We start from the raw sequence: 55,584 nt of genomic DNA, 5'->3' as shown, positions 1-55,584 counted from the left end.
CCAGATCAAGGAACAGCGCGGCAGGCTGGACGTGTTCGTGCACCACGCCGTGTCGCCGGACCTCACGCCGTTGCTCAACATCGTGGAGCCCCTGGCCAAGGCCTTCGTGGACGGTGGGCGGGTGGTCATCGCCGGTTACACGGTGACGCCGGTGCACGGCGTGATCCGGACGCTGGCGCTCGAGATGGCCTGGTACCGGGTAGCGGTCAACGCCGTCGTCACCACCGTGGTCGACAACGGCCCGATGAACATCGACCCGGAACTGGTCGACCGGCTCACCGTGAAGAGCCCGTCCGGCCGGGTCACGCTGCCTCAGGACATCGGTGACGCGGTTGCACTTCTCTGCACGGATGAAGCCGGGTGGATCCAGGGACAGGTGATTACGGTCGACGGCGGTCTCGAATTGCTGGAGAGGTGGGGCGAGACCCGGTAGCGCTCCCACATATCCCTATGCGTAGAGGGCCGGTGACGCGGCGTAAGCGCTTGATTGGTCATGTTAATTGCTCATAGCGCATTCGGAGTAACGTAATGCGCGGCAGGCTCAAATCCTTGTCCTGCTTGGTCGCCCAGTGTAAAACTCGAAATACTGGCTGGGGGATTAGCGGGGGGCCGAGATGATCAGAGTACTACTCGCCGAGGACGTGCAAATGGTGCGCGGCGCGTTGGTGGCTTTGTTGGATCTCGAACCGGACATTGAGGTCGTCGCGTCCATCGCGAACGGTGACGAAATCATCGCGGCGGTCGCCAAGAACAAACCGGACGTCGCGGTCCTCGACATCGACCTCCCCGGCATGGACGGACTTTCCGCGGCGACCGTGATCAACGAAACCGCTCCGGAGACCCGCACGCTCATTCTCACGAGCCTCGGCCGGCCGGGCACCCTGCGCCGCGCGCTCAACGCCCGCGTCAACGGCTTCATTCTCAAGGACGCTCCGGTCGGCGAGCTCGCGGACGCGATCCGCGGCGTCTCGGTCGGCCGCCGGGTGATCGACTCGCAGCTGGCGCTCTCCGCCTGGGACACCGACGAGTGCCCGCTCACTCCTCGCGAGCTGGAGGTGCTGCGGCTGGCCTCCGACGGCGCCGACGCCATGGAGATCGCCACGACCCTGTTCCTCTCGGTCGGCACGGTGCGCAACTACCTCACCTCCGCGACGGCCAAGCTCGACGCGCGCAACAGGGTCGACGCCGTCCGCATCGCCCGCAAGTCCGGCTGGTTCTAGGCCGCCGTCCCGCTCCTCGCGCCCGTCATTGTTGACCTTTGCAACAGGTCTTTTGACGACGTCGTCAAAAGAGTCATTGCTACGGTGCAGGTCAGCTGGGGTTTGGCAAGATCGGTTTGAGGGTGGGTGCGCCGGCGCGCGTTGTTATGTCAGGTCGGCGAACTAATATATTGCGGCCGATATATTGGTGTTGCGGGGTGGCGTTGGCGGTGTGCGGCTGTCTGAGGCGGGTGTGCGGTCAGGAGCGCGGGGACGGTGCCGGGATCGTGGCGTGCACGTGGAACGTGCCGTCGTCGACGTGGCGGGCGCTGAACGTGCCACCTGCCGCCTTGACGCGCTCGGCCTGGTTGCGGACGCCGTTGCAGTCGGCTGAGGCGGGGCGGGCGCGGGCGCCGTCGTTGATGACGTCGAGCAGGATGGTGCTGTTGTGCTGGCGCACGCCGATCGTGCAACTGCGGGCGTCGCTGTGGCGCAATATGTTGGTCACGGCCTCGCACAGGACAGCGGCGAGCACGGACTCCACCGGTTCCGGCAGCGGGTCGTGGTCGAGTTCGACGCGGACGTCGATGTTCGACGCGGCCAGCATCGCCTTCGCCGAGTCGGACGTGTCGGCGAGGGAGAGCGGGCGGTAGGCGCGGGCGAGTGAGCGCACGTCGGCCAGGGCGTGGTCGGTGATGTTCAGGATTTCGCTGAGCTGCTGCTTCGCGGTCTCCGGCTGTTCGCCGACGATCCGGTGCGCGAGCTCGCTCTTGAGCTTGATGGCGCTGAGGCTGTAGCCGAGCAGGTCGTGCAGGTCGCGGGCGACGCGCATGCGCTCGGCGGCGACCGCGGTGTGGATCTTGCTCGCGGCGACCGGTACGTCAGGCGCGTCGGATGCGTCGGATGCGTCGGGTGTGTCCGGAAAAGGCCCGCGGGGTGTGCCGAGGTAGGCCAGGAGCAGGCCGGTCGCGCCAGCCGCCACCGCCGCCTCACCCGGTGATGCCCCGTTGGACAGGCCGGTGACCAGCACCGTCAAGGCGAAAACAAGCCAGCCTGCCGACGGGCGCAGGACGAGCAGTGCGTTGCCGGCGACCAGGCCGGCCACTCCGGCCCAGGCGAAACCCAGGGTGAGCGGGGCCAGCAGGAGAAGCACCTGGGCGGCCAGGGTGAGGTGCCTCGTGGTCGTGCCCAGTTCCCGGAAATAAGTCAGCTGCAGTGCGAGCAGCAGCGCCAAATCAATGGCCGGCACCACCAATTCGGCCACGTCACGCGTCAGTAACATGAGGCGGCCGAGGTCGCTCAGGCAGACCCCGGCGAAGACCGCGATGATGACCGCGCGGTATCTGGGTATTGCGTGTGCGGCATTCAACTTTCCCCCAATGGGCGTGCCTCTCCCCGACATCGGCATACCGGCGCGCCCATGGTCGAATGGTAGACAGCCGAAGCATGCCCGCGTCGGCAACTGTATCGGTGCAGAACCACACCTTGAAGGCGCTGGCCGAGGCAATTTCACACGGAAGGACGAGTATTTTCCGGAACTCTCACCCAGCGTGTTCGCCTGATTACCGGACGAATTGGTTTGGGTTCGTTTGGACCTGTGAATATCTCATGCCCGCCGTAGTAGATGGCCATCCCGCACTCGTGGCGGGATACGTGGCGTTCGATAGCCCGGCTCAGGTGAACTTGATGGCACAACCAAGTAGGACCGCCGTCGATCAGGGGAGGATCCAATGGAGATCAAGGTTCTGGGCCCGCTGGAGGTACGCGAGAACGGTGTCTCGATCGCGCCGAGCGCGGTCAAGCCGCGTCAGGTGCTGTCACTGTTGGGACTGCACGCCGGACACGTCGTGACCGTGCCGACGCTCATCGAAGAACTCTGGGGGATGACACCGCCGAGAAGCGCGCTCACGACGTTGCAGACATACGTGCTGCAGGTGCGCCGCCGCATCGCCACGGCCATGCCCGACGACGGTCCCGGTGTCGCGAAGAAGGTGCTCGTCACCAGGTACGGGGGCTACCTGCTGGACGTGCCGCCGGAGAGCGTCGACGTGCGCAGCTACGAGCGGCTCGCGACCGCGGGTCAGCGCGCGTACGAGGTCAACGACCTCGAGTCCGCCTCGCGCCTGCTCCGCTCGGCCGCCGAGGTGTGGCGCGGGCCGGTGCTGGTCGACGTGCAGATCGGTGTGCGGCTCAGCATGGAGGTCACCCGGTTGCAGGAGAGCCGGCTCGGCGTCCTGGAGACGCGCATCGAGGCGGACCTGCGCCTGGGCAAGCACCAGTCGCTGCTCAGCGAACTGTCGGTGCTCACCGCGCAGCACCCGATGCACGAGAACCTGTGCGCGCAGTACATGCTCGCGCTCTACCGGGCGGGCCGGCAGTGGAAGTCGCTGGAGGCGTACCAGTCGCTGCGGGACACGCTGATCGAGGAACTGGGGCTTGAGCCATCCGAGAGGCTGCGTCAGCTGCAGCGGGCGATCCTGAGCTCCGAGCCGTCCCTCGACGAGCCGTTGTCCCCTCGCCAGCTGGAGCGCCAGCTCGCAGGCTGAACCCCTTCCGGGAGCTCACATCGTGGATACCACAGGCGCAGGTGCGTTGATCAAAGCGCTCGAGGACGTCGGCTGCGAGGTGATCTTCGGGATGCCCGGCGGGGCGATCCTGCCCGCCTACGACCCGTTGCTGGACTCGGTGAAGATCCGGCACGTGCTGGTGCGGCACGAGCAGGGCGCCGGGCACGCCGCGCAGGGGTACGCGTCGGCGACCGGGCGGGTGGGCGTCTGCATGGCGACGTCCGGACCGGGGGCCACCAACCTGGTCACGCCGCTCGCGGACGCCTACATGGACTCGGTGCCGATCGTCGCGGTGACCGGACAGGTCGCCCGCTCGGTGATCGGCACCGACGCCTTCCAGGAGGCGGACATCCGCAGCATCACCCTGCCGATCACCAAGCACAGCTTCCAGGTGACCGATCCCGCGGACATCCCGGCCGCGATCACCGAGGCGTTCGCGATCGCCGCCGAGGGCCGGCCGGGCCCGGTGCTGGTGGACCTGCCCAAGGACGTGCAGTCCGCACCGGTGAGGTACGTGCCGGCGGCTCCGGGGAACCGCAGCCCTCATCCCGTCGTGTCACCGGTTCAGGTCCGCAAGGCCGCCCAGCTGGTCGCGACCTCGCGCCGGCCGGTGTTCTACGTCGGCGGCGGGGTGATCCGCTCCGACGCGGCGCACGCGCTGCTGAAACTGGCCACCCGCACCGGGATCCCGGTCGTCACCACGCTGATGGCCCGCGGCGCGTTCCCCGACTCGCACCCGCAGCACCTGGGGATGCCCGGCATGCACGGCACGGTGCCCGCCGTCGCCGCGTTGCAGCGGGCCGACCTGCTGATCGCACTGGGGACCCGGTTCGACGACCGGGTGACGGGCTCGCTGCCCCACTTCGCGCCGGACGCCGCGGTGGTGCACGCGGACATCGACCCGGCGGAGATCTCCAAGAACCGCCTCGCCGACGTGCCGATCGTCGGCGACTGCCACGACGTGATCACCGCACTCAACGCGGTGGTCACCACGATCCCCGACCTCACCCCGTGGTGGGACTACCTCAACGGGCTGCGCACGACCTACCCGCTCGGCTACGACTGGCCCGCCGACGGCGCGCTCGCCCCGCAGTACGTGATCGAACGGCTGAGCACGCTCGCCGGCCCGGAGGCGATCTACACCTCGGGCGTCGGCCAGCACCAGATGTGGGCCGCGCAGTACGTGAAGTACGAGCGGCCCGGCTCGTTCATCAACTCCGGCGGCCTCGGCACGATGGGGTTCGCGGTGCCGGCCGCGATGGGCGCGCAGGTCGGGGCGCCGGACCGCACGGTCTGGGCGATCGACGGCGACGGCTGCTTCCAGATGACCAACCAGGAGCTCGTGACCTGTGCCATCGAGGGCATCCCGATCAAGGTCGCGATCATCAACAACGGCAACCTCGGCATGGTCCGGCAGTGGCAGACCCTGTTCTACGGAGGGCGTTACTCCAACACGCGGCTGCACACGCACAACCGCGTGCCGGACTTCGTGAAGCTCGCGGAAGCTCTGGGCTGCGCCGGCTTCCGGTGCTCCGACCGGTCCGATGTGGACGGTGTGATCACCGAGGCGATGGCGGTGCGCGACCGCCCGGTGGTGGTCGACTTCGTGGTCGGGCAGGACGCCCAGGTCTGGCCGATGGTGGCCGCGGGAACCGGGAACGACGAGATCATGGCCGCACGGGGAATCCGTCCCCTCTTCGACGAGGAATGAGATGAACAGACATTCGCTGTCGCTGTCACTGCGCAACGACCCCGGCGCGCTCGCCCGGGTCGTCGTGCTGTTCGCCAGCAGGGGCGTCGTCGTCGAGTCGCTGAGCCTCGACCCGACCGAACGCGCCGGGGTGTCCCGGCTCGACGTCGTGCTGGCGCTGCCGCCGGACCGCCCGGTGACGCAGCTTGTGAAGCAGCTGAGCCGGCTGTACGACGTGGAGATGGCGATCGAGGTCACGTCAGCGGCTGCCTGACCGCAACGCAACAGGGCCGCCCCTCATCGAGAGGCGGCCCTGAAAGCGTTGCTCAGGCAGCGTGCTTGCGCACCACGTCCGCGAACTGCTCCAGCGTCTCGCCGGGGCTGGGACCGTCCAGAGCGGAGTGGATCTGCCCGGCGATCTCACCGTGCCGGTGCAACTGCGCGTGCGTCAGCCTCACCTCGGTGGTGTTCTCGTCGACGGCCACGAAGTCGACCTCGATGAAGCTCGCCTTCACGTCGTCGAAGATGGGCCGCCAGCCCGGGCCGACCCGCCACGTCATCACCAGGCGCTTCGGCGGGTTCCATTCGGTGATGGTGCCCCAGGCGATCTCCTCGCCGTCCGCGCCCGTCTCGTAGTAGCGGCCGCCGACCTCGGGCTCGATGGTGATCGACTGCCGGTCCTTCACGAACACGTGCGTCGGCGGCCACCACTCGAGCGGCTTCTCCGCGAAGATCGCGAACGCCTGCTCGATCGGGGCGTGCACCGTGACCGACTTGCTGACGTCGGGAACTTCCTCGGACATGAGACCTCCTTGTACGCGTGCACGACCGGTGCCGCCGAGCGTGCCGACCCGGTCTCGACGTGAGGTCGAACCGGGGTGGAAGCGGGGATCGAGGTGTTTTCGAGAACGAACGTGCATCGTCGAGTCGTTGCCCGCCAACGGAATGGGAGTCATCGCCGTGTCCGTCTACATCGAGGTCCTGACGTTCTACGCCCGGCAGATGCGGCTGCTCGACGCACTGGACGTCGAGGGCTACGCGAACACCTTCACCGAGGACGGCGTGACCGACCACGCGCACCGCGGCGAGAAGATCGAGGGGCGGGCGGCGATGATCGCCGGCGCCAAGCACGCGCTGCCGCGCTACGCCGGTGTCGCCGTGCGGCACTGGAACGACCACTACCTGGTCGACGAGGTCGACGAGAACACCCTCAACGTCACGTACTGCTCGCTCGTCACCCGCACGGACGCCGAGGGCGCCGTGACGTTCGAGCCGACGTTCTTCATCGAGGACGTGCTCGTCCGGGTGGACGGCAAGCTGCTCACCCGGTCGCGCACGATCCACCGCGACGGCCAGGCCAAGCAGGTCGCCCAGGCCTCCTGACCTCCGGCGACGAGCGGCTTGAGGGCGGCTCTAGCGCGGTGTCCGAGGCTGGAGCCAAACCGATTCCGATAAACGGAGGTCCTCCGCATGGCTACCGAGGCGATTCCCGCCAAGGCCCGGGAAGTGCGACTCGCCGCCCACGTGACGGATGTCGTTACCAAGGCCAATTTCGACGTCGTCAAGGCCCCCGTGCGGGAACCGGGTGACGGCGAGGTCGTGGTGCGCTACGACTACCTGCAGGTCACCGCGGTGATGCAGGACCTGATGAGGGAAGACGCGGACCTGCCGATGCCGACGTACAAGGTCGGCGAGCCCCTGTGGGGCTTCGCGGTCGGCAAGGTCGTCAAGTCCAACAGTCCGGACCTGAAGGTCGGCGACGACGTCGAGGGCATGAACGGCTGGAACGAGTACGCCGTCGGTCCCGCGCAGTCGTTCTGGAAGCTCGACCCGACGATGTTCCCGACGCCCCAGCACTACCTGACCCAGGGCCCCACCGCCTACCACGGCATCGTGGACATCGCGCAGGTGAAGGAAGGCGACACGGTGTTCGTCTCCGGTGCCGCCGGTGGCGTCGGCTCGCTCGCCGGGCAGATCGCGAAGTGCATGGGCGCCAAGACCGTCATCGGTTCCGCGGGCAGCCAGAAGAAGATCGACTACCTGGTGAACGAACTCGGCTTCGACGCGGCCTTCAACTACAAGAAGGGCCCGATCGTCGACCAGCTGCGCAAGCTGGCACCCGAGGGCATCGACGTCTTCTTCGACGTCGTCGGCGGCGAGACGTTCGAGGCGGCCATCCAGGCGGCGGCGCAGGACGCGCGGTTCGCGTTGTGCGGCGCGCTTTCCGGGCAGGTCGGCAACGGCGACGGCGCGTTCCCGCGGCTCGACATCATGCACTCGATCGTGCGGCAGATCCAGATCCGTCCGTTCGCGACCTACCACACGCCGGACCAGATCTGGGCGTGGCAGTCGCACTTCAGCCAGTGGCTGAAGGAGGGGAAGTTCGTCTTCCCGCACACCGTCGTGGAAGGCGGGCTCGGCAAGGCGCCGCAGGCACTGATCGATCTGTTGCGCGGCAAGCACTCCGGCAACCTTCTTGTGAAGCTCACCTGACCGAATCAGGGGGAAACATCGTGGAGACGTCGTTACCGGTGTGGTCGGCGGCTGATGCGGACGGGGTGCAGCACGCCGTCCTGTCGGTGCCACTCGACCACGCCGAACCGGACGGTGCGCGGATCAGGTTGAAGCTCAGCCGAATCCCGGCTGCCGACCCGGCTCGGCGCCGCGGAGTGCTGATCGCGCTCAACGGCGGGCCGGGCGGGGACGACGGGTTCGGCGCGCGGATGCCGGTCGAGCTGAGGCGCGGCACCCCGTTGAACGAGGTGTACGACCTCGTCGGCTTCGACCCGCGCGGAACGGGGGACTCCACGTTCCTCGGCGCTGAGGCCAGTCCGGTGACCGCGAACTTCGACTCGCGGCCGCCGGACGAGCAGTTTCCGTTGCTGGCAGCGGACATGAAGGAACGCGAAGAGGGCTGTTCACGGGCCGGCGGCAACCTCCGCCGGCACGTGAACACCCGCAACCTCGCCCGGGACATCGACTTCATCCGCGCGTCGCTGGGTGAGGAGAAGATCAACTACATCGGGTACGCGTACGGCACCATGGTCGGCGCGGTGTACGGCACGCTGTTCCCGGAACACCTGGACCGCAGCGTGCTGGACTCGTGCAAGCATCCCGACTGGGACTGGCGCACGCAGTTCAAGTCGCAGGGGCCGGCGATCCGCAGCAGCGTCGACGCCTGGGCGGCGTGGACCGGTGCGCGGGGCAACACCTACGGCCTCGGCGTCGGGGCCGAAGCCGTGATCGCCTCCGTCGAGGACATCGCCGCGAAGCTCGCCGCGTTCACGCCCAACGCCCTGCTGCGCACGTTGCTCGACCAGCGCATCGGTGTGCTGGCACCGCATCGGGCCCAGTGGGATGACCTCGCGAGGCTCGTGGTCGACCTCGGCAAGGCCACGTCGAACGACGACCAGGCCGCGGCCGAGGCACTGCTCGCCGGCCAGAGCGTGTGGCGTCCCGGGTCCACGATGGGCGGTCTGCGCGAAGCGGTGCTCGAGGCCGTGACGCTGGAGACCGAGTGGCCGACGGACCTCGAGCTCTACTACGCGGACATGCGCGAGTACCGCGAGAAGTACCCCTACGGCTTCGGCGTGATGCGCGCACAGCCGTGGGTCGGCACTTTCGCGACGTGGAAGCACGCGGAGCCGGTGGTCCCGGTGGCACGATCCGGTTACCCCACCGGGCTTGTCGTGCAGAACGACCACGACTCGTGGAGCTGCTACGAGGGCGGTGCCCTCATGGCGAAGAGGCTGGGGCACCGGATGATCACGGTCGCCGACTCCGGCGGCCACGAGACGTACGCCTTCGACAGCAACGCCGTCGTGGACGAGCTCGTGAACCGGTACTTGGTGGAGGGCGTGCTGCCGGAGGAGGACGTGACGTGCGCGGGAGACCCGCGTCCTGACGTTCCCGCCGATCCGGTGCGCTGAAAGCCCTTCTCACGCCTACGGGCGGACCGTCAGCCGACGGTCCGCCCGTAGTTGCTTTTAGAAGTACGTTGAGCTGCAAGGAGGTTCCCGTCCCGCGAGTGTTGCCCCGCCGCCGCGGAACGGGAACCCGGAGAACGTCCTACACGCGGGTCGCGGTGATCGTCGCGTTGGCAGTGGTGATGAAGTTGCCGTTGACGTCGTAGATCTTGGACACGCCCGAGCTGTTCAGGGTGTTGCCGACGACCTTTCCGGACTGGCTCACGTCGACGAAACCCGTCGGGTTGCCGTCGTTGTCGGAGAGGTGTTCCCGGACGGCGAACGTGAACGTGCTGGCACCGGTGGACTTCCACGTTCCCGTGCCCACTCCGGTGCCGTGGCCGTCACCGCCGGAGTGCAGGCACAGGGCCCCGGACGAGAGGAAGCCGAGCTGGATCGAGCCGCTGCCGCCCTGGTGCTGCACGGTTCCGCTCCAGGAACCGATGACGGGGTGGGTCTTGATCTGCATCTGGGTGTCGGTCACCTGGTCTGCTCCGACCGCTGTGGTGCTCGCCATGGCGACGCCACCGAGCGCGAGCGCGGTCGACGCGGCGAACACGGCTAACTTCCTGGCATTACGGGGCATTGGAATCAGTCCTTTTCAGATCGATGCGGTCGCAGGCAGCTTTGACCACCGGCCTTCAGAACCGGTGGAGAACGGCTGTTCGGGCTCGATCGCCTGAGACGTCCGGCTCAAGTGCGGGTCCACCACCAGGTGGGACGCTGCCTGTCCAGGGCCGGCGCGCATCCCCCACGCGCGGCGCAGAACTGAAGGAGCCAAACCCAATGTCGAATGCCAACCCCGGGAGAACAGGCCTCGTCCTGCTCGCCTGCTGCGTGGGTCAGCTTCTGGTGGTGCTCGACGGCACCATCATGAACGTGGCCCTGCCGTCCATCGAGTCCGCGCTGAAGTTCGACGCGAACAGCCTGCAGTGGGTCATCAACGCCTACCTGATCCCGACCGCCGGCCTGCTGCTCCTCGCGGGGCGCATGGCGGACCTGTTCTCCCGCCGCGGTTTCTTCCTCGCCGGCATCGCGCTGTTCACCGTCGCGAGCCTCGCCGGAGGTTTCGCCCAGGACGCGACACAGCTCATCATCGCCCGTGCGTTCCAAGGTGTCGGTGTGGCGCTGATGTCGCCCGCGACACTGACAGTGCTGGGCACCACGTTCACCGAACCCGCTCAGCGTGCCAAGGCGTTCGGCCTGTGGGGTGCGGCCGGCGGTAGTGGTGGCGCGATCGGCGTGCTGGCCGGAGGTGTCGTCACCGACTGGTTGTCGTGGCGCTGGGTGCTGCTGATCAACGTGCCGGTCGGCATCGCGCTGTTCATCGTCGCCGCCATCTCCATCACGCCGTCCGCCGCGCAGGCCGGGCCGCGCAAGCTCGACATCCTCGGTGCAGTGTCGGTGACGGTCGGCATCGCCGCGCTGGTGTTCGGCATCGCGCAGGGCGAGCGCGAGGGCTGGGGTTCCCCGGTGAGCCTCGTCGCGTTCGCGATCGCCGTGGTGGGCATCGGTGTCTTCCTCTTCGACCAGGCCAAGATCGCGAGTGCGCCGCTCGTCCCGTTGAACGTGTTCCGCAACCGGACGATCGTCGCCGCGAACGTCTCGATGTTCTGCGTGGGTGCCGCGATGGCGTCCACGTTCTACTTCCTGACGCTGCTGATGCAGTTCGTGCTCGGGTACAGCCCGCTCACGACCGGCCTGTCGTACCTGCCGCTGTCGGTCGCGATCTTCCTCGGCGCCGGCATGGTCGCGCCGCAGACGAGCAAGCTGGGCGGCCGGTTCACGTTGATCAGCGGTCTGGTCGTCGGTGTGCTCGGCCTCGGCTGGCTGGCCCTGGCCGTGGACAACAAGGCCACGTTCGTCGCCGACCTGCTCGGCCCGAGCCTGCTGTTCGGCCTCGGCGTCGGCATGGTGCTCGGCACCGTGGCGAACCTCGCCACCGCGGCTCTGCCATCTAGCCAGCAGGGCCTCGCGTCCGGGCTGCTGACGACCGGCCAGGCGCTCGGTGGCGCGGCGGGTCTCGCGGTGCTCGTGGCGGTCGCCAACGCCACCGGTGGCGAGTCGCGCGTCCCCGAGGAGATGGCGTCGGGATACGCGAACGCGTTCCTGGGCACCGCCATCCTGCTCGTCGTCGCGGCACTCGCCGCGGTCGCGATCCCGAAGGTGGCGCGGTCCGCGTCGAACGAGTCGGATGAGTCGGCGCCGGCGCCGGTCGTCGCGCACATCTGAGGCACGGCAACGAAAAAGGGGAGCTTCCGGGTGGAAGCTCCCCTTTTTCGCATTGGATCGATCTGGGTGGGTTTCTCAGTCGAGCACGCGCAGAAACGCACGCAGCTCGGCCGCGAGCTCCGCGGGACGTTCCAGGGCGGGGAAGTGACCGCCGTGGGACAGGTCCTGCCAGTACCGCAGATCGGTGAAACGGGTGCGGGCCCACGCACGAGGAAGCCACGCGTCGTTCGGCCACACCGACGCGCCCGTGGGCACGTCCGTCGGCGGCATCGGCTCGGAGTCGAAGCTCTCCCAGAACAACCGCGCCGCCGAGGTGCCGGTACCGGTGAGCCAGTACGTCGACACGATGTCGAGCAGCTTGTCCTTCGGCACGGCCTGTTCGAGGTCGTTGTCGTGCCCGGCCCACGCCCAGAAGCGGTCGACGATCCACGCCAGCAACGCGGCAGGGGAGTCGTTCAGGCCGTAGCCGAGCGTCTGCGGGCGGGTGGCCTGGATCGCGGCGTACCCGTTGCGGTTCTTGCCGAAGCTCTGCATGCGCGCCATGGCCCGCTGGTCGCGTTCGTCGAGCTCGACCTGCTCCTGCGGCGGGCGCGCGAGCGGCATCGTGAGGTGGATTCCCGCGACGTGCTCGGGATCGGCGTTCGCCACGGCCGGCGACACCCACGAACCCCAGTCGCCACCGTGCGCGACATAGCGTTCGTAGCCCAGCCGGGACATGAGCTCGGCCCACGCCGCGGCGATGTGCGGCACGGTCCAGCCGGCTTCCGTTGGCCGGTCGCTGAAACCGTGTCCTGGCAACGAAGGACACACGACGTCGAACGCGTCGGCCGGGTCGTCCGGATTCGTCAGCAGGTCGATGATGTCGAGGTACTCCACCACGGAACTGGGCCAGCCGTGGGTCATCAGCAACGGCATCGCGCCGGGATGCGGCGAACGGACGTGCAGGAAGTGGATGCCGACACCGTCGATCTCGGTGCGGAACTGCGGCACGGAGTTCAGCTTCCGTTCCGCCACCCGCCAGTCGTAGTGGCCGGCCCAGTGGTCGCAGAGCTCCTGCAGGTACGCCAGCGGCGTGCCCTGGGACCAGTCGCCGACGGTTTCCGCGTCGGGCCAACGAGTTCTTGCCAAGCGGTCGGTCAGGTCGTCCAGCGCGGACTGCGGGACTTCCACGGTGTAGGGCTCGATCTTCTGACTCACCTGCTCACCTCCGGGGGCAGGGCGGACTCCGGTCGCGCCCGACGCTAGAAGGACCGGCTCGACTCGTCCTGGAGCCCACAATGGACATTTGAGCGGGTCTCCAGGCGTCGCTGCCACGCTTTCGGCAGTCGACCAGGAGGACTCGTCATGACCACAAGTGCCGTCGAACCGGGCAGCACGGAAGCCGAGGAGACGTTTCCCTACCAACGGCAGTGTCCGTTCACGCCTCCGAAGCAGTACGAACAGATGATCTCCGATGATCTCACCGAGGTGACGCTGACCGGATCTGGCCTGCGGATCTGGACGATCACCGGTTACGAGACCATCCGCCAGATCCTCACCGATCCGCGGATCAGTGCTTCCCGCAAGCACGACAACTTCCCGTTCTACTTCATCGCTCCGCCCGAGTTCCGCACCGAGACCTCGTTCATCGGCTACGACAACCCGGAGCACACGAAGACCCGCCGCAAGGCCGCGGTCACGTTCACCTCGCGCCAGGTGAAGCGTCTCCGGCCGCGCATCGAGGAGATCGTCGACCAGTACATCGACAAGATCCTCGCGATGACGCCGCCGATCGACTTCCACCGCGAGTTCTCGCTCGCCGTGCCGATGACGGTCATCTGCGAGCTGCTCGGCATCCCGCAGGACGAGCACGACTTCTTCATCAACCACGGCACGTGTCTGCTCGGCGGTCACTCGACGCCCGAGCAGCGCCAGGCCGCGATCGTCGAGGTGAACGCCTACGTCGACAAGCTGATCACGTTGAAGGAGAAGGAACCCGGCGAGGACCTCCTGTCGCGGGCGATGGCGGAGTACGCCGCGTCCGGCGAGGAGTACACCCGCCGCGACCTGTTCAACATGATCCGGCTGCTGATGAACGGCGGCCACGAGACGACGGCCAGCATGCTGTCGCTCGGCACCGCGTGCCTGCTGGAGAACCCGGACCAGCTGCAGCAGCTGCTGGACGACCCGGAGGGCATGATCGAGCCGGCCGTCGAGGAGCTCGTCCGCATCGCGACCATCGGCGACACCGCGATTCCGCGCGTTGCCCTGGAAGACATCGAGATCGCGGGCAAGACGATCAAGAAGGGCGACGGCATCCTGTGCCTGGGCCTCGCGGCGAACCGCGACCCCGAGGTGTTCCCGGAGCCGGACAAGGTGATCCTCTCCCGCGGTACCCGCAAGCACCTCGGGTTCGGCCACGGCCTGCACCACTGCATCGGTGCCGACCTCGCCCGGCTGGAGATGCAGCTGGTGTGGTCGCGGCTCTTCCAGCGCATCCCGTCGCTGCGCCTCGCGAAGCCGTTCCTGGAGATTCCGCGCAAGGAAGGCGCCGTGATCTACGGCCTGTGGGAGCTCCCCGTCACCTGGGACCTGGAGGCCGACTGATGGCGAAGATCACCTACGTCAACGCCGACGGCGACTCGACGATCATCGACGTGACCAACGGCGACTCGGTGATGCGTGGCGCGGTTCTCAACGGTGTCAAGGGAATCGTCGCCCAGTGCGGCGGCGGGGCGTCCTGCGGCACGTGCCACGTGTACGTCGACCCTGAGAACACCAAGCCGCTCGCCGACATGCACCGGGTCGAGGACGAGCTGTTGTACTTCACGGCCTGCGAGCGCAAGGAGAACAGCCGGCTGAGCTGCCAGCTGCCCGTGTCCGAGGAGCTCGACGGGCTTGTCGTGCACCTCCCCGAGAAACAGCTCTGAGAAGCAACTCTGAGGAGAGCAGACGCATGAGCAAGCGACGGGTCGCCCTGGTCACGGGCGCCACGAGCGGCATCGGTCTCGAGGTCGCCCGCAGCCTCGGCAAGGAGGGGCACGCGGTCTTCGTCGTGGCCCGCAACGCCGAGAACGTGAACACCACGGTGAAGCAGCTGCGCGAAGAGGGCTACGAGGCCGACGGCGCCGCCACCGACGTGACGTCCACTGAGGACATTCGTGCCGCCGTGCAGAAGGCGGTCGACGTCTTCGGTCCCGTCGAGATCCTCGTGAACAACGCGGGTCGCGGTGGCGGCGGCATCACGGCAGAGCTCGACGAGGACCTCTGGCTGGATGTCATCAACACCAACCTCAACGGTGTTTTCCGCTTCACCAAAGAGGTGCTGAGCACCGGTCAGATGGTCAAGCAGTCCTGGGGCCGGATCATCAACATCGCCTCCACCGGTGGCAAGCAGGGTGTCGTGTTCGCCGCGCCCTACTCGGCGTCCAAGCACGGCGTCGTCGGCTTCACCAAGGCCGTCGGCATCGAGCTCGCGAAGTCCGGCATCACCGTCAACGCGGTGTGCCCCGGCTACGTCGAGACGCCGATGGCGAGCCGGGTCCGCCAGGGCTACGCGAACCACTGGGGCATCTCGGAAGAAGAGGTGCTGGAGAAGTTCAACGCCAAGATCCCGCTGGGTCGGTACAGCACCCCGGAAGAGGTCGCCGGGCTCGTGACGTACCTGACCACGGACACCGCGTCCTCGATCACCGCGCAGGCGCTCAACGTCTGCGGCGGGCTGGGCAACTACTGACATGCGTGGGGAGTCGGTAGTCGTCGTCGGGGCCGGGCAGGCGGGCTGCCAGGTCGCGGTGTCCTTGCGAGAGCAGGGACACCGCGGCCCCCTCACCCTCATCGGTGACGAGAAGGCCGCGCCGTACCAGCGGCCCCCGCTCACGAAGGCCTACCTGGCGGGGGAGACCGACCTCGCCGGGCTGGTGCTGCGGCAGGACTCCTATTACACCGACCACGGAATCCAGCTGGTGACCGGGGAACGGGTCGTGGGTGTCGACCGGTCGGCACGGGTCGTGGTGCTGGGCTGCGCGCGCACGATCAGCTACGACCACCTGGTGTTCGCGACCGGCGCGCGGCCGCGGCCGTTGCCGGTGCCCGGCGCCGAGCACGTGCTGAACCTGCGCACGATCGCCGACGCGGACGCCATCAGGCAGAAGCTGGAGGGCCGCTCCGGGCTCGACGTCGTCGTCATCGGCGGAGGGTTCATCGGGCTGGAGTTCGCCGCTGTGGTGCGGAAGCTGCGTCACGAGGTGACCGTCGTCGAGACCCAGCCGCGGGTCATGCAGCGCGCGGTGTCCGAGACGACGGCGCGGCACCTCACCACCCGCCACCGCAGTGAGGGCGTGACGGTGCTGACCGGCACCGCCGTGGCCTCGGTCGGGGACGGGTTCGTCGAACTGACCGACGGCACGGTGCTGGTGGCGGACCTGGTGGTCGCCGGGACCGGGGTGATCCCGAACGTGGAGATAGCGCAACGGTCCGGGCTCGCGTGCGACGACGGCATCGTGGTCGACGCGCACCTGCGCACCGTCGACCAGCGGGTGCACGCGGTCGGCGACTGCGCCCGGTTCGCGAGCCCGCTGACCGGTGGTCTGGCTCGGTTGGAATCCGTGCAGAACGCCACGGACCAGGCCACCAGCGTGGCGTCTGCCATCCTGGGCGCCGCCGAGCCGTACACCGCGCTGCCGTGGTTCTGGAGCGACCAGTACGACGTGAAACTGCAGATCGCCGGGCTGACGGACGGCTACGACCGCACGGTCACGGTCGGCGACCCGGCGGAGGGCAGGTTCTCGGTGTTCTGCTTCCGCGGCGACCGGCTGCTCGGCGTTGAGGCCTGCAACCGGCCGATCGACTTCCTGATGGCCCGCCGGATCCTTGAGGCAGGCACCTCGCTCACGCCGGAGATCGTCTCGCAGCCGGGCTTCGACCTGCGGGCGAGCCAGCAGCAGGCGGCGTGAAGTGCGCACGCCATCCGTGTCCGGCCGAGCCGGGTCAGATCCAGCCGGCGTCCTCGGCGATGCGGATGGCGTCCACCTTGTTGCGGCCGTTGAGCTTGGTCATGATCGTCGTCAGGTAGTTGCGCACCGTGCCGACCGAGAGCGACAGTGCGACAGCGATGTCAGGGGCGTCGGAACCGTTGGCCGCGAGCCGCAGCACCTCGAGCTCGCGGTCGGTCAGCGGGCACTCGCCGCGGTCCCACGCGGCCAGGGCGAGCTGGCTGTCCACGACCCGTTCCCCGGCGGCGACCCGGCGGATCGCGTCGGCGAGCTCGGCGGGCGGCGCGTCCTTCAGCAGGAACCCGTCCACGCGGGCGGCCAGTGCCTTGCGCAACGTGCCCGGACGGCCGAGCGACGTCAGCATCAACGTCCTGATCTGCGGCATCGTCTCGCGGATCGTCGTGGCGGCGGTCAGCCCGTCGAGGATCGGCAGATCGATGTCGATCACGCACACGTCGGGTCTGTGCTGCCGGGCGGCCGGCACTATTTTGTCGCCGGAGCTGACTTCGACGACCACCTCGATGTCCGGTTCGAGGTTGAGCAGCGCGATGAGAGCACCGCGCACCATGTGCATGTCCTCCGCGAGCAGAACCCTGATCATCGCGCCCCTCCGCGCGACACCATATCTCCCACCGTTCAGGTCGCGCTCCACGCCACGTCGGGGCGGGGCGTCGACGGTGCTCCGAAGGAGGCTTGACCGCAGTGCGAGTAGAGGATGTTTTCGTCAGGGGCAACGGGGTGCGCCTGCCCGCGACGCTGACCGTCGCGGAGGCGATCGCGTCGGGGGAGTGCGAGCCGAAGCTGGTGGCGCGGACGGACGTGCTGTCGGTCGCCGTGTCCCCGGACGAGTCGGCGGCCGAGATGGCGGTCGGCGCGGCCCGCAACGCGCTGCGGGCCGCGGACTCCGGCCCAGGCGACGTCGAGCTGATCCTGCACGCCACCACCTACCACCAGGGCCAGGACCTGTGGCCGGTCGGCTCGTACATCCAGCGCGAGACCGTGCGGAACAGCTGTCTGGCACTGGAGATCCGGCAGATGTCCAACGGTGGCCTGGCCGCGATGGACCTCGCCGTGGCCTACCTGGCCGCACGTCCGGGCAAGGACGCGTTGCTGACCACGGCGGACCGCTTCTGCCTGCCCGGCATCGACCGGTGGCGCACCGATCCCGGAACCCCTTACGGCGACGGGGCTTCCGCGATCGTGCTGTCGCGCCGCGGTGGATACGCGAAGCTGCTTTCGTTGGCTATCAATGCGGACTCGGATTTGGAGCCGTTGCACCGCGGTGACGTGCCGATGGGCCTCGCGCCGTTCTCGCACCGCATGCCGGTGGACTTCGAGGACGCCAAGATCGCGTTCAGTCGCGAGTACGGCTTGTCCTACGGCATCAACAAGGCCAACGCGGGCCAGGCCGTCGCGGTCGAGGAGGCCCTCGCCGACGCCGACATGAAGATCGGTGACGCGGACTGGGTGATCCTGCCGCACTTCGGCCGGCGCCGGCTGGACGTGAACTACCTGCGCCCGTATGGAATCGAGCCGGAGCGCACCACGTGGGAGTGGAGCCGCACGGTCGGTCACCTCGGCGCGGGAGACCAGTTCGCGAGCCTCGGCCACCTGGTCGACGAGGGCCTGGCCCGGTCGGGGCAGCGGATCGTGATGTTCGGCGTGGGCGCGGGATACAGCTGGGGCTGCGCGGTTCTGGAGATGGTCTGAGCGTCAGGTCAGCGGGATCTCGGCGCGCAGCCGGTAGGTGTGCTCGGGCGTCAGACCCGCGTGGAGGTCGCCGCCGAGGGCGCGGACGCGGGTGGTGAGGTTGCCGATTCCGCTGCCGTCGCGGGATTTCCGCTCTGTCGCCGGGATCCCGTCGTTGGTGATGTCCATCGTGACCAGTCCAGGTGAGTTGGACAGGACGATCTCGCAGCGTTCGGCTTTGCTGTGCCGCAACAGGTTCGTGACGCCTTCACGCAGGACGGTGGCGAGGGTGATCTTCACGTCCTCGGGCAGTTGATCGCACTGGTCGATGTGCACGACCACCTCGATGTCGGCCGCGGTCAGCAGGGCGTGCGCGGACCGGGTCTCCTCGTTGAACGAGAGCTCCCGGTAGCTCAGCGCCACCGATCTGACGTCCGCCAGTGCCTGGCGGGAGATCTCCAGCACCTCCGCGAGCTCCTGCCGTGCCCGGCCGGGGTCCACCACGACCTGCCGGCGGGCCAGCTCCACCTTGAGCGTGATCGCGGAGAGGCTGTAGCCGAGCAGGTCGTGCAGGTCGCGGGCGAACCGCAGCCGTTCCTGCGTGACCGCCGCCGTCGCCAGTTCCGCACGGGCCTCGTGCAGCTCGTTCACCATCGATCGCAGCCGGGTCAACGCGTACAGCACCAGGCCGTGGTTCATCGTCGCCATGAACCCGTACGCGATGTCCACCGGACCGTAGCCGTGCACTCCGTAGAGCAAGCCCTGCCCGGCCACGACGGCGCAGAAGCCGATCCAGCCTCCGGCCCGGGGCACGAGCAGTGCCGCCGCCCCGGCGAGGAAACCGGGCTCGGCGAGGACCGGATCGCCGTACAGCAGCTGCGGTCCGTACACGCAGACGGCCATGGCGGCGAGGATCCCGCCGCGTACCAGCGGCGGGTGCGGGCCGACCGGCAGGCTCAGTACCAGCGCCGTCGTGCCGACCACCGCGGCCAGGGCGACACCGACTCCGGCCGCGCCGACACGTGGGTACTCGTACCCGATCTGGAACGTCGCCATCGCGACGTAGCAGACCACCACCGCCGTGAGCAGCACTTGTGCGAACCGAGTCTCCATCGCGGGACCCGCGGCGCGCTCGTCGGCCGGGGGCGGCTCGCGGTAGCTCGACGCGACCGCGCGCACGTTCGCCAGGGCCTCGCGGGCGATGCCGAGGCACTCCACCAACTCCTTCTGGGCCGGCTCCTGCCGGGCCAGCTCCACCTTGAGCGTGATCGCGGCCAGGCTGACACCGAGGAGATCGTGCAGCTCGTGGGCGAACCGCAGCCGTTCCCGAGACACGGCCAGCTCGGCGAGCTCGGACCTGGCCGTCTCCAGCTGCTCCACCAACGACGGCAGCCGCGACAACCCGTAGACGACCAGGCCCACGAGCACACACGACACCACGTAGTAGGACAGCATGAAGCCGTCGGAGACGTACGGGACCTTGGTCAGGGAGTTGGCGACGGCCACCACGCCGAGCACGACCCACCTCGCCCGGCCCCGGAGCACCAGCAACGCGCTGCCCGCCAGGAAGCCGGGCATGCCCGCCCACGCGTGAGGGAAGAACGGCACGGGCACGAACGCCAGCAGCGCCAGTGCGCCCAGAGCCACGCGGGCCCTGGTCGAGCGCAGGTCGGCGCCGGGCCTCGAGAACACCCCGAGCTGCAGGTACCCGATCGCGGTAAGGCAGGCCAGCGACCCGGCGATCCGGGCCGGGGTCGCCCCGCCCGCCAGCACGTAGATGAAGGCGTTGCCGAGGTAGTTGGCGAACACCACGCTTATCACGACGTACGCCAGCCGCCGAGACACCGACGAGCGTTCCGGTCGCGACGTCACGCGGCGATGGTACGGGCGCTCCCCGTGTTCTCCGGCGCTGTTGAACAGGCGTCAGCTCAGGGGGATCTCGGCGCGCAGCCGGTAGGTGTGCTCGGGCGTGAGGCCCGCGTGCAGGTCGCCGCCGAGGGCGCGGACGCGGGTGGTGAGGTTGCCGATTCCGCTGCCGTCGCGGGATTTCCGCTCGGTCGCGGGAATCCCGTCGTTGACGATGTCCATCGTGACCAGCGACGGTGAGCTGGACAGCAGGATCTCGCAGCGTTCGGCTTTGCTGTGCCGCAACAGGTTCGTCACGCCCTCGCGCAGGACGGTCGCGAGCGTGATCTTCACGTCCTTGGGCAGCTGGTCGCACCGGTCGATCCGCACGACGACCTCGATGTCGGCCGCGGACAGCAACGCCTGCGCCGACTGGGTTTCCTCGTCGAACGACAGCTCGCGGTAGCTCAGGGCCACCGACCGCACGTCGGCCAGCGCCTGCCGGGAGATCTCCAGCACCTCGGTGAGCTCCTGCCGGGCCCGGCCGGGGTCGATGGTGACGAGCCGGTGCGTGAGCTCGCTCTTGAGCGTGATCGCGGAGAGGCTGTAGCCGAGCAGGTCGTGCAGGTCGCGGGCGAACCGCAGCCGTTCCTGCGTCACCGCGGCCGTGGCCAGTTCCTCACGGGCCTCGTGCAGTTCGTTCACCATCGACCGCAGCCGAGTCAACGCGTACAGCACCAGACCGTGGTTGATCGTGGACATCACGCCGTAGGTGATGTCCACGGCGTTGTAGGCGAGTGCGTCGTAGATGAAGCCCTGACCGATCACCACCACGGCGAACACGGCCCAGCCGGAGACGCGGGGAAGCAGCAACGCCGCCGACCCGGCGAGGAATCCGGGCAGGACGATGTACGCGTTACCGGCCACCAACTGCGGGACGTAGACGCACACGGCCAATGCGGCGAGCAGCGCACAACGACGCGGCATGTTCATGTCCACGTGCGGGCGGCTCACCACGCCGAGCACGAGCCCGGCCGAGCCCGCGATGCCCGCCACGGCGACCGCGAGCCCGAGCGGCCCGATCAGGTTGTAGACGAACACGGCCAGCGCGACCGCGGACAGGCTGTAGCCGGCCACCACCGCCCAGAGCAGCACCTGGGCGAAGCGCGTCGCCATCGGCGGGCTGGCTGGTCTCGGGTCGCTCGCCTGCTGCTCGGGAGCCGGCTCCGCGGGCACTTCGGCGTGCAGCCGGTAGGTGCCGTCCGCGGAGGTCTGGGCGAGCAGCGAACCGCCGATGGCCGTGGTGCGGGTGGCGAGGTTCGTGAGGCCGCTGCCGCGGTCCGCCTCGGCTCCGACCGGCGCCCCGTCGTTGACGATGTCGATCGACACGGCACCGCTCACACCGGTGATCCTGATCGAGCAGCGGCTGGCCTCGCTGTGCCGCAACAGGTTGGTGACACCCTCGCGCAGCACGGTCGCGAGCACGGTGCGGGAGCGCGGTGAGAGTTCCTGGTGGTCCGCTTCGATCGTGGTCGTGACGCCTGCAGCGGTCAGCACGGACCGCGCCGACTCGATCTCGTCGGTCAGCGACAGCTCGCGATAGCTGGACGCGACCGCACGAACGTCCGTCAGGGCCTCGCGGGCGATGCCGAGGATGTCCGCGAGCTCGGCCAGCGCCCGGTCCGTGCGCTCGCCGATCAGCTTCCTGGCCAGCTCCACCTTCAGCGTGATCGCGGACAGGCTGAAGCCGAGGAGGTCGTGCAGGTCGCGGGCGAACCGCAGCCGTTCCTGCGACACGGCCAGCTCGGCGAGCTCCGAGCGGACCGTCTCCAGCTGCTTCACCAGCGACGGCAGCCGGGACAGGCCGTACACGACCAGACCCGCGACCACCGACGTCAGGACGTAGTAGATCAGCAGGGAGACCTCGGACCGGTACTCCGCCTTGGTCGCGGCGTTGGCGAGCGCCACTACGCCGAACGCGAGCCACCGCACCCTGCCCGGCAGCACCAGCAGCGCGCTGCCGGCGAGGAAACCGGGCATGCCGGACCACGCGTTGGGGAAGAACGGCACCGGCACGAACACCAGCAACGCCATCGCGCCGAGCGACAGGTACGCCTTGGTGGACCGCAGGTTCGTGCCCGGCCGGGAGAACACGCGCAGCTGCAGGTAGCCGATCGCGAGCAGGCACGCGAGCGAGCTCGCGATCCGCACCGGGGTAGCGCCGGCGTAGAGGACGTAGCTGAAGGCGTTGGCGAGGAAGTTCGCGAACACCACGCTGATCACGAGGTACGCCAGTCGACGGGACACGGACGAGCGTTCCAGTCGTGACGACACGGCAGCTCCCACACGAGGGTCGGGACGCGGCCATGATACGGGCGCTTCCTGAGATCTCTCGCGTTTTGAGCTTCCTGATCGGAGCAACATGGCGGCGGCTCAGCACCTCGCCGGAACCACGAGCTGAGCGCCTGCGAGATAGGCGACCACGTCGGCGACCAGCGACTGCTCGATCTGCAGTGACTCCGCCACCTGCGCGATCGTGGTCTCGCCCGCCAGCAACGACTTCGCGATCTCGGTCGCGGGCGCGCTGTGCAGGATCACCTGGTACTGCGAACCGGGACACGCCAGCGCCTGGTCGCCGTTGAGCCGCTCGATCTCCGTGCCCGGCCGCATCGTGATCTTCTCGTCGTCGAGGATGTGCGGCAGGGTGAACACGGCGTCACCGGTCACCGCCATCACGGACAGGATGGGGCCCGCGCCGTCGTTGAGGCCGAGTGACGGCACGAGGCAGCCGCCGAGCTGGTCGAGCGTGTGCTTGAGCTTGCGCCAGATCAGGCACGGCCCGCTGCCGTTCTTCCACCGCACGAAGTTCTCGTGCAGCACGGAGATGTTCTCCAGGGCGACGGGACCGAGCGTCATCCGGTGCAGTGCCTCGCGCACCAGCGGGCTGGTGTCGGCGATCTCGATCGCGCCCCAGCGTCCGTGCACGGTGAGGTGCTCGGCCCCTTCGACGACGAAGGCGTCCTCGATCAGCGACCACAGCGGACGGCCCGCGGGAACGTGGGACTGGGTCGTGGGCACCACGGGCGCCTCCGCTCGGGTCACATGAACAGGGGGGTCGGGTTGAGCTCGTCGTAGCGGCGGGGTCGAGCCAGTCGTCCCAGTTGTACGGGAACGTCGTAGAGGCGCCCTTGAGCGAACCTCGACCAGAAGTGCCGCAGTCCCGGTACGACGACCCGGACGACCGGGAGACCGATGTCAGGCCTGGTCTGGTCGAGGACGAGCAGTTCCATCCCCTCGGCCTCCAGGGTGTCCTGGATGGCGCGGATGTCGTCGAGCAGGTCCTGCCGGTGCGTGTACCCGTGGTGGAACACGTCCCGCGCCGGTTCCGCGGGGTCCGGGGCGAGCCACGGGTGGTCGGCGAGGCGGGTGTGTTCGAACCACGTCCGCATGTCGGTGTCGAACCTGCCCAGGTCGACGGGTTCGCAGACCAGCGGCATGCACTGGTTCAGCTCGGTGAGCGCGCGGCGGGCGGCCAGCCGCGGGTCCAGGTGCGCGCCGCACCCGAGCATGATGTCCTCGCGCGGTCCGTCCGTGCGGCGCGACAGCGCCACCATCACCGGCACGCCCAGGTCCGCGGTGACGTCGAGCAGCCACACCTCGCGGCCGAGGCCCGCGTGCACGGCGCGCAGCTCGTCGATCCACGGGTCGTGGAACGAGTCCAGGTCCATGCCGGGCACCGGCGTGACGTTGTACCACCAGATGGCGACCGCGTCGCGTTCGATCAGTTCCAGAAGCCCTTGCAGCACCGCGTCTTCCAGGCTGCTGCCCGCGGCGCAGCCGTTGGAGTTGGCGGTCACGCTCGGCGGACAGGGGGCGCCGAAGTAGAGCATGCCGGTGGGCAGGAGCTTGTGCCGTCGTTCGGTCAGCGACCACAGCGGCGTCCAGTCCATCACCTCGTCCTCGTCGAACGGTGCGGCGACGTGCTGGAAGGAGGAATGGCCCGCGTTCCAGGCGTCGCGGCCGGAGAACTGGAGCGGGTGGAAGTGCTGGACGGCATCGGGGTGGATCGCCGCCTCGCCCAGCGCCCGGTAGCTGGCCCTCACAAGGGCCTCGTCTCCCGCGAACGCGCCGCTGCGCCGTTCCACGGCTTCGCACAGCGCCCCGACCTCGGCGTCGAGCGGCGTCACGCCCTTGCCCCCGGTGTCGGCGCGCAACGTCGAGCGCAGGCCTTCGAGCCCGTCTCCCTCGGCGGCGATGTTCGAGCCGGACCAGAAGGAGTTGAAGAAGTCGGGCCCGTTCTCGTGGCGGCGGATGTCCCGGACGATTCCGGTGACCGGGCTGACGAGGTGCCGGTAGGTGTCGAGCACCTCCTGCGGTGACGACGACCGGTGGCCGCCGCCGTCGCAGGAGCGCTTCACCCGGCTCACGAGCTCGACCGGCTCGAACGCCCTGCGTGCGACGGCCTCCTGGTCACCGCAGTCCGTGCACTGCGGGCGGCGCCACACCTCGTGCTGGGTGACGTTCATCGTGAGGCTGTCGTAGTTCCAGATCGACCGCTGGGCGTCGTGCCGGATGCCGGCCAGCCACTTGGTCGCCTCGACCGCCGCGATCTCCAGCGCCGTCGCCTGCAACGACGGCAGCCCGATGGCCGGGCGCGGAGCCGGGCCGCGTTGCCCGCAGCGCGCCCGCACGTGAGCCTCCGCGGACCTGTTCGCGGACAGGCGGGTGGCCAGGCAACGCCAGCACGGGCCGTCGCCGGGGGTGAAGAAGGGACCGACGCACACCTGCGCACCGACGGGCTTGACCAGCAACCACGGCCTGCCTGCCGAGCGGTGTGCGGCGTCGATCTCGCGGAGCTCTGGTGCCAGGTAGTCCGCACACGCCACGACCGTGAGGTCACCACTCCCCGAGGTGACCGTCAGTCCGTTGCGGCGCAAGGCTTCCACGAGCACCCCGCGATCGATGTCGCCGATCGCGACCACGGAGACCAGCGACGTCGTTGTCGCCGCCGCCGCGTCCGCGGGGTCGAGACCCGCCGCGTCCCAGTACGCGAGCGAGGCCTCGGTGCAGGCCGAACCGTCCTCCCGGCCCCGTGACCCGATCAAGCCCGCCGCCGAGAGCCGCGCGAGCATGCGGCCCACCTTGTCGGCGGTCAGGTCGGCGGGGACGTCGCGCAGCAGCGCCGCCAGATCGCGGGTGCCGTCGAGCAACGGCGCCAACGTCTCGACGTGGGTGCCCGCGATGGCCGTGACCCCGGACTCCCCGAAGAGGTAAACGGCTTCACCCTGCACTATCTGCGGCCGGAGGTGTCGTTTGAACCCGATGCGTTGCCCGCTCGGTTCGGCCCTTTCGCGTCTCATGCCGCGAGTACCTCGTCGTGGGCGACGTAGGGCCGGCCGGGCATGGTGTTCGTGACGCAGCCGCTGATCCAGGTCCAGTCCATCGAGGCGTCACGGTCGAATTCGTAGATCTTCATGTCGTCGGACTCGTCGGCGGCGGTGGGGACGGAAGCCAGGTGCTCCACGGTGACGGTGGGGTACATGTGCATCTCCGTTATTCGCGTGTCAATTGGTGTGGGTCAATTCTGCGGACCTGGCGTAATGGCTGGGTAGTTACGGCCTAATGCGCATCGGTATGAAGTTTTCATACCGGGGCACAGGGCGAACTCATCCGAGATCGAGGACCGGTGCACTAACGCGACCTCGTTGGGCCGAGCAGACTAATCAGGTGCTTGGAGAAGGAGGAGGGGTCGCGATGCAGATCAAGGTCCTGGGGCCGGTCGAGGCCAAGGTGAACGGTCGCTCGGTGACGCCCACGGCTGCCAAGCCGCGGCAGATCCTGGCGCTGCTCGCGCTGCACTCCGGATCGGTGGTGTCCGTGCCGACGCTGATCGAGGAGCTGTGGGGCGACCGCCCGCCGCGCAGCGCGCGCACCACGTTGCAGACCTACATCCTGCAGCTGCGCAAGCTGATCGGCGACGCGCTGGCCGCGTCCGGCGAGGGCGGCGCGAAAGAACTGCTGGTCACCCGCTACGGCGGGTACCTGCTCGACGTGCCGCCGGAGGCCGTCGACGTGCACGAGTTCGAGCGTCTCGCCCGGATCGGCCAGCAGGCCCACGAGGTCGAGGACTACCCGTCCGCCGCCCGGCTGCTGCGACAGGCGCTGGAGATGTGGCGCGGTCCCGCCGTCGTCGACGTGCGGCCGGGAATGCCGCTGGGCATCGAGGTCGTGCGCCTGGAGGAGTCACGGCTCGGCGCGCTCGAAGCCCGCATCGACGCGGAGCTGCGGATGGGCAAGCACAAGGCGTTGCTCAGCGAGCTCTCGGTGCTGACGGTGCAGAACCCGATGAACGAGAACCTGTGCGCGCAGTACATGATCTCGCTGTTCCGCGCGGGCCGGCAGTGGCAGGCGCTGGACGCCTTCAAGGGGTTGCGCAACACCCTGATCGACGAGCTCGGCGTCGAGCCGTCGTCCCGCCTGCAGTCGTTGCAGCACGCGATTCTCACATCGGATCCGCGGCTCGACAGCGCGGAAACCCGTCAGCTGCAACGCCTGCTTGCCTAGAGCACGGCTCCAGCGGCCCCCGCCACACTGTGGCGGGGGCCGTTTTTCTTTGTGTCACAACGGTTTCTTCGAGGGCGTCTCCAGTCGTCCACCACCGCACGCTGCAAACATCACTGATGGGCGTGCGGAAACCGCCCGCTGGAGGAAAGGAAAAGCAGCCGTGAGCGCACTGACCATCGAGGGCCTCAAGGAGATCCTCAACGAGGCCGCGGGCGACGACGACTCGTTCAAGCCGGGCCAGGACATTCTCGACATCCCGTTCCTCGAGCTGGGCTTCGACTCCCTCGCCCTGCTGGAGACGGTCGCGCTGATCAAGCGCAAGTACGGAGTCGCCGTCGCCGACGACGAGATGGCGTACATCGAGACGCCGCGTCAGTTGCTGGACAAGGTCAACGGACAGATCGCGGCCTGACCGCCGGCGAGACGAAACGGAGACGGACATGACGCACACCACCACGCACACGGTCATGATCGGTGCTCCCGCCAAGGTGGTCTACGACCTGGTCGCGGACGTCACGACCTGGCCGTACACCTTCGGACCCACGGTGCACGCCGAGGTGTTCGAACGGGACGGCAACACCGAACGGTTGCGGTTGCACGCGTTCGCCAACGGTGACGTGCGCACGTGGACGTCCCGTCGCGAGCTCGATCCGGCGAACCTGCACATCAAGTTCCAGCAGGAACGTTCGGCCGCGCCCGTCAAGACGATGGGCGGGGAGTGGCGGATCGTCCCGATCGCCGACTCGGCGACCCGGGTCGATCTGCTGCACCACTTCACGGCGGCGCAGCCGGAAGCGGTGGACCTGATCCTGAACGCGGTCAACAACAACAGCGATGCCGAGCTGGCCGCCCTGAAGCGGGCGGCCGAGTACGGCGACGACTACGACAAGCTGGTGCTGTCGTTCTCGGACAGCATCACGATCCACGCGGGCCGCAAGGACGTTTTCGAGTTCCTGTACCGGTCCGACCTGTGGCCGCAGCGGCTGCCGCACGTCGCCCGGCTGGACCTCAAGGAAGCTGTCACCGGCGTGCAGTCCATGGAGATGGACACGCGCAGCCCGGACGGGTCGATCCACACCACGCACTCGGTGCGGGTCTGCTTCCCGTACGACAGCATCGTCTACAAGCAGACGGCGACACCGCCGATCATGGCGGCCCACGTCGGACGCTGGACGTTCCGCGACATCGGTGACGGCATCGAGGCCGGCATCGAGGCGACCTCCCACCACACGGTCGTCATCCGGCCGGACGTCATCACCGAGGTGCTGGGGCCCGACGGCACGCTCGAGCGCGCTCGCGAGCTGATCCGCCACGCGCTGGGCACCAACAGCCTCACGACTCTCCGGCACGCCAAGGAATTCGCCGAGAACGGGTGAGGTGGCGCGATGGGGTTGGGTGGCGCGGAACTGCTCACCGCCGCGGCGCGTGCCGCAAGCCGCAACGGGCTCTACGTGGTGTCCATGTACCTGGAGAAGGCAGCGGTCGAACATCAGCGCAAGGGTTGTCCCTCCGAGGTGGGGCACTGCGCTTATGAGATCGAGGCCTCCCGCGTACTGCTGTCGGGGTTCTAGATGAAGCTCTACGACATCTCGCTGCGTCGCGCCGGACTGTCCACCACGGACAGACTGGTCGCGGCGCGGCGCCTCGACGCGCTCGGAGTCGCGTTCGTCGACGGAGGAAGGTCGGCCCGGTTCTACCACCGGGCCGCGCTGGAGCTCCGGTTGCGGGCCGCCACCCTCATCGCTTCCGGTGGTGCGGAGGATCTCGCCGCACTGCTCGCCGCGGAAACCCCCGCGGTGGCAATGGTTGTGCAAGGGCACGGCTTCTCGGTAGTGCGGGAGGCCGTGCGTCAACTCGTGCGCGCCGAACGGCGAGTGATCGTCGAGGCGCGGGACTTCTTCGACGGCTGGCTGATCGACCCCGAACACGCTTTGGAGGTCGTGCTGACTGCCGCGGAGGCTGGGGCGGAAACCGTGTTGCTGCACGACACAGCGGGCAAGCTGTGGCCGGACCAGATCGGCGAGATCGTCGAGAACGTCGCGGAAACCGGTGTGCCCCTTGGATTTGGTTGTCACGACGACGGCGGTTCGCAGGCGAAACGACTGTTCGCGGCGGATGCGGGGGCTGGGCTCGTACAGGGGTCCTACGCCGTCGTTCGAGGTGGCCTCGATCGGGCCGATTCACCATCGGTTCATTCGGCAGAAACAGGTATCGCTCCCGTGCCCTGTCCGAGATTGGAGCAGACCGTGTCCGCACACAAGGCGATTGGAGGTGTCCGATGAGTCGTCGCGCCGTCATCACCGGGGTGGGCGTGGTCGCACCTGGTGGCATCGGAACGAAGGCGTATTGGCAACTGCTGTCCGAAGGGCGTACGGCGACTCGCATCATCACGCACTTCGACGCGTCTCCGTACCGCTCCCGCATGGCGGGTGAAGCAGACTTCGACCCCGTGCGCGAAGGCCTTACGCCGCAAGAGATCCGCAGGCTCGACCGGGCCGCGCAGTTCGCGGTCGTCGCGGGCCGTGAAGCGATGGCCGACTCGGGCATCGAGTTCGACCAGCTCGACCCCGGCCGCATCGGTGTCTCGCTCGGCACCGCGGTCGGCTGCACGACCTCGCTGGAGCGCGAGTTCATCGTCGGCTCCGACCGGGGCAAGTACTGGGAGGTCGACGCCTCCTACGCGGTCCCGCACCTCTACGACTACTTCACGCCGTCCTCGATGGCGACGGAGCTGGCGTGGACGGTCGGCGCGGAAGGCCCGGTGTCCGTGGTCTCCACGGGCTGCACCTCCGGCCTGGACTCGGTGGGATACGCCGCCGAGCTGATCATGGAGGGCTCCGCGGACGTCGTCGTCACCGGCGGCACCGAGGCCCCGCTCTCCCCGATCACCGTGGTGTGCTTCGACGTCATCCGTGCGTCCAGCACCCGCAACGACGACCCCACCACCGCCTGCCGCCCGTTCGACAAGACGCGCGACGGACTGGTGCTGGGTGAGGGTTCCGCGATCATCGTGCTCGAAGAGCTGGAGCACGCCCGGGCTCGCGGCGCCCACATCTACGGTGAGGTCGCCGGCTTCGCCTCGCGGTGCAACGCCTACCACATGACGGGCCTGCACCCCGAGGGCATCGAGATGTCCGACGCCATCAACATCGCGCTCAAGCAGGCGCGGGCGGACGCGACGGACGTCGGTTACATCAACGCACACGGTTCGGGCACCAAGCAGAACGACCTGCACGAGACGGCGGCGTTCAAGCGTTCGCTGGGCGCTCACGCGTACAAGACGCCGGTCTCGGGCTTCAAGTCCATGATCGGGCACTCGCTCGGTGCGATCGGATCCCTGGAGATCGTCGGCTCGCTGCTGGCGTTCGAGCAGGACCTCATCCCGCCGACGGCGAACCTGCACGAGCAGGACCCGGAGTGCGACCTCGACTACACGCCGCTCGTGGCGCGCGAGAAGAAGGTCGACACGCTCCTGACGGTGGGCAGCGGTTTCGGTGGATTCCAGAGCGCCATGGTGCTCAAGAAGGTGGAAGGGGCAGGCCGGTGACTCGGGCGGTGGTGACGGGAATCGGCATCGCGTCGCCGAACGGGCTGGGGCCGACCGCGTACTGGCGGGCGACCCTGCACGGTGAGGCGGCGATCAAGCCGATCACCCGGTTCGACAGTGCGAACTACTGGGCGAAGATCGCCGGTGAGGTGCCGGGCTTCGAGGCAGGCCGGCACCTGCAGGGCCGGCTGCTGCCGCAGACGGACCACATGACGCGGTTGACGCTGGTGGGCACGGACTGGGCGTTGCGCGGCGCGGGTGTGCAGCCGAACGACATCCCGGACACCGACATCGCGGTGATCACCGCGGCGACGGCGGGCGGGTACGAGTTCGGTCAGCGCGAGCTGCAGAAGCTGTGGCACCAGGGCCCAGAGTACGTCTCGGCGTACCAGTCGTTCGCGTGGTTCTACGCGGTCAACACGGGCCAGATCTCCATCCGCCACGGCACACGCGGTCCTGGCGCCGTGGTGGTCTCCGAGCAGGCCGGTGGCATCGACTCCATCGGGCACGCACGGCGTCAGCTGCGCAAGGGCGTGCAGCTGGCTCTCACGGGCGGGATGGACTCCTCTCTGTGCCCGTGGGCGTGGGTTGCCCACCAGGCATCGGGTTGCTTGTCCCGCAACAACAACCCGAAGCGCGCCTACCTGCCGTTCGACCGCGACGCCGCTGGTTACGTCGCGGGCGAGGGTGGCGCGATCATGGTGCTGGAGACACCGGAGTCGGCGGCCGAGCGTCCCGGCACCCGCATCTACGGCGAGATCGTCGGGTACGCCGCGACGTTCGACTCGAAGATGCCGTCCCGGGAACCGGGTCTGAAGCGGGCGGCCGAGCTGGCGTTGCGCGACGCCGGCATGGACGCCTCGGAGATCGACGTCGTCTTCGCCGACGCGGCGGGGATTCCCGAGCTCGACAAGGCCGAGGCCGAGGCGATCAAGGGCATCTTCGGGCCGTACGGCGTGCCGGTGACGGCGCCGAAGACCATGACCGGGCGGCTGTTCGCCGGTGGTGGCTCCTTGGACGTCGCCTCGGCGATCCTCTCGATCTACTGGTCGGCGATCCCGCCCACCGTCAACGTCGAGAACGTCGTGCCGGAGTACGAGCTCGACCTCGTACTGAACGAGGCGCGGCACGGCAAGATCAAGGCCGCGCTGGTGCTCGGGCGCGGCAAGGGCGGGTTCAACTCCGCCATGGTGGTCCGCGAGTACAGGTGATGTTGTCTTTCGTTGCTCAGGGGTCGCGAGTTCTTTCGCGGCCCCTGAGCCGTTTCTGGAGGCTTTTGTGGACGTAGCACTGATGTTTCCGGGCCAGGGATCGCAGTATCCGCGGATGGCGGCGTCCCTGTACGGCGTGGAGCCCGTGTTCACCTCGGTGATCGACGAGGTGTTCGAGCTGTTCGGTGACGTGGGTTCTCTTGCCCGCGAGGACTGGTTGGCGGGCAACGACATCGACCACGTGTCGCGCGCACAGCCGTTGCTGTTCGCGGTCGACTACGCCCTGGGACGCACGGTTCTGTCTTGGGGTGTCAAGCCTGTCGCGTTGATCGGGCACTCCGCGGGTGAGGTTGTCGCGGCCACGCTGGCGGGCGTGTTCTCGTTGGCGGAGGCTGTTTCGCTGGTGCGGGACCGGGTGGTGTCGGCGGTGCCGATTCCGTCCGGCGGCATGCTCGCGGTGGCGGCTTCCGAGGCGGATCTGCTGCCGTACCTGGAAGGCGACGTGGCGATCGCGGCGGTGAACTCGGCTCGGCAGACGATGCTGGCCGGATCGGACGCGCCGCTGGCTTCAGTGCGGGCCCGGTTGGAGGCGGACGAGTACATCGTCGTCACCGTGCCGGCCACCACACCGTTCCACAGCCCGGCGATGCAGCCTGCCGTGGACGAGGCGCTGGCCACTTGGAGTGCTTCGCCTGCCGCGCCGTCGATGCCGGTGTACTCGGGGTACACGGGCCAGCTGATGACCGCGCAGGACGCGTTGTCCGCGCGGTTCTGGACCCGGCAGCTGACCGACGCCGTCTACTTCGGACCGGCGTTGAACGAGCTCGTCGCGACGTACGACGTGCTGCTGGTGGAGGCAGGTCCTGGCCAGACTTTGACGTCGTTCGCGCGTCGCACGAAGGCCGTGCGGTCGGGTGCTTCACAGGTGCTGCCGTTGCTGGACGCGTCGGATTCGATCGAGGCTGCACGCGCTCGCCTGGTGTGACACGTAAAAGAGCCGCCCTCTCCCGGAGGGCGGCTCTTTGGCCGGCATCTAGTCGGTGCCGCGGACGATGTGGTCTTCGTTCTCGGGTGGTGACATTTCGTTGTTCTCCATACCTTTTACGGTAGGGATGGTGATTCAGCTCTCACTTGAGAGCTAGTCGTCGAGCAGGGCGACCGCACGCGTCCAGCCCGCCCCGGCACCCTTGATCTTCACCGGGAACGCGACGACGGTGAAACCGAAGTCCGGCAACGCCTCCAGGTTGCTGAGGCGTTCGATCTGGCAGTACTCGCGGTCGCGGCCGGCGAAGTGCGCGGGCCACAGCACGCTCTCGTCCTTGGTCGCCAGGTAGCGCTTGACGATGTCCGGGAACGGCGCGTCGAGGCTGAACGCGTCCGTGGCGATCACCTTGACTCCCAGGTCCAGCAACATGTTCGTGGCGGGACCGTCGAGCCCGGTGTAGTCGGTGAAGTAGGTCTGGGTGCCCGCGTGCTCGGCGGCGCCGGTGTCGAGGATGACGATGTCCATCGGCTTCGGGGTGTACCCGATGCGGGCGAACTCCTTCTCCAGCACCTCGGGCCCGATGGCGCCGGTGCCGTGGCCGCGGACGTCGAGCTTCACGCCGGGGTTGTGGAACCACTCCAGCGGCATCTCGTCGATGTGGCGCGGGATTCCGTTGCCGTACGTGGTCTTCGAGCCGTAGTGCGACGGCGCGTCGACGTGCGTGCCGGTGTGGGAGGTGAGGCTGATCCGGTCCAGCGTCAGGAACTCCGAGTCCCGCAGCACGGACACGTCGAACTCGATGCCGAGCCTCGCCTTCAGCGTCTCGGCCATGTGGTCGGCACCCTGGGCGGCCGTGAGCACCTCGTGCGTCACCGGGTCCGCTTCGTACGCGGATGCGTCAATGTGGGAAGACAGATCGATGATGCGCATGCCGTTGAGCTTGGCGGGCGTTCCTTGAGCACGTCTCAAGACGCGGTGTGCATGGTCTTCCTGTCGCGGAAGTCCGATTCAGGGAGCCCTCTCATGATCACGTTCGTCAACCGCTTCACGCTCACCGGTGACGCCGAGGAGTTCGAGAAGGCCTTCGACGAGACGGCGGCGTTCCTGCGCGAGCAGCCGGGCCTGATCAAGTACACGCTGTCGCGCCAGCTGGACGACCCGGCCTCGTACATCAACATCGCGTTGTGGGAGAGCGCCGACGACCTGCGCGCCGCCCTGGCGCACCCGGACTTCGGCAACCACGCCAAGGCGATGCGCGGTCTGGCCGAGTCCGTCGGCGCGCTCTTCACGCCGCGGCTGTCGTTCGAAGCCTGATGGCTCCTCTGGAGGGTCTTCGGGTCGTCGAGTTCGGCGGCATCGGGCCTGGTCCGCACGGGGCGATGCTGCTCGCGGACCTCGGCGCGGAGGTCGTGCGCGTCGAGCGTCCGTCCGGTGGCTTGTCCGTGGTGCCGGACGCCTCCCGCGACTTCCTGTTGCGCGGCAGGCGTTCGGTGGCCGCGGACCTGAAGTCTCCCGACGGCCGTGCCTCGGTGCTGTCGCTGATCTCCTCGGCGGACGTGGTGATCGAGGGTTTCCGTCCCGGCGTCCTGGAACGACTGGGACTGGGGCCTTCCGACTGCCTGGCGGTGAATCCGGGGCTGGTCTACGCGCGGATGACCGGGTGGGGGCAGACCGGGCCGCTGGCGGACCGGGCCGGGCACGACATCAACTACCTGTCGCTGACCGGAGTGCTGCACGCCGTCGGCAAGCCGCCGTTGAACCTCGTCGGTGACTTCGGTGGCGGGTCGCTTTATCTGGTGCTGGGCGTGCTGGCGGCGTTGTGGGAACGGCAGCGCACCGGCCGTGGTCAGGTCGTGGACGCGGCGATCGTCGACGGTGTGGCGTCGCTGGCGCAGATGATCTGGTCGATGAAGTCGCAGTCGGTGTGGGAGGACGCGCCCGACTCGAACCTGCTGGACGGCGGGTGCCCGTTCTACTCGATCTACGAGTGCGCGGACGGCCGTTCGGTCGCAGTGGGTTCGCTGGAACCGCAGTTCTACGCGTTGTTGTTGTCCGGCTTGGGGTTGCCTGCCGACGATCTTCCGTCGCAGATGGACCGTGACGGATGGCCGTTGCTGCGCAAGACGTTGGCCGAGGCGTTCCTGACCCGGACGCGCGACGAGTGGGCTTCCGTGTTCGCCTCGTCCGACGCCTGCGTGACCCCGGTGCTGACCTTGGAGGAGGCGGCCTCGCATCCGCATCTGGTGGCACGTGGAGTGTTCACCGCGGATGGTGCCGCCGCCCCGGCACCGCGCTTTCTATAGCTTGCTGAAGAACTCGATGATGTCCTCGGCGTGCGCCCGAGGTTCCTCCATCGCGACGAAGTGGCCGCCGGGGTTCCCCTCGCCCCACCGGACGATGTCGTTCGCCTGCTCCGCGAGCCGGCGAATCCCCGGCGCCCCGTGGTACACACCGGTCGGCGCGTGCTGCTGTCCGGTGGGCCAGGCGAACCTCGTGTTGTCGTACATGAACCACGACGAGCTCGCGGCGGTGGCGGTGAACCAGTAGATGCTCGCGTTGGTGAGCAGCTGGTCGCGGTCGATCGCCAGCTCCGGCAGTGCGGCGGTGGGCGTGAACTCCTGGAACTTCTGCATCAGCCAGCCCAGCAGCCCGGCGGGTGAGTCGGTCCAGCCGTAGGAGAACGACTGCGGTGCGACGCGCAGCAGCGAGTGGTGGTCGACGGCGTACTTGGACCACTGCTCGATCTGCGCGAACACGGCTCGTTCGTCGTCGGTCAGTTCCGTGGTCTCGTCCGGAAAACCGAGCCCGCCGTCGATGTGCACGCCGACCACCCCTTGCGGATCGGCCTTCGCGACCTCCTGTGAGATGTACGCGCCGAGGTCTCCGCCTTGCGCGCCATAACGTTCATAGCCGAGCCGGTGCATCAGCTCGGCCCACATGCGTCCTGTCTTCGCGGTGCTGAACCCGGTTTCCGTTGGCGCGTCGGAGAAACCGAAGCCGGGCACGGACGGCACCACCACGTGGAAGTGCTCGGTCAGCAGCCCGATGGTGCCGGTGAACTCGACGATCGAGTTGGGCCAGCCGTGCGTGAGGACCAGGGGGAGGGCGTCCGGGTTCTTCGACCGCACGTGCAGGAAGTGCACGCGCAGCCCGTCGATCTCCGTCGTGTACTGGGGAAACTCGTTGAGCCGCTGCTCCTGTGCCCGCCAGTCGAAGCCGTTTCGCCAGTGGCGTGCGAGCTCCTGCAGGTAGCCGACCGGGACGCCGCGGCTCCAGCCGTCGCCGGGGAGCTGCTCCGGCCAGCGCGTCCGGTCGAGCCGGGCGTGCAGGTCGTCGAGGTCGGACTGCGGGACGTGGAGCTGGAACGGGGTGATCGTCATGTCCGGGACGGTATTCGCGAAGTAGGACAGTTCCGGTCCCAGTTCGCGTCCCATTTCGTTCGCGGGACTAAGTTCTTGTTCGTGGAACTGCGCATCTTCACCGAGCCCCAGCAGGGGGCGAGCTACGACGACCTGCTCCGGGTGGCCAGGACGGCCGAGGACGCCGGGTACGGCGCCTTCTTCCGCTCCGACCACTACCTCAAGATGGGTTCGGCCGACGGCCTGCCCGGCCCGACCGACCCGTGGATCACGTTCGCCGGCCTGGCCCGCGACACGTCGACGATCCGCCTGGGCACGCTCATGACGGCCGCGACGTTCCGCTACCCCGGCCCGCTCGCCATCAGCGTCGCCCAGGTCGACCAGATGTCCGGCGGCCGGGTGGAGTTCGGCATCGGCGCCGGCTGGTACGAGGCCGAGCACACCGCGTACGGCATCGAGTTCCCGCCGCTCGGCGTCCGCTTCGAGCGCTACGAGGAGCAGCTCGCCGTCATCACCGGCCTCTGGGAGACGCCTCTCGGTGGCACCTTCTCGTTCGAGGGCAAGCACTACACGCTGACGGACTCGCCGGCGCTGCCGAAGCCCGCGCAGGAGCGCATCCCGGTGCTGATCGGCGGCAAGGGTGCCAAGCGGACGCCCGCGTTGGCCGCGTCCTTCGCCACCGAGTTCAACCTGCCGTTCGTCGGCATCGACGCCGCCGTCGAGCAGTACGCGCGCGTCGACGCCGCGTGTGCCGAGATCGACCGCGATCCGGGCGAGATCATCCGCTCGGTGGCTCTCGTCGCCTGTGTCGGCCGCACCGACGCCGACGTCGCCCGCCGCGCCGCCGCGATCGGCCGTGAGGTGTCCGAGCTGAAGCAGAACGGCCTCTGCGGCACCCCGGCCGAGATCGTCGAGTGCATCGGCACGTGGCGCGAGGCGACCGGTATCCAGCGCGTGTACCTGCAGGTGCTGGACCTGGCCGACCTCGACCACATCACCGAGATCGCCGCGGACGTGATCCCACAGCTCGGCTGATATCCCGTATATGGGATATCAGCTCAAGACGTCGCTGATATCCCATATATCGCGTACTGGATCTCACATCGCGGCGCCGCTGATATATCGGATATCGGGTATTGGATATCAGGCGAGCGCGCGGCGCACCTCGTCCGGCATGGGCATCGCATACCGCGCGTATGGCCGCCGATATCCGATATATCGCAGCTGCAGTCCGGGGTCGTCGAGGTAGCGGCGCTCCAGGCCGTCCTCGCCGAGCACCAGCTTGAGGCCGCGTCCGAGCATCGACGGCGAGTCGAGGCCGAAGCGCTCGCGCAGCACGTCGGCGGCCGCGTGGTCGCCGAACTCCAGCGCCGCCCGGCGCACGGACGCGACCGGCACCATCGCGTACTGGTCGTCGGCGTGCACGCCGTTGCCGTGCGTGAGGTTCAACGCGCGGAGAGCCTTCTGGTGCGCTCCGCCGTCGAGGCCGAGGTAGTACTTCTCCCAGTCAGCGACCTGGATCTCGCCACTCCACGTGCGAACAGGTGCCGCCCCTGCAGCAAATACAGGCGCGGCACTGTTCGCGGTGATTCCTGTCGTCGCGAGCGCCGTGATGCCGGCAGCCGTGAACAACTGGCGTCGGGAAAGCCTCACGACGCATCCTCCTCCGAAAGCCCGCAACCCGCGCGGGGCTACGGAATGCTAGCGAAGGTGATTCCCGGCGCGACGGGGCCAGTGCGGGTCAACGTGCGGTCCGACAGGGGGAGCGTTCCGTCGAGGGCCGCGAGCACAGAGTCACGAGCCAGCGGCAGCACCTCGGCCACGGTCACGTCCCGGCCCAGCTCGTGCGACAGCGACGCGACGCCCGCGTCCTTGATGCCGCACGGGATGATGTCGCCGAACGCCTCGAGGCTCGCGTTGCAGTTGATCTCGAAGCCGTGCATGGTCACGCCGCGCTGCACCCGGATGCCGATCGCGGCGACCTTGCGCTCGGGACCGCGGTCGTCGGCGGGGATCCACACGCCGCTGCGGCCCTCGACCCGGCCGGTGTGCACGCCGAGACGGTCGCACACGTCGATCAGGCCCTGCTCAACGCGCCGCACGTACTCGACGACGTCGATCGGGTCGGTCAGCTTGACGATCGGGTAGCCGACGAGCTGGCCGGGGCCGTGCCAGGTGATCTTGCCGCCGCGGTCGACGTCGATGACCGGGGTGCTGCCACCGACCGGGCGTTCCTCGTCCAGGGTGCGACGGCCGCACGTGTAGACGGGCGGGTGCTGGAGCAGGAGCATCGTGTCCGGCGTGCTGCCGTCGGCGCGCTGTTCCGCGATCTCCTTCTGGAGCTCCCACGCCGCCATGTAGTCGATGAGGCCCAGCTCACGGACGACGACGGGGTCTGTCGAGGTGCGGCACGAGTTCACGACCCGACGTTACCAACCCCAGCGCGAGTGCTGCCACGAGTCCCACGCCCGTCACACCCAGGGCCGCGCCGATGACGTCGGTGAGCCAGTGCATCTGCAGCACGACCCGAGCGAAGCCCGCGACCAGCACCGCGAGCACGCCCCACCACACACCGCGCTTCGTCAGCACGACCATGGTGAACGCCACCGAGGCGACCGCGACCGTGTGCCCGCTCGGGTAGCTCGGCAGGTGGTACTCCAGCGGCCGCGCCCGGTCGAACAGCCACCGGGTCAGCAGTGTCGCGCAGCAGATCGAGTGCAGTGCCAGCGCTTTCCACAGCCGCGGGTCACGCCGTCGCCACGCCAGCACGACCAGCACGACCGCGAACCCCCACCCGACCGTCGGTCCCAGCACGAGGCCGATCGCGAACGCGGCCGCCCGCAGCCACTCCGGGCGGGGCAGCACCTCGTTCACCCAGACGTCGAGCCCAGTGACTTCGGGCATCCCCAGCAGGATCCACGAGATCACCAGCACGGCTGCGACGGCACGGGTCATGCGACCGCCGCGTTCAACGCCGCCGGCAGTGCGGGATGCAGGAAGTGGAAGCCCTTCTGCTCCAGCACCTTCGGCGTCAGCCCCGGTCCACTCAGCAACAGCTCCTCGGCCATCTCGCCGCCGAGCAACGTCTTCAGCGCGAACGCCGGCACCACCCACGGCGTCGGCCGGTGCAACGCGGTGCCGACCGCCTTCGTGAACTCGGCGTTCGTCACCGGCGTCGGCCCGGCCACGTTCACGGGCCCATTAATATCGTCGTGCTCGACGACGAACCGGTACGCGGAGACGACGTCGTCCAGCGACACCCACGGGAAGAACTGCTCGCCGGTCCCGAGCTTGCCGCCCAGGAAGAACTGGAACACCGGCTTCAACCGGCCGAACACACCCCCGGACGGCGAGATGACGACAGCGGTGCGCATCAACACGACACGTACGCCCGCTTTCTGTGCCACGGACGTCGCCGCTTCCCACTCCTGGGTCAGCCGCGACATGAACGAGTGCCCGCCGGGAGCGTCCTCGTCCGCGAGCCGCGAGCCGGTGTCGCCGTAGAAGTGGGCGCCCGACGAGCTCACCAGCGCGGGCACGCCGTGCTCGACGACCGCGGCCGACAGCACCTCGGCCGGCACGACGCGGCTGTCGTGCAGGACCTGCTTGCGCGCGTCGTCCCAGCGCTTGTCGCCGATGCCCGCCCCGCAGAGGTTGATGACGGCGTCGACCCCGTCGAACGTCCCGTCGTCGATGCGCCCGGCGTACGGGTCCCAGCCGCGTTCGTCCGGAGCGGCGGCTTTGCGGCGCACCAGCCGCAGCACTTCGTGACCGGCGGCGCGCATCGACGCCACCAGGCTCGTCCCGATCAGTCCCGACGATCCCGCGATCACAACCCGCATAGGTAGATCGTTCCCCACTCAAGCATCGCCTGCACAGCAATACATCGCATACCGGACACAGGATGTGCCGAAGGCCACCCCGGCAAACCGAGGTGGCCTTCAGGTCACACTATTCAGCTGATATCCAATATATCGGATATCAGTACTGCTCCGAGGCGTCAGAGACCGAGATCGGCCTCGAACGCGCCCTCCTCGAGACGGTTCTTGACCGTCGTGAGGAAACGGCCCGCGTCGGCACCGTCGACCAGGCGGTGGTCGTAGGTGAGCGCGAGGTACATCATCGAGCGGATCGCGATGGTGTCGTTGCCGTCCTCGTCGGTCATGACGACCGGGCGCTTCTTGACCACGCCGACGCCCAGGATGCCGACCTGCGGCTGCTGGATGATCGGGGTGTCGAAGAGCGCGCCGTTGCTGCCGAGGTTGGTCAGCGAGAACGTGCCACCGGCGAGCTCGTCCGGCGTGAGCTTGTTCGAACGGGCGCGGGCCGCCAGGTCGCCGATCTTGTGGGCGATGCCCGACAGGTTCAGGTCACCGGCGTTGTGGATCACGGCGTTGAGCAGGCCGCGCTCCGTGTCGATCGCCAGACCGAGGTGCTCGGCACCGTGGTAGGTGACCTCCTTGCGCTCCTCGTCGATCGACGCGTTGAGCACCGGGTGGGCCTTGAGGGCCTCGATGGCGGCCTTGGCGAAGAACGGCAGGAACGTGAGCTTCGCGCCCTCACGAGCCTCGAACGCCTTCTTCGCCTGGTTGCGCAGCCGGGCGATCTTGGTCACGTCGACCTCGAACACCTGGGTGAGCTGCGCGGACTGCTGCAGCGACTCACGCGTGCGCTGCGCGACGATCTGGCGCAGGCGCGGGAGCTTCTGCACGGTGCCGCGCTTGCCCGAGTTGTCGACCGCGGCCGGGGCGGCGGTGCGAGCGGCGGGGGCGGCCGGAGCAGCAGCGGCGGCGGGCGCGGGAGCCGGGGCCTTCTTGGCCTCGACCGCGGCCAGCACGTCCTGCTTGCGGATGCGGCCACCGACGCCGGTGCCCTTGAGCGAGCCCAGGTCGATGCCGTTCTCCGACGCGAGCTTGCGCACGAGCGGAGTGACGTACGGCGTGCCGTTCGCGTCGTCCGAAGAGGACGGTGCGGCGGCGGGAGCGGCCTGCTGAGCAGGAGCGGCCGGAGCCTGCTGCTGCGCGGGTGCCGCCTGCTGCTGCGGAGCCGGTGCCGGAGCGGCCTGCTGAGGCGCTTCCTGCTTCGGTTCGGGCTTGGTCTCCGGGGCGGGCGCGGACTGCGCGGGGCTGCCCGAACCGATGACGGCGAGCTTGCCGCCGACCTCCACGGTCTCGTCCTCACCCGCGCTGATCTCGAGCAGCGTGCCCGCGACCGGCGAGGGGATCTCGGTGTCGACCTTGTCCGTCGAGACCTCGAGCAACGGCTCGTCGACCTCGACGCTGTCGCCGACCTGCTTCAGCCAGCGGGTCACGGTGCCCTCGGTGACGGACTCGCCGAGCGCGGGCATCGTGACGTCGGTGCCCTCGGCGGAACCACCGGACGGCGCGGCCTGAGCCGGGGCGGGCTCCGGAGCGGCTTCCTCGGCGGGCGGCGCGGAAGGCGTCGTCTGCTGGGCCGTTTCCTGGGCCGTCTCCTCGGGAGCTTCCTGAGCGGGGGCGGGCGCGGCCGGAGCGGCGTCACCGTCGCCGATGACGGCGAGCTCGCCACCGACCTCGACGGTGTCGTCCTCCTGAGCGACGATCTTCTGCAGGACGCCCGCCGCGGGGGAGGGGATCTCGGTGTCGACCTTGTCGGTGGACACCTCGAGCAACGGCTCGTCCACCTCCACCCGGTCGCCTTCCTGCTTCAACCACCGGGTGACCGTGCCCTCGGTGACGCTCTCACCGAGTGCGGGCATCTGGACGGAGAAGGCCATTGTTCGCTGACTCCTCGTGCTCTCGTGTGGCTGACTTTGTATGGGGATCGGTCAGCCGTGCACGTGCAGCGGCTTGCCGGCCAGGGCGAGGAAGGCCTCGCCGAGGGCTTCAGTCTGGGTCGGGTGGGCGTGGATCAGCGGAGCCACGTCCTCCGGGTAAGCCTCCCAGCTGTAGATCAGCTGGGCCTCACCGATGAGCTCGCCGACGCGTTCGCCGACCATGGTCACACCGACGACGGGGCCGTCGGGCGCCTTGACCAGCTTCACGCCACCGGCCGTCTTGAGGATCTGGCTCTTGCCGTTGCCCGCGAGGTCGTAGATGAAAACCTCCGCGGAGCCGTACTTCTCCTTCGCGGCGGCCTCGGTGAGACCGACGGAGGCGACCTCGGGCTTGCAGTACGTGACGCGCGGGATGCCCGCCTCGTCGATCACCTTCGGGTTCTGGCCGGCGATCTCCTCGGCCACGAAGATGCCCTGCTGGAAACCGCGGTGCGCGAGCTGCAGGCCCGGCACGATGTCGCCGACGGCGTAGACGTTCGGCAGGTTCGTGCGCAGCCGCTCGTCGGTGATGACGAAGCCGCGGTCGATCTGGACGCCGGCCTCCTCGTAGCCGTGGCCCGCGCTGTTCGGGCCGCGACCGACCGCGACCAGCAGCAGGTCGGCGTCGAGGACGTCGCCGTTCTCCAGCGTGACGGACACGCCCGAGTCGGTCTGGGTGGCGCCGGTGAACTTCACGCCGGTCTTGAACTTGATGCCGCGCTTGCGGAACGCGCGCTCGAGCTGCTTGGACGCGTACTCGTCCTCGGCCGGCACCAGGCGGGGCAGGGCCTCGACGATCGTGACGTCCGCGCCGAACGACCGCCACACGCTCGCGAACTCCACGCCGATGACGCCGCCACCGAGGACGACGACCTTCTCCGGGAGGTAGTCCAGGTTGAGCGCCTGGTCGCTGGTGATCACGCGGCCGCCGATCTCCAGACCGGGCAGGCTCCGCGCGTACGAACCGGTGGCGAGAACGACGTTCTTGCCGACGTAGCGCTGGCCGTTCACGACGACCGTGTTCGGGCCGACGAACGTGCCCGCGCCCTCGACGAGGGTGACCTTGTTGGCCTTCGCGAGACCCTGCAGGCCCTTGTAGAGCCGCGAGATCACGCCGTCCTTGTACGAGTTGACGCCGGCGATGTCGATGCCCTCGAGCGAGCTCTTCACACCGAACTGGTCGCCTTCGCGGGCGTTGTCCGCCACCTCGGCCGCGTGCAGCAGCGCCTTGGTCGGGATGCAACCGCGGTGCAGGCAGGTGCCACCCAGCTTGTCCTTCTCGACCAGGACGACGGACAGGCCGAGCTCGGCCGCGCGGAACGCGCAGGCGTAGCCACCCGATCCACCGCCGAGGATGACGAGATCGGCGTTGGTGGCCGACTCCAGTTCCGGCGAAGTCACTTCGGATCTCCTCGGGATTACTTACTACGCGCGGGTGCGCGCGAGGTACGCGGCCATCTTGTCACTAGTTGCCAGAGCATGGTGATCCGGCATAGGACACCACGCCCTGTTCTGATCATTCACCTACTCATAACACCCTCACCTGGCACCATGGTGGAGGGAAGCGCGGGAGGTGCTCGATGGGGCTGTTCGATCGTTTTCGCAGGAAGCCACGTCCAGGTGTGCTGCGAACGGCGTCCAACCAGGACACGAGCCACCTCGCGGAGTGGACGAAGAGCCGCCACGGCGTGGAGGCCTACGTGGAGCCGAAGACCACGGTGACCGAAACCACTGTGGTCCTGGTCGCTCACGACGGCGAGTGGACCCGCCGCCGCGTCGCCTCCCCGGACGCCGCCCGAGCCTTCGCCCGCAAACAGGGCATGCCGATCTACGACGCCGGCATCGTCGGCTACCCGAAGCGCATGCGCGACTACACCGCGCGCAAAAAGGCGTCCGGCGATCTCTAAACGTTCACGATCGGTTCGTGGCGCACCGGGAAATTGACGCTCGCCGCGATGAAACACATCGAGTGCGCCTTCTCGTGCAACGCCTGCGCCGTCTCCCGAGTAGCGGGATCGGCGATCGTCACCACGGGGTTGAGCACGACCTCGGTGAACCGCCCAGACCCGTCCGGGTGCTCCGCCATCGTCCCGGCCGCGTGATCGCGGTACCCCGTGACCACCACTCCGTTGACCGACGCGAGATGCAGGTACCACAGCATGTGGCACTGCGAGAGCGACGCGACGAGCAGCTCCTCGGGGTTGTACCTGCTCCGGTCACCCCGGAACGAGGGATCCGACGACCCGAGGATCAGCTCCTTGCCCTCGGCCAGGACCTCGTGCGCGCGTTCGTAGTCCTTGTACCCGGAAGTCCCGCTCCCGGTGTTGCCGGTCCAGACGACGTCAACTTCGTACCGATGCGTCCCCATGTGGAAATACTCCTCTCACCGAGCCTGCGCACCTAGCCCCGTGAGACACGCGTCTCCGTTCAGCCGCCACCCGACAGCGCGATATATCAGTTCATTCGGCCCCGTTCGCGCCGTCACCCGCCCTCCCTCCGCGCACACCCCACCGCCTCCAGCCGATATATCAGTCCGCCCGCGCGCGCCTGACCTGCGCCTTAGCAATGACTCTTTGGACGGCGACCGCAAACGAGTCGTTGCAACGGCGGGGGCGGCGCGGGGCGGACAATGGCGTGGAAAAGCGCCGGAAATGCAACGGGCGGAGTCCTCGAAAGGAACTCCGCCCGTGCGCGAGAAATGCGCTCAGCCGTTGGCCGCGATGTCCGCCAGCACGGCCGCGATGGTGCGGACCGGAACGCCGGTGCCGCCCTTCGAGGTGTACCCGTACGGGCCGCCCGTGTGGTACGCCGGGCCCGCGATGTCGATGTGCGCCCACTGCACGCCCTCGGCCACGAACTCGCGCAGGAACAGGCCCGCCGCGAGCATGCCGCCCCAGCGGTGGCCGGTGACGTTCGCGAGGTCGGCCAGGCGGGAGTCGAGGTCCGCGCGGAGCTCCTCGGGCAGCGGCATCGGCCACGCCGACTCGCCGACCGCGGTGCCGATGGCCGCCACGCGGTCGCGGAACTCCTCGGAGCCCATGACGCCCGAGGTGCGCTTGCCCAGGGCGACGACCTGCGCGCCGGTGAGGGTCGCGGTCTCGATCAGGTAGTCCGGGCCGTCCTCGCACGCGCGCACGATGGCGTCGGAAAGGATCAGGCGGCCCTCGGCGTCGGTGTTGAGCACCTCGACGGTCTTGCCGCCGTACATGGTCAGCACGTCGCCGGGGCGGTAGGCGTCGCCGGACGGCATGTTCTCCGCCATCGGGATCGACGCGATGATCTCCAGCGGGTACTTGAGCTTCGCGGCCAGCACCATGGTGGCGACGATCGCGGCGGCGCCGGACATGTCGGACGTCATCTCGTCCATGCCCGCGGCCGGCTTGATCGAGATGCCGCCGGTGTCGAACGTGATGCCCTTGCCGACGAGCGCGACCTTCTTGACCGCCTTCGCGCCCCTGTAGGAGATGCGCACGAGCCGCGGCTGGCGCGCCGAACCGCCGCCGACGCCCAGGATGCCGCCGAAGCCCTGCTTCTTCAGCGCCTTCTCGTCGAGCACCTCGACGTCGAGACCGGCGGCGGTGGCGAGCTTCGCGGCGCGGTCCGCGAACGAGCCGGGGTAGAGGTCGTTCGGCGGCGTGTTGATGAAGTCGCGCGCGATGGCGACGGACTCGGCGATCGCGACGGCGGCCTTCAGCGCGGCCTTGTTCTCCTTGGAACCGGCGGCGTGCAGGTCGACCTTCGCGACCGCGCCCTCGCCCTTGTCCGACTTGTACTCGGTGAACGAGTACGCGCCGAGCAGCGTGCCCTCGGCGGCGGCCGCGACGTGCAGCGAGGCCAGCGTGTTGATCGCGCGCTTCTTGCCGGCCAGCGCGCGGGCGGCGACACCGGACGCGCGGCGCACCTGCTCCTCGCCCGCCGTCTTGCCGAGGCCGACCGCGAGCACGAGCGGGGAGGCGAGCTTGCCGAAGGTGGGCACCTTCACCAGTTCGTCGGCCTTGCCGGACGCGCGCAGGGTGCCCAGCACCTCGAGCAGCGCGCCGTCGAACGCGGCGGCGACAGCTTCGGCACCGGGCGCGAGCTCCAGACCGTCCGCACCCTGCAGGGTGCCCACGACGACTGCGTCCGCGGCGGTGGTGCTCAGGTCACCTTCGGTGAGGGCCAGCTTCGGGGCTGTCACGTGCTGCTCCAGGGTTGTACGTGGTAGGGGTGCTCGGAATCGTGACCAATGCTAAAGGTCCCACTGTCCACTAACGCCGTGGCCCGCCACGTTCGGCCGCAATCCGTGACGTTGACAGTTGCTCTCGGTGGTGCTCTGGGGGTGTTTCGCCCATTTCGCGCATCAGTCGACCGGGTGGTTACGACCGGATGCCGCATCTGCGAATGTGTACCGGTGACCCACACGCCCCGCGAGATCGTTGCCACGGTCGCGCTCGGTCTCCCCGCGGTGCTCGGTGCGGGGGTCTTCGCCGGATTCGCCCCTGCCGCAGGCCTTGCGGGCTGGTGGCTGCTCCCCGCGCTGGCCATCTCCGCGCTCGCCGCGCTGTGCTCGGCCTTCTCGACCGCCGACCAGTCCCGCACCTACCCCGACGTCGGTGGTGGTTACGGATACGTGCGCGCGCAGCTCGGTGTGTGGCCCGCACGCATGACGGCGAGCGTCCACCTCCTCGGCCGGTGCGCGATGGCGGCGGCGGTCGCGTCGATGTTCGGCACGTACGTGGTGCCGGACCAGCCGGTGATCGGCGCGCTCGTCCTCGTCGCGGGCACGGCGCTGCTCGGTGCGGCCGGGTTCCGGTTCGGCACGGGGGTCAGCGCGCTCGCGTCGCTGGTGGTCCTCGGGGTGCTGGCGCTGGTGGTCGCGTCGACCTTCTCGATCGCACCGGTGCCGTCGGCGGGGGAGGCGGGCACGGTCAACGAGCTCGTCGGCGTCGCGGGCCTGATGTTCATCGCGTTCGCGGGTTTCGAACGCATCACCGCGCCTGGTCGCGGTGAGCGGCCGCATTCGGTGTCCGCGCTGAAGTTCGCGATTCCGGTCCTGATCGGACTGTCCTTCGTGGTCTATCTGGCCGTGGGTGCCGGTGTGCTGCGTCAGCTCGGCAGCGCGCGCCTCGCGTTGTCGCCCGCGCCACTGCGAGACGCGCTCACCGCGGCAGACGCGTCCGCCTTGGTGCCGTTGGTGCAGATCGCAGCGGCGGTGGCCGGTGTGGCCGCGTTGCACTTCGTTCTCTCGTCCGCACACCGCACGCTCACGGGACTCGTCGAGGACGGCGACCTGCCGTCCCGCCTCAAGCCGAGCGCGCTCACCCTCGCCGTGGTCGTGGGTTCCGCTCTCGCGATCGTCCTCATGCCGATGGCGATCGCACTGGGCGTGGCGGCGTGCGCGACGTTGTTCTACTACGCCTTCACGAACGCGTCGGCTCGTGTGTTGCTGCAGAACGACCGCACGTGGCCGATGCGCACGGCCTGTTTAGGCCTCGGGCTCTCGGTGCTGCTCGCGATGAGCATGCCGATCCCCGCCCTGCTGATCTCACTCGCAGGGCTGGGAGCCGGCACCGGACTCATCGGTTTGACAGCAGCACTGAGAGGAAAACGAGCAGCGTCACGCCAACACACACCGCAAGCCCGATGACGCGGCCGTTGGTGGACGGGCCGTTCTTCCTGATGCTGTAGTACGCGAGCAGGAAGAGCGCGGCGAAGACGGTCGCGACGACCACGCCCGCGACGCCCCCGAGCATCCAGCCGTCGATGAGCGTCACGCCGGTACCGAGGACGAGCAGCGCGGCCTGCAGCACGGTGCGCACGTCGGCGCCCGTCGAAGATCGTTCCCCCTGGGTCATGGCAGGGCACTTTATCGAGTCCGAGTTAGTAGGACGTCCGAGTTTTGAGAAGACGATTTTCCGTATCCCGACCAGCGGGTTACCGTGCTCACATGACGAGCGAGTTGCCTTTCACCCGGACTCCCCACCCGCACCCGGCGACCCCGGAGCGCGTAGCGGAGGTACTTGCCAAGCCGGGCTTCGGGCAGCACTTCACCGACCACATGGTGACGATCCGCTGGAACCGCGAGAAGGGCTGGCACGACGCTGAAGTCGGCCCCTACAGCTCTCTCTCACTCGACCCCGCGGCAATGGTGCTGCACTACGGCCAAGCGATCTTCGAAGGGCTCAAGGCCTACCGCCAGCCCGACGGATCGATCGCGTCCTTCCGCCCTGAGGCCAACGCCGAGCGCTTCCGCGCCTCGGCCCGCCGCATGGCGATGCCCGAACTTCCCGACGAGCTCTTCCTCGAGTCGGTGCGGCAGATCCTCGCGGTCGACGACCGCTGGGTGCCGTCAGCCGAGGAGGAGTCCCTCTACCTGCGGCCGTTCATGATCTCCACGGAGAAGGGCCTCGGCGTGCGACCCGCGTCCGAGTACCTCTACGTGCTGATCGCCTCGCCCGCCGGCTCGTACTTCGCGAGCGGCGTCCGCCCGGTGAGCGTGTGGCTCTCGACCGAGTACGTGCGCGCCGCCCCCGGTGGCACCGGCGCTGCCAAGTTCGCCGGCAACTACGCCGCGTCCCTCGTGGCGCAGGCGCAGGCCGCCGAGAAGGGCTGCGACCAGGTCGTCTGGCTCGACGCGGTGGAACGCCGCTGGGTCGAGGAGATGGGCGGCATGAACCTGTTCTTCGTCTTCGGAGACAAGGTCGTCACCCCGGAGCTGACCGGCACGCTGCTGCCCGGCATCACCCGCAGTTCGCTGCTGGAGCTGGCCTCCGACCTCGGCCTGACCGTCGAGGAACGCCGGATCTCCACCGACGAGTGGGAGAAGGCCAACGCCTCGGGTGAGCTCACCGAGGTCTTCGCCTGTGGCACGGCCGCCGTCATCACGCCGGTCGGCCACGTCAAGCACGCCGGCGGCGAGTACGACGTCGCCGACGGCGGCACCGGCTCGGTGACGATGAAGCTGCGCGAGCGCCTGACCGGCCTCCAGCACGGCCACGTCGCAGACACCCACGGCTGGATGACGACCTTGAAGTCTTAAGCGATCACCAGCACGGCCAGAAGCGCGATTTCGGCGGCAGCACCGAGCACATCACCGGTGATGCCGCCGAAACGCTTTCCGGTGTGCTTCACGAGCAGCCACGTCAGTCCGAACGCGACGACGACGGCGACGACTGCGCGCCACCCGAGCGGAACCGCCGCAGCTGCAAGCACCACCCACGTACCGATGACCATCAACGGATGCTGTGTGCCCGCAACGAGCGCACCGAGTCCCTCAGGCCGTGCGGCGGGCACGCCACGCATGCAGCAGATCCCGAACGCGGCACGGCTCGTCGCGAACGCGAGCAGCACGACGCCCCAGTGAGCCTGGGGGAGCGCCGCGGCCTGGGCTCCCAGCACGACGATCAGCGAGACGACGCCGAACGGCCCGGCGCCGCCGTCCTTCATGACTTTGAGCGCGCGCTCCGGCGGCCCGTAGCAACCGAGTCCGTCGGCGACGTCGGCAAGCCCGTCGAGGTGCATACCGCGGGTGCACAGGGCGACGACGCCGACGACCAGAAACCCGGCCACCAACGCCGATATATTGGATATTGCCAACAGCTTGAGCACGCCGACAACGACCGCGCCGAGCACGATGCCGACGACGGGCGTCCAGGCAATGGCTCGTCCCGCCGCTTTGCGGTCGACGTCGTCGACGCGCAGCGGCAGGACCGTCAGCCAGGAGAACGCGAGCTTCACTCAGCCGTATTTTCTCGGGCCGTATCTTCTTCGGCCGTGTCTTCTCGGGTCGCGTCTTCCCGGTTCGTGACGCCGGCGCTCTCGAACGTCGCCATCTCCGCGAGCACCTTCACCGCCGAGATCAGCAACGGCAGCGCTGCCACCGCACCGGAGCCTTCGCCGAGCCGCATCTCGAACTCCAGCAGCGGCTTCAGGTTGAGGTGCCCGAGCGCGATCGCGTGCGCGGGCTCGGCCGACTGGTGCCCGGCCACCCACCACTCGCGTGCACCAGGTGCCAGCTCCTCGGCGACGACCGCGGCCGCACCGACGACGACGCCGTCGAGCACGACGGGAGTCCGTCGCACAGCCGCCTGCGCCAGGAACCCGGCCATCGCAGCCAGGTCGGCGCCACCGGCGGTCGCGAGCAACGCGATCGGGTCGCTGATCACCAGGCGGGCCCGGCGCAGCGCGTCCCGGATCGCCGCCGTCTTGCGCATCCACGCCTGGTCGTCGATGCCCGTGCCGCGACCGACCACCGCGACCGGCTCGGACCCGGTCAGCGACGCGATCAGCACGGCGGCCGGAGTCGTGTTGCCGATCCCCATGTCACCGGCGACGAGCACGTCGGCGCCCGCGTCGACCTCCTCGTCCGCGATGGCGCGCCCGGCCGCGATGGCCTGCTCGCACTCCTCACGGGTGAGCGCGTCCTCGCGGTCGATCGACCCGGACGAGCGCCGCACCTTGTGCTGGCTGACCGCCTCCGGGGTGTCGGAGTCGACGGCCATGTCGACCACGCGGACGGTGGCGCCCGCGACCTGCGCGAGCACGTTCACCGCGGCGCCGCCGGTGAGGAAGTTCGCGACCATCTGGCCGGTGACCTCGCTCGGGAACGCCGACACGCCCTGCGCCGTCACGCCGTGGTCGCCCGCGAAGACGACCACCCGAGGCCGGACGAACGGCTTCGGCGGCACGACGCCCTGGCACGCCGCGATCCAGTTGCCCAGCTCCTCGAGCCGGCCGAGCGAGCCGACCGGCTTGGTCAGCACCGCGTGCCGGGCCTCGGCCTCGCGCAGAACGGTCTCGTCCGGCGGTTCAACCGGCGGGAACTCGGTGCTCACCCTGGCGCTCCTAACGAAGTCTGAGTGGAATACCCGCGACGAGCAGCATGACCTCGTCGCACACCTCGGCGACGCGCGCGTTGAGCGCACCGAGGTGATCGCGGAAGAGTCTGCCTGAGCGCGTCGAGGGAATGACGCCGAGGCCGACCTCCGCCGTCACGAGCACCAGTCGCGTCCGGCACGTGGCCACCGAACCGACGAGTTCGTCGACTCGGCGCGCGATGGCGTCGGTGCCGTTGCCCTCCCACGCGTCGGCGTCGTCCAGCACGCCGACCAGCCACGTCGAGAGGTCGTCGACCAGGATCGGCGGGTCCTCGTACTGCGTGGCGGTGAGCAACGCGGGCAGGTCCGGCGGCGCGGACGCCTCGACCGTGTGCCAGGTGGACGGACGCCGGGCGACGTGCAGTGCGATGCGCGCGTCCCAGTCCGGGTCGTCGGGATAGCGGCGGGCGGTTGCGACGTAAGTCACGGCGGCGTCGGTGAGCAGGCCTTCCGCGTGCGCTGACTTGCCGGAACGCGCTCCGCCGAGCACGAGAGTGCGAGTTGACAAGAGTTAGCCTTCGTCCCATGGAGTTCCGCTGGCGCTACCAGGATGCCCAAGGCCGCGACGTCGCGGGGCCGGACGTGATGTTCGCCGACCAGACGGAGGCGGAGGAGTGGTTCAGCGCCGAGTGGCGTGACCTGCTCGACGCCGGGGTCGAACAGGTCACGCTGCTGCGCTCGGAGTCCGAGGTGTACGGCCCGATGAGCCTGCACCCCGCTCAATAAGTACAGGGCGAGCTGGCTCAGCCCTGTGCGGTGAGCCGCGGGTCGTCGGTGATGACGCCTTCGAGGACGTTGTCGATCTGCTTGAGCACGTCGTCGTCGAGCTCGATGTCGATCGCCTTGACGTTCTCGAAGACCTGCTCCGGACGCGACGCGCCGATGATCGCGGACGCGACGTTCGGGTTCTTGAGCACCCACGCGACGGCGAGCTGCGCCATCGTGACGCCCGCTTCCTCGGCGATCGGCTTGAGCTGCTGCACGGCGTTGAGCACGTCGTCCCGCATCCAGCGCGAGATCATCTGCGAACCCCGCGCGTCGGCGAGGCGCGAGCCCTCCGGCACCTCGGCACCCGGTAGGTACTTGCCGGTCAGGATGCCCTGCGCGACGGGGGAGAAGACGATCTGGCTGAGGCCCTCGCGCTCGCACGCGGGGATGACCTGCGGCTCGATGACGCGCCACAGCATCGAGTACTGCGGCTGGTGCGACACGAACGGTACCTGCAGCTCGCGGGCCAGCGCGGCACCGCGGGTGATCTGCTCGGCGGTCCACTCGGAGACACCGACGTAGAGGACCTTGCCCTGGCGGACGAGGTCGGCGAACGCCAGCATCGTCTCTTCCAGCGGCACGCTGTAGTCGAACCGGTGGGCCTGGTACAGGTCGACGTAGTCGGTCTGCAGGCGCTTCAGCGACGCGTTGGCCGACTCCATGACGTGCTTGCGGCCGAGCCCGCGGTCGTTGGCGCCGCCGGGACCGGTCGGCCAGTAGACCTTGGTCAGGATCTCCAGCGACTCGCGCCGCTCACCCTTGAGCGCCCGGCCGAGCACCGACTCCGCGGCCGTGTTCGCGTAGACGTCGGCGGTGTCGAAGGTCGTGATCCCGGACTCCAGGGCCGCCTTCACGCACGCGTGGGCCTGCTCTTCTTCGACCTGCGAGCCGTGGGTGAGCCAGTTGCCGTACGAGATCTCACTGATGGACAGGCCGCTGCGGCCGAGTCGACGGAACTTCATACATCGGAGCTTAAACCGAAATCGTTCGTGCTGCTAATGAACTTCGGGTGCCCGCCAGACCAGCGAATACCGCCAGAACACGTGCCTGCGGATGCGCGCGCCCGGCACGATCTCCGCGGCCACCGAGCGGATCTCCGGCAACGTCGGCGCGGTCATCACCACCGGCATCTCGGTGTCGTGCGGCTTGCCCCCGGTGCCGTTGAGGGCCTTCGCGACGCCGACGACCGCGTTGGCCGGCAACGTCACCAGCTCCATCGCCCGGTCGGTGTTGGTCGACATCATGTAGAGCCCGACGATGATCAGCGTGCCGCCCGGCTTCGTCAGCTCGGCGAGCCTGGTCAGACCCTCTCGCAACGGCAGGTGGTGCAGGCTCGCCTCGGCAGTGACGACGTCGTAGCTCTTCAGCTCATGGGTGAGCACGTCACCGTGGATCCACTCGATCCTGTCGCTGGTGGCGCTCGCCCGTTCGATCATGCGCTCGCTGGCGTCGATCGCGGTGACTTTCTCGGCGTTGATCGACCGGGCCAGATCGCCGAGCCCGCAGCCCACGTCGAGTGCCGACTCGACCCGGGACGGCAACTGCCGGAGCAGCCAGCGGCGGTACCACTCGTTGTGGTTCCACCGCAGCTTCTCCGGCAGCTGAAGCCTGCGCTGCTTCTCGCGCAACTACTTGATCGCTTCGCCCGGCTTCACGCGCGGCTTCGGGACGCGGAGCCTGCGCAGCTGGCTCGCGCGGATGAACGAGTACCAGCCGATCGAGAGGCCCTTGATCGGCTCGGTGGGGAACTTCGCCCGGACCTTCTTCGTGACGAGCCGGCCGAGCACGAGGCCCTCGATGACCATCGCGATCAGCATGAACGTCGTCGCCAGCGTCGCGTACCGCTGCACCGCGAGCGACGGCGTCAGCAGCGCCACGAACACCAGGATCGCGAGCGGCATGAACAGGCCCATGAGGTTGCGGCGCGCGTCGACCAGGTCGCGGATGTACGCCTTCACCGGACCGCGGTCGCGCGGCAGCAGGTACTTGTCCTCGCCCGCCATCATGCGCTGACGGCGCTCGGTGGCCGCGGCACGACGGTCTTCCTTGCTCACCTTGTTGCCGCGCATGCGCTTGAACGCCTCGCGCTGCGTGCGGGGAGGCGGCGGAACGGGACCACTGCGCCTGCCCTGCGCCTCACGCCGCTTGGGCGTGGGCCGGCCCTTGCCCGCAGTGCGGGTGGAGTCGGCGGCCTCGGCGGTCGCCTCGGTGACCGGGGCTTCGGTGTCGGCGGAGTTGCGGCGCAGGAACCTCACGGCACCAGGGTAGGGCAGTGGTTTTTCTGTACCTTTCGCGAGGTGCGCGTACTCATCGCTCCGGACTGCTTCGGCGGCACCCTGACCGCCCGCGAGGCCGCCGACGCCATCGCCACCGGCTGGCGCGAGGCCAAGCCCGACGACGCCGTCACCGAACGCCCACTCGCCGACGGCGGCCCAGGTTTCGTGGACGTTCTGCACGCCGCGCTGGGCGGCGATATCCGATATATCAGCGTCACCGGCCCACTCGGCAAGCCGGTCGAAGCCCGCTGGCTCAGCGTGGACAACCCGCACACCGACGGTCGACGCGTTGCATACATCGAGTCCGCCGAAGCATGCGGACTGCATCTCATCCCGGCCGAACTCCGCCCCGAGTCCTGCGAGACGGCGACTACGCGAGGCGTGGGCGAGCTCATCGCGGCAGCTGTGGATGACAACGATGTCATCGTGATCGGACTGGGCGGCTCCGGCACGACCGACGGCGGCGCCGACATGCTCGCCGCTCTCTCCGACGCAGGCCCGAGAACGGGCAGGGCACTAACTGATATATCGCTCGTGGCGGCCTCCGACGTCGAGAACCCGCTCCTCGGCCCGCACGGCGCTGCCCGCACGTTCGGCCCGCAGAAGGGCGCGTCCCCGGAGGCCGTAGAACGCCTCGAAGCGAAGCTCGCCGCGATGGAGGTCCTCAAACCCGTATCCGATATACCGGGTGCCGGAGCGGCGGGCGGCCTGGGCGCCGCGCTCCTCTCGCTCGGCGCGACGATGACGTCCGGCGCCGGCCTCGTTCGCGAGCTCACCGGACTCGACGCCGCCCTCGACGACGCCGACGTCGTCGTCACCGGCGAAGGCAGCTTCGACTGGCAGTCACTGCGCGGCAAGCTCATCACCGCCGTCGCGAGCGGCGCCGCCGAGCGCGGCATCCCGTGCGTCGCCATCGCCGGCCAGGTCAGCGTCGGCCGCCGCGAGATGGGCGCCGCGGGCGTCCAGGAGGCCTACTCGGTCTCCGACCACGTGGGCTCAGTGCAAAAGTCGATTGCGGACGCCCGCAAAAGTCTCATTGCAACGGCCCGGCACGTAGCGAGGCAATGGTCGCGTTAGAGGGGGTAACCGATGGATCGGAGCGCGCGTGTTGACGCGTGCTGGAGGAAGAGTTCGGCGACGAGAACGCGGTGATGCTCAAGCCGAACCAGCTGGTGGCGTTGAACTTCGCCGTGCAACGGGGTGCGGTGCCGCCGGACGACGTGATGGAGATCTGGTTCCACGAGATCTTCGGCGCCCGGATCACGGCGGCCCAGTCGGAGGCGGCTTTCATCGACGCGGCTCGGGCGAAGGGCTGGCCGGACGAGAAGATCGGCGAGATGGTGATGGCCGAGCCGGAGCGTCTCGACGAGCACCGCGACCACCAGCGGCAACTCCACCTGAAGATTCATCCCGCGATCCGGCGACGCCAAGACTCAAACTCCGGCTGATATATCGGTTGGCTTGAGGGTGGTCTACGTGACAGTCGACACTTGGGGCGACATGAGGCGTCGCTGTGGGACCATGGGAGTGGAACAAAGCGGGGAACGCCCGTGTTGTTGAAGGGCGAACCGCCCGCAAAGGACCTCTTAGGAGAGCCATGACGACCGCTCAGGATGCCGCTACGACCTCCGAGGCGCCGACCCACGGCGTGACGCTGACCGATGCGGCCGCCTCCAAGGCGAAGGCGCTGCTCGACCAGGAGGGCCGCGACGACATGCACCTGCGCATCGCCGTCCAGCCCGGCGGTTGCGCTGGTCTGCGCTACCAGCTGTTCTTCGACGAGCGCTCGCTCGACGGTGACGCGCTGGTCGACTTCAACGGCATGAAGGTCGCCGTTGACCGCATGAGCGCGCCCTACGTCGAAGGTGCCGTCATCGACTTCGTGGACACGATCGAGAAGCAGGGCTTCACGATCGACAACCCGAACGCCGGCGGGTCGTGCGCCTGCGGCGACTCGTTCCACTAAGGCGAACACACGCGTGAGGCCGCGTTCCCGCACTGACGGGAACGGCGAACGTCGAACTAAACGGGACGCGTCCCGTTTATCTTCCCGGCTAGGCTGTCG

General features: G+C 68.7%; 59 protein-coding genes (1 of these 59 only partly in view). 32 read left to right on the top strand and 27 right to left on the bottom strand.

The window, feature by feature from the left end; genetic code table 11:
* Positions 1-433, top strand: the 3' portion of a protein-coding gene (locus ABZX92_RS13570) for an SDR family oxidoreductase (RefSeq protein ID WP_355557861.1). The gene continues 248 nt to the left of window position 1, outside the view; only the last 433 of its 681 coding nucleotides appear in the window; its start codon lies beyond the left edge, outside the window; its stop codon occupies positions 431-433.
* Between the two features lie 181 nt (positions 434-614).
* A complete protein-coding gene (locus ABZX92_RS13565; RefSeq protein WP_355557858.1) occupies positions 615-1,220 on the top strand; it encodes a response regulator transcription factor in 606 nt (201 codons plus the stop codon).
* 238 nt (positions 1,221-1,458) lie between these two features.
* Here ABZX92_RS13565 and ABZX92_RS13560 read toward each other — a convergent pair whose 3' ends face one another.
* A complete protein-coding gene (locus tag ABZX92_RS13560) occupies positions 1,459-2,463 on the bottom strand; it encodes a histidine kinase (RefSeq protein ID WP_355557855.1) in 1,005 nt (334 codons plus the stop codon).
* Between the two features lie 466 nt (positions 2,464-2,929).
* On the opposite strand from ABZX92_RS13560, the gene ABZX92_RS13555 reads away from it, so the two are divergent.
* Genes ABZX92_RS13555 through ABZX92_RS13545 form a run of 3 tightly spaced genes read left to right on the top strand, consistent with a single transcriptional unit; the run spans position 2,930 to position 5,730 of the window.
* Complete coding sequence (locus tag ABZX92_RS13555) at positions 2,930-3,745, top strand: AfsR/SARP family transcriptional regulator (RefSeq protein WP_355557852.1); 816 nt, start codon at positions 2,930-2,932, stop codon at positions 3,743-3,745.
* A gap of 22 nt (positions 3,746-3,767) precedes the next feature.
* Entirely contained in the window at positions 3,768-5,477 is a 1,710-nt protein-coding gene (locus tag ABZX92_RS13550; RefSeq protein WP_355557850.1) for an acetolactate synthase large subunit, read from the top strand.
* Position 5,478: 1 nt separating this feature from the next.
* Positions 5,479-5,730, top strand: coding sequence for an ACT domain-containing protein (locus tag ABZX92_RS13545; protein ID WP_355557847.1), 252 nt, complete (start codon positions 5,479-5,481; stop codon positions 5,728-5,730).
* Between the two features lie 52 nt (positions 5,731-5,782).
* Here ABZX92_RS13545 and ABZX92_RS13540 read toward each other — a convergent pair whose 3' ends face one another.
* Entirely contained in the window at positions 5,783-6,259 is a 477-nt protein-coding gene (locus tag ABZX92_RS13540; RefSeq protein WP_355557844.1) for an SRPBCC domain-containing protein, read from the bottom strand.
* A 127-nt stretch (positions 6,260-6,386) separates the two neighbouring features.
* Here ABZX92_RS13540 and ABZX92_RS13535 point away from each other — a divergent pair, with 127 nt between their 5' ends.
* The 3 genes from ABZX92_RS13535 to ABZX92_RS13525 all read left to right on the top strand — a co-directional run bounded on the left by ABZX92_RS13535 (position 6,387) and on the right by ABZX92_RS13525 (position 9,385).
* Positions 6,387-6,839 (top strand): nuclear transport factor 2 family protein, encoded by a 453-nt coding sequence (locus ABZX92_RS13535; RefSeq protein ID WP_355557841.1) that lies wholly within the window; start codon positions 6,387-6,389, stop codon positions 6,837-6,839.
* Between the two features lie 87 nt (positions 6,840-6,926).
* Positions 6,927-7,949 (top strand): NADP-dependent oxidoreductase, encoded by a 1,023-nt coding sequence (locus ABZX92_RS13530; RefSeq protein WP_045309264.1) that lies wholly within the window; start codon positions 6,927-6,929, stop codon positions 7,947-7,949.
* Positions 7,950-7,969: 20 nt separating this feature from the next.
* Positions 7,970-9,385 (top strand): alpha/beta fold hydrolase, encoded by a 1,416-nt coding sequence (locus ABZX92_RS13525; protein ID WP_355557838.1) that lies wholly within the window; start codon positions 7,970-7,972, stop codon positions 9,383-9,385.
* A 139-nt stretch (positions 9,386-9,524) separates the two neighbouring features.
* On the opposite strand, the gene ABZX92_RS13520 is transcribed toward ABZX92_RS13525, so the two are convergent.
* Entirely contained in the window at positions 9,525-9,980 is a 456-nt protein-coding gene (locus ABZX92_RS13520) for a hypothetical protein (RefSeq protein WP_355557835.1), read from the bottom strand.
* Between the two features lie 227 nt (positions 9,981-10,207).
* Between ABZX92_RS13520 and ABZX92_RS13515 the strand changes: the two genes are divergently transcribed.
* Positions 10,208-11,653, top strand: a complete 1,446-nt coding sequence (locus ABZX92_RS13515) for an MFS transporter (protein ID WP_355557833.1) — start codon at positions 10,208-10,210, stop codon at positions 11,651-11,653.
* Between the two features lie 75 nt (positions 11,654-11,728).
* Here the strand turns inward: ABZX92_RS13515 and ABZX92_RS13510 are convergent, their stop codons facing one another.
* Positions 11,729-12,850: an epoxide hydrolase family protein gene (locus tag ABZX92_RS13510; protein ID WP_355557831.1), complete on the bottom strand. Its 1,122-nt coding sequence runs from the start codon at positions 12,848-12,850 to the stop codon at positions 11,729-11,731.
* 147 nt (positions 12,851-12,997) lie between these two features.
* On the opposite strand from ABZX92_RS13510, the gene ABZX92_RS13505 reads away from it, so the two are divergent.
* The 4 genes from ABZX92_RS13505 to ABZX92_RS13490 are packed head-to-tail and all read left to right on the top strand — an operon-like array spanning position 12,998 to position 16,587.
* Positions 12,998-14,239 (top strand): cytochrome P450, encoded by a 1,242-nt coding sequence (locus ABZX92_RS13505; RefSeq protein ID WP_355557828.1) that lies wholly within the window; start codon positions 12,998-13,000, stop codon positions 14,237-14,239.
* Positions 14,239-14,562 (top strand): 2Fe-2S iron-sulfur cluster-binding protein, encoded by a 324-nt coding sequence (locus tag ABZX92_RS13500; protein ID WP_355557825.1) that lies wholly within the window; start codon positions 14,239-14,241, stop codon positions 14,560-14,562. Before ABZX92_RS13505 ends, ABZX92_RS13500 begins: the two co-directional genes overlap by 1 nt.
* A gap of 26 nt (positions 14,563-14,588) precedes the next feature.
* A complete protein-coding gene (locus ABZX92_RS13495) occupies positions 14,589-15,368 on the top strand; it encodes an SDR family NAD(P)-dependent oxidoreductase (protein ID WP_355557822.1) in 780 nt (259 codons plus the stop codon).
* Between the two features lies 1 nt (position 15,369).
* Complete coding sequence (locus ABZX92_RS13490; protein WP_355557819.1) at positions 15,370-16,587, top strand: FAD-dependent oxidoreductase; 1,218 nt, start codon at positions 15,370-15,372, stop codon at positions 16,585-16,587.
* A gap of 34 nt (positions 16,588-16,621) precedes the next feature.
* Here ABZX92_RS13490 and ABZX92_RS13485 read toward each other — a convergent pair whose 3' ends face one another.
* Entirely contained in the window at positions 16,622-17,227 is a 606-nt protein-coding gene (locus ABZX92_RS13485; RefSeq protein WP_045309290.1) for a response regulator transcription factor, read from the bottom strand.
* A gap of 101 nt (positions 17,228-17,328) precedes the next feature.
* Here ABZX92_RS13485 and ABZX92_RS13480 point away from each other — a divergent pair, with 101 nt between their 5' ends.
* Positions 17,329-18,336: a ketoacyl-ACP synthase III family protein gene (locus ABZX92_RS13480; RefSeq protein ID WP_355557816.1), complete on the top strand. Its 1,008-nt coding sequence runs from the start codon at positions 17,329-17,331 to the stop codon at positions 18,334-18,336.
* A gap of 3 nt (positions 18,337-18,339) precedes the next feature.
* Here the strand turns inward: ABZX92_RS13480 and ABZX92_RS13475 are convergent, their stop codons facing one another.
* The 5 genes from ABZX92_RS13475 to ABZX92_RS13455 all read right to left on the bottom strand — a co-directional run bounded on the left by ABZX92_RS13475 (position 18,340) and on the right by ABZX92_RS13455 (position 25,702).
* Complete coding sequence (locus ABZX92_RS13475; RefSeq protein ID WP_355557813.1) at positions 18,340-20,187, bottom strand: histidine kinase; 1,848 nt, start codon at positions 20,185-20,187, stop codon at positions 18,340-18,342.
* Positions 20,188-20,238: 51 nt separating this feature from the next.
* Entirely contained in the window at positions 20,239-22,494 is a 2,256-nt protein-coding gene (locus tag ABZX92_RS13470) for a histidine kinase (RefSeq protein WP_355557810.1), read from the bottom strand.
* 99 nt (positions 22,495-22,593) lie between these two features.
* A complete protein-coding gene (locus ABZX92_RS13465) occupies positions 22,594-23,241 on the bottom strand; it encodes a hypothetical protein (RefSeq protein ID WP_355557807.1) in 648 nt (215 codons plus the stop codon).
* A 17-nt stretch (positions 23,242-23,258) separates the two neighbouring features.
* Positions 23,259-25,520, bottom strand: a complete 2,262-nt coding sequence (locus ABZX92_RS13460; protein ID WP_355557804.1) for a TOMM precursor leader peptide-binding protein — start codon at positions 25,518-25,520, stop codon at positions 23,259-23,261.
* The gene (locus ABZX92_RS13455) at positions 25,517-25,702 is read right to left on the bottom strand and encodes a hypothetical protein (RefSeq protein WP_355557802.1); all 186 of its coding nucleotides are present in this window, start codon (positions 25,700-25,702) and stop codon (positions 25,517-25,519) included. Before ABZX92_RS13455 ends, ABZX92_RS13460 begins: the two co-directional genes overlap by 4 nt.
* Before the next feature lie 212 nt (positions 25,703-25,914).
* Here ABZX92_RS13455 and ABZX92_RS13450 point away from each other — a divergent pair, with 212 nt between their 5' ends.
* The 8 genes from ABZX92_RS13450 to ABZX92_RS13415 all read left to right on the top strand — a co-directional run bounded on the left by ABZX92_RS13450 (position 25,915) and on the right by ABZX92_RS13415 (position 32,467).
* Positions 25,915-26,724: an AfsR/SARP family transcriptional regulator gene (locus ABZX92_RS13450; protein ID WP_355557799.1), complete on the top strand. Its 810-nt coding sequence runs from the start codon at positions 25,915-25,917 to the stop codon at positions 26,722-26,724.
* A 160-nt stretch (positions 26,725-26,884) separates the two neighbouring features.
* Entirely contained in the window at positions 26,885-27,136 is a 252-nt protein-coding gene (locus ABZX92_RS13445) for an acyl carrier protein (protein WP_355557796.1), read from the top strand.
* Between the two features lie 28 nt (positions 27,137-27,164).
* On the top strand, positions 27,165-28,100 hold the full coding sequence (locus ABZX92_RS13440; RefSeq protein ID WP_355557793.1) for an aromatase/cyclase: 936 nt from the start codon (positions 27,165-27,167) through the stop codon (positions 28,098-28,100).
* 9 nt (positions 28,101-28,109) lie between these two features.
* Complete coding sequence (locus ABZX92_RS13435; RefSeq protein WP_045309297.1) at positions 28,110-28,295, top strand: hypothetical protein; 186 nt, start codon at positions 28,110-28,112, stop codon at positions 28,293-28,295.
* Entirely contained in the window at positions 28,296-29,006 is a 711-nt protein-coding gene (locus ABZX92_RS13430; protein ID WP_355557790.1) for a hypothetical protein, read from the top strand. It begins immediately after the preceding gene.
* Positions 29,003-30,271, top strand: coding sequence for a beta-ketoacyl-[acyl-carrier-protein] synthase family protein (locus ABZX92_RS13425; RefSeq protein WP_045309298.1), 1,269 nt, complete (start codon positions 29,003-29,005; stop codon positions 30,269-30,271). The genes ABZX92_RS13430 and ABZX92_RS13425 overlap by 4 nt, the downstream gene beginning before the upstream one ends.
* Positions 30,268-31,482, top strand: a complete 1,215-nt coding sequence (locus ABZX92_RS13420; RefSeq protein ID WP_355557788.1) for a ketosynthase chain-length factor — start codon at positions 30,268-30,270, stop codon at positions 31,480-31,482. Before ABZX92_RS13425 ends, ABZX92_RS13420 begins: the two co-directional genes overlap by 4 nt.
* 82 nt (positions 31,483-31,564) lie before the next feature.
* Complete coding sequence (locus ABZX92_RS13415) at positions 31,565-32,467, top strand: acyltransferase domain-containing protein (RefSeq protein WP_355557924.1); 903 nt, start codon at positions 31,565-31,567, stop codon at positions 32,465-32,467.
* Between the two features lie 153 nt (positions 32,468-32,620).
* Here the strand turns inward: ABZX92_RS13415 and ABZX92_RS13410 are convergent, their stop codons facing one another.
* Positions 32,621-33,397, bottom strand: coding sequence for a cyclase family protein (locus ABZX92_RS13410; protein ID WP_355557786.1), 777 nt, complete (start codon positions 33,395-33,397; stop codon positions 32,621-32,623).
* A 93-nt stretch (positions 33,398-33,490) separates the two neighbouring features.
* On the opposite strand from ABZX92_RS13410, the gene ABZX92_RS13405 reads away from it, so the two are divergent.
* Together ABZX92_RS13405 and ABZX92_RS13400 are read left to right on the top strand one after the other, a co-directional pair.
* A complete protein-coding gene (locus ABZX92_RS13405) occupies positions 33,491-33,781 on the top strand; it encodes an antibiotic biosynthesis monooxygenase family protein (protein WP_355557783.1) in 291 nt (96 codons plus the stop codon).
* Positions 33,778-34,770, top strand: coding sequence for a CaiB/BaiF CoA-transferase family protein (locus ABZX92_RS13400; RefSeq protein ID WP_355557921.1), 993 nt, complete (start codon positions 33,778-33,780; stop codon positions 34,768-34,770). Before ABZX92_RS13405 ends, ABZX92_RS13400 begins: the two co-directional genes overlap by 4 nt.
* Here ABZX92_RS13400 and ABZX92_RS13395 read toward each other — a convergent pair.
* The gene (locus tag ABZX92_RS13395; protein ID WP_355557780.1) at positions 34,765-35,847 is read right to left on the bottom strand and encodes an epoxide hydrolase family protein; all 1,083 of its coding nucleotides are present in this window, start codon (positions 35,845-35,847) and stop codon (positions 34,765-34,767) included. The two genes, ABZX92_RS13400 and ABZX92_RS13395, sit on opposite strands and share 6 nt — an antisense overlap.
* An 81-nt stretch (positions 35,848-35,928) precedes the next feature.
* On the opposite strand from ABZX92_RS13395, the gene ABZX92_RS13390 reads away from it, so the two are divergent.
* Positions 35,929-36,861, top strand: a complete 933-nt coding sequence (locus ABZX92_RS13390) for an LLM class F420-dependent oxidoreductase (RefSeq protein ID WP_355557778.1) — start codon at positions 35,929-35,931, stop codon at positions 36,859-36,861.
* A 108-nt stretch (positions 36,862-36,969) separates the two neighbouring features.
* On the opposite strand, the gene ABZX92_RS13385 is transcribed toward ABZX92_RS13390, so the two are convergent.
* From ABZX92_RS13385 to lpdA, 6 genes are all read right to left on the bottom strand, one after another.
* Complete coding sequence (locus tag ABZX92_RS13385; RefSeq protein ID WP_355557776.1) at positions 36,970-37,479, bottom strand: hypothetical protein; 510 nt, start codon at positions 37,477-37,479, stop codon at positions 36,970-36,972.
* A 38-nt stretch (positions 37,480-37,517) separates the two neighbouring features.
* A complete protein-coding gene (gene lipB, locus ABZX92_RS13380; RefSeq protein ID WP_355557773.1) occupies positions 37,518-38,246 on the bottom strand; it encodes a lipoyl(octanoyl) transferase LipB in 729 nt (242 codons plus the stop codon).
* Positions 38,203-38,781, bottom strand: a complete 579-nt coding sequence (locus ABZX92_RS13375; RefSeq protein ID WP_355557770.1) for a phosphatase PAP2 family protein — start codon at positions 38,779-38,781, stop codon at positions 38,203-38,205. The genes lipB and ABZX92_RS13375 overlap by 44 nt, the downstream gene beginning before the upstream one ends.
* Entirely contained in the window at positions 38,778-39,668 is an 891-nt protein-coding gene (locus ABZX92_RS13370) for a TIGR01777 family oxidoreductase (RefSeq protein WP_355557767.1), read from the bottom strand. Before ABZX92_RS13370 ends, ABZX92_RS13375 begins: the two co-directional genes overlap by 4 nt.
* Positions 39,669-39,826: 158 nt before the next feature.
* Complete coding sequence (gene sucB / locus ABZX92_RS13365; protein WP_355557765.1) at positions 39,827-41,581, bottom strand: 2-oxoglutarate dehydrogenase, E2 component, dihydrolipoamide succinyltransferase; 1,755 nt, start codon at positions 41,579-41,581, stop codon at positions 39,827-39,829.
* Positions 41,582-41,632: 51 nt separating this feature from the next.
* Positions 41,633-43,021 (bottom strand): dihydrolipoyl dehydrogenase, encoded by a 1,389-nt coding sequence (gene lpdA / locus ABZX92_RS13360; protein WP_355557762.1) that lies wholly within the window; start codon positions 43,019-43,021, stop codon positions 41,633-41,635.
* Between the two features lie 179 nt (positions 43,022-43,200).
* On the opposite strand from lpdA, the gene ABZX92_RS13355 reads away from it, so the two are divergent.
* A complete protein-coding gene (locus ABZX92_RS13355) occupies positions 43,201-43,527 on the top strand; it encodes an oxidoreductase (RefSeq protein WP_355557760.1) in 327 nt (108 codons plus the stop codon).
* On the opposite strand, the gene ABZX92_RS13350 is transcribed toward ABZX92_RS13355, so the two are convergent.
* Both ABZX92_RS13350 and ABZX92_RS13345 read right to left on the bottom strand, forming a co-directional pair.
* A complete protein-coding gene (locus ABZX92_RS13350; RefSeq protein ID WP_355557758.1) occupies positions 43,524-43,988 on the bottom strand; it encodes an OsmC family protein in 465 nt (154 codons plus the stop codon). The two genes, ABZX92_RS13355 and ABZX92_RS13350, sit on opposite strands and share 4 nt — an antisense overlap.
* Before the next feature lie 336 nt (positions 43,989-44,324).
* On the bottom strand, positions 44,325-45,797 hold the full coding sequence (locus tag ABZX92_RS13345; RefSeq protein ID WP_355557755.1) for a leucyl aminopeptidase: 1,473 nt from the start codon (positions 45,795-45,797) through the stop codon (positions 44,325-44,327).
* Between the two features lie 213 nt (positions 45,798-46,010).
* Here ABZX92_RS13345 and ABZX92_RS13340 point away from each other — a divergent pair, with 213 nt between their 5' ends.
* The gene (locus ABZX92_RS13340; RefSeq protein WP_355557753.1) at positions 46,011-47,246 is read left to right on the top strand and encodes an amino acid permease; all 1,236 of its coding nucleotides are present in this window, start codon (positions 46,011-46,013) and stop codon (positions 47,244-47,246) included.
* On the opposite strand, the gene ABZX92_RS13335 is transcribed toward ABZX92_RS13340, so the two are convergent.
* A complete protein-coding gene (locus ABZX92_RS13335; protein ID WP_355557751.1) occupies positions 47,176-47,454 on the bottom strand; it encodes a hypothetical protein in 279 nt (92 codons plus the stop codon). The genes ABZX92_RS13340 and ABZX92_RS13335 overlap by 71 nt on opposite strands.
* A gap of 92 nt (positions 47,455-47,546) precedes the next feature.
* On the opposite strand from ABZX92_RS13335, the gene ABZX92_RS13330 reads away from it, so the two are divergent.
* On the top strand, positions 47,547-48,638 hold the full coding sequence (locus ABZX92_RS13330) for a branched-chain amino acid aminotransferase (RefSeq protein ID WP_355557748.1): 1,092 nt from the start codon (positions 47,547-47,549) through the stop codon (positions 48,636-48,638).
* Here ABZX92_RS13330 and cobS read toward each other — a convergent pair.
* The 3 genes from cobS to cobU are packed head-to-tail and all read right to left on the bottom strand — an operon-like array spanning position 48,635 to position 50,983.
* Entirely contained in the window at positions 48,635-49,336 is a 702-nt protein-coding gene (gene cobS / locus ABZX92_RS13325; RefSeq protein ID WP_355557745.1) for an adenosylcobinamide-GDP ribazoletransferase, read from the bottom strand. The genes ABZX92_RS13330 and cobS overlap by 4 nt on opposite strands.
* Complete coding sequence (gene cobT, locus ABZX92_RS13320) at positions 49,333-50,433, bottom strand: nicotinate-nucleotide--dimethylbenzimidazole phosphoribosyltransferase (RefSeq protein ID WP_355557742.1); 1,101 nt, start codon at positions 50,431-50,433, stop codon at positions 49,333-49,335. The genes cobS and cobT overlap by 4 nt, the downstream gene beginning before the upstream one ends.
* Positions 50,434-50,443: 10 nt before the next feature.
* Positions 50,444-50,983 (bottom strand): bifunctional adenosylcobinamide kinase/adenosylcobinamide-phosphate guanylyltransferase, encoded by a 540-nt coding sequence (gene cobU / locus ABZX92_RS13315; RefSeq protein ID WP_355557740.1) that lies wholly within the window; start codon positions 50,981-50,983, stop codon positions 50,444-50,446.
* Positions 50,984-51,000: 17 nt separating this feature from the next.
* On the opposite strand from cobU, the gene ABZX92_RS13310 reads away from it, so the two are divergent.
* Complete coding sequence (locus tag ABZX92_RS13310; protein ID WP_355557737.1) at positions 51,001-51,201, top strand: hypothetical protein; 201 nt, start codon at positions 51,001-51,003, stop codon at positions 51,199-51,201.
* Positions 51,202-51,218: 17 nt separating this feature from the next.
* Here ABZX92_RS13310 and ABZX92_RS13305 read toward each other — a convergent pair whose 3' ends face one another.
* Genes ABZX92_RS13305 through ABZX92_RS13295 form a run of 3 tightly spaced genes read right to left on the bottom strand, consistent with a single transcriptional unit; the run spans position 51,219 to position 53,498 of the window.
* The gene (locus ABZX92_RS13305) at positions 51,219-52,205 is read right to left on the bottom strand and encodes an aldo/keto reductase family protein (RefSeq protein ID WP_045309319.1); all 987 of its coding nucleotides are present in this window, start codon (positions 52,203-52,205) and stop codon (positions 51,219-51,221) included.
* Positions 52,206-52,238: 33 nt separating this feature from the next.
* Complete coding sequence (locus ABZX92_RS13300; RefSeq protein WP_355557734.1) at positions 52,239-52,871, bottom strand: class I SAM-dependent methyltransferase; 633 nt, start codon at positions 52,869-52,871, stop codon at positions 52,239-52,241.
* The gene (locus tag ABZX92_RS13295) at positions 52,872-53,498 is read right to left on the bottom strand and encodes a DUF3043 domain-containing protein (protein ID WP_355557731.1); all 627 of its coding nucleotides are present in this window, start codon (positions 53,496-53,498) and stop codon (positions 52,872-52,874) included. It abuts the gene before it with no gap.
* 42 nt (positions 53,499-53,540) lie between these two features.
* Between ABZX92_RS13295 and ABZX92_RS13290 the strand changes: the two genes are divergently transcribed.
* The 3 genes from ABZX92_RS13290 to ABZX92_RS13280 all read left to right on the top strand — a co-directional run bounded on the left by ABZX92_RS13290 (position 53,541) and on the right by ABZX92_RS13280 (position 55,485).
* On the top strand, positions 53,541-54,596 hold the full coding sequence (locus ABZX92_RS13290) for a glycerate kinase (protein WP_355557728.1): 1,056 nt from the start codon (positions 53,541-53,543) through the stop codon (positions 54,594-54,596).
* 38 nt (positions 54,597-54,634) lie between these two features.
* Positions 54,635-54,967 carry a hypothetical protein gene (locus ABZX92_RS13285; RefSeq protein ID WP_355557725.1) on the top strand — a complete coding sequence of 111 codons (333 nt, stop codon included), beginning with the start codon at positions 54,635-54,637 and terminating at the stop codon, positions 54,965-54,967.
* A 149-nt stretch (positions 54,968-55,116) separates the two neighbouring features.
* Entirely contained in the window at positions 55,117-55,485 is a 369-nt protein-coding gene (locus ABZX92_RS13280; RefSeq protein WP_355557722.1) for an iron-sulfur cluster assembly accessory protein, read from the top strand.
* The last annotated feature ends 99 nt before the right edge of the window (positions 55,486-55,584 follow it).

It is taken from the genome of Lentzea sp. NPDC006480 (genome assembly GCF_040611995.1).
Taxonomy (GTDB): domain Bacteria; phylum Actinomycetota; class Actinomycetes; order Mycobacteriales; family Pseudonocardiaceae; genus Lentzea.
The sequence above is the reverse complement of the archived record's forward strand: the minus strand, read 5'-3'. Positions and strand labels throughout refer to the sequence as shown.

What these genes read in the sequence shown, in the direction of transcription:
- ABZX92_RS13450 (WP_355557799.1), top strand. Translation starts at nt 25,915, where the DNA reads ATGCAGATCAAGGTCCTGGGGCCGGTCGAGGCCAAGGTGAACGGTCGC.
- ABZX92_RS13545 (WP_355557847.1), top strand. Translation starts at nt 5,479, where the DNA reads ATGAACAGACATTCGCTGTCGCTGTCACTGCGCAACGACCCCGGCGCG.
- ABZX92_RS13485 (WP_045309290.1), bottom strand. Translation starts at nt 17,227, where the DNA reads ATGATCAGGGTTCTGCTCGCGGAGGACATGCACATGGTGCGCGGTGCT.
- ABZX92_RS13425 (WP_045309298.1), top strand. Translation starts at nt 29,003, where the DNA reads ATGAGTCGTCGCGCCGTCATCACCGGGGTGGGCGTGGTCGCACCTGGT.
- ABZX92_RS13370 (WP_355557767.1), bottom strand. Translation starts at nt 39,668, where the DNA reads ATGCGGGTTGTGATCGCGGGATCGTCGGGACTGATCGGGACGAGCCTG.
- ABZX92_RS13350 (WP_355557758.1), bottom strand. Translation starts at nt 43,988, where the DNA reads ATGGGGACGCATCGGTACGAAGTTGACGTCGTCTGGACCGGCAACACC.
- ABZX92_RS13415 (WP_355557924.1), top strand. Translation starts at nt 31,565, where the DNA reads ATGTTTCCGGGCCAGGGATCGCAGTATCCGCGGATGGCGGCGTCCCTG.
- ABZX92_RS13305 (WP_045309319.1), bottom strand. Translation starts at nt 52,205, where the DNA reads ATGAAGTTCCGTCGACTCGGCCGCAGCGGCCTGTCCATCAGTGAGATC.
- ABZX92_RS13410 (WP_355557786.1), bottom strand. Translation starts at nt 33,397, where the DNA reads ATGCGCATCATCGATCTGTCTTCCCACATTGACGCATCCGCGTACGAA.
- ABZX92_RS13395 (WP_355557780.1), bottom strand. Translation starts at nt 35,847, where the DNA reads ATGACGATCACCCCGTTCCAGCTCCACGTCCCGCAGTCCGACCTCGAC.
- ABZX92_RS13310 (WP_355557737.1), top strand. Translation starts at nt 51,001, where the DNA reads ATGGAGTTCCGCTGGCGCTACCAGGATGCCCAAGGCCGCGACGTCGCG.
- ABZX92_RS13565 (WP_355557858.1), top strand. Translation starts at nt 615, where the DNA reads ATGATCAGAGTACTACTCGCCGAGGACGTGCAAATGGTGCGCGGCGCG.
- ABZX92_RS13430 (WP_355557790.1), top strand. Translation starts at nt 28,296, where the DNA reads ATGAAGCTCTACGACATCTCGCTGCGTCGCGCCGGACTGTCCACCACG.
- ABZX92_RS13540 (WP_355557844.1), bottom strand. Translation starts at nt 6,259, where the DNA reads ATGTCCGAGGAAGTTCCCGACGTCAGCAAGTCGGTCACGGTGCACGCC.
- ABZX92_RS13435 (WP_045309297.1), top strand. Translation starts at nt 28,110, where the DNA reads ATGGGGTTGGGTGGCGCGGAACTGCTCACCGCCGCGGCGCGTGCCGCA.
- ABZX92_RS13455 (WP_355557802.1), bottom strand. Translation starts at nt 25,702, where the DNA reads ATGTACCCCACCGTCACCGTGGAGCACCTGGCTTCCGTCCCCACCGCC.
- ABZX92_RS13375 (WP_355557770.1), bottom strand. Translation starts at nt 38,781, where the DNA reads ATGACCCGTGCCGTCGCAGCCGTGCTGGTGATCTCGTGGATCCTGCTG.
- ABZX92_RS13330 (WP_355557748.1), top strand. Translation starts at nt 47,547, where the DNA reads ATGACGAGCGAGTTGCCTTTCACCCGGACTCCCCACCCGCACCCGGCG.
- ABZX92_RS13335 (WP_355557751.1), bottom strand. Translation starts at nt 47,454, where the DNA reads ATGACCCAGGGGGAACGATCTTCGACGGGCGCCGACGTGCGCACCGTG.
- ABZX92_RS13440 (WP_355557793.1), top strand. Translation starts at nt 27,165, where the DNA reads ATGACGCACACCACCACGCACACGGTCATGATCGGTGCTCCCGCCAAG.
- ABZX92_RS13505 (WP_355557828.1), top strand. Translation starts at nt 12,998, where the DNA reads ATGACCACAAGTGCCGTCGAACCGGGCAGCACGGAAGCCGAGGAGACG.
- sucB (WP_355557765.1), bottom strand. Translation starts at nt 41,581, where the DNA reads ATGGCCTTCTCCGTCCAGATGCCCGCACTCGGTGAGAGCGTCACCGAG.
- ABZX92_RS13515 (WP_355557833.1), top strand. Translation starts at nt 10,208, where the DNA reads ATGTCGAATGCCAACCCCGGGAGAACAGGCCTCGTCCTGCTCGCCTGC.
- ABZX92_RS13460 (WP_355557804.1), bottom strand. Translation starts at nt 25,520, where the DNA reads ATGAGACGCGAAAGGGCCGAACCGAGCGGGCAACGCATCGGGTTCAAA.
- ABZX92_RS13405 (WP_355557783.1), top strand. Translation starts at nt 33,491, where the DNA reads ATGATCACGTTCGTCAACCGCTTCACGCTCACCGGTGACGCCGAGGAG.
- ABZX92_RS13530 (WP_045309264.1), top strand. Translation starts at nt 6,927, where the DNA reads ATGGCTACCGAGGCGATTCCCGCCAAGGCCCGGGAAGTGCGACTCGCC.
- ABZX92_RS13490 (WP_355557819.1), top strand. Translation starts at nt 15,370, where the DNA reads ATGCGTGGGGAGTCGGTAGTCGTCGTCGGGGCCGGGCAGGCGGGCTGC.
- ABZX92_RS13500 (WP_355557825.1), top strand. Translation starts at nt 14,239, where the DNA reads ATGGCGAAGATCACCTACGTCAACGCCGACGGCGACTCGACGATCATC.
- ABZX92_RS13495 (WP_355557822.1), top strand. Translation starts at nt 14,589, where the DNA reads ATGAGCAAGCGACGGGTCGCCCTGGTCACGGGCGCCACGAGCGGCATC.
- ABZX92_RS13555 (WP_355557852.1), top strand. Translation starts at nt 2,930, where the DNA reads ATGGAGATCAAGGTTCTGGGCCCGCTGGAGGTACGCGAGAACGGTGTC.
- ABZX92_RS13280 (WP_355557722.1), top strand. Translation starts at nt 55,117, where the DNA reads ATGACGACCGCTCAGGATGCCGCTACGACCTCCGAGGCGCCGACCCAC.
- ABZX92_RS13355 (WP_355557760.1), top strand. Translation starts at nt 43,201, where the DNA reads ATGGGGCTGTTCGATCGTTTTCGCAGGAAGCCACGTCCAGGTGTGCTG.